A 55958-nucleotide genomic window follows, 5' to 3' on the forward strand; every position below is an offset into this window, starting at 1 on the left:
TGGCCTTCCACGTCGGCCATGAACATGGTGGCCGCGAATTCGTTGCCCACCATGTAGCTCTCGAGCCGTGTCATGTTGACGCCGTTGGTGGCGAAGCCGCCCAGCGCCTTGTACAGCGCGGAGGGGACGTTGCGGACGCGGAACACGAAGCTGGTCACCGCCGGTCCGGGCAGCTCGTCCTTGGCCGGAAGCGCAGTTTCCCGGGCCAGGACCACGAAGCGGGTGGTGTTGGAAGGGTCGTCCTCCACGCGCGAGGCCAGCACCTCAAGGCCGTAGATCTGCGCCGCCAGCGGGGGAGCCAAGGAGAGCTTGCGGGGATCGTTCCACTCGGCAACTTCCCGGGCGGACCCGGCGGTGTCGCCGGCGATGACGGGCTTGAGGCCGTGCTCGCGGATCAGCTTCCGGCACTGGCCCAGGGCGTGGATGTGGCTGTGGACTTCCGTAGCCGCTTCGATGGTGCTGCCGGGGATGCCCAGCAGGTCGAAGTGGATGGGCAGGAAGTATTCGCCCACGATCTGCAGGTTGGACTGCGGCAGCAGGATGTGGATGTCCGCCACACGGCCGGCGATGGAGTTCTCGATCGGGATCATGGCCAGGTCGGCCTCGCCGGTGGTCACCAGTTCGAACGCGTCCTCGAAACTGGCGCACGGCACGCTTTCGACGTCGGGAAACATCTGTTGACACGCGATATTGGAGTTGGCGCCGGGCTCACCCTGGTACGCAATCTTGGAGGCCATGATCCGTATGGTTTCACGCCCCGGCGCCAGCTCCCAATTACTGCGGCGTAACGCGCAGCCAGAGGTATTGCCGGGGGAGGAGCGTGACGCCGTCGTGCAGGTGCAGGGCGGCTTCGGAGAGGAGGTCGACGGCGGCAGGGGAGAATCCGCCGAAGGTTTCCCCGGGCAGCGCCTGGGGTGAGTCGCTGAAGTTGGCGAGCGCCAGGACCGTGCTGCCGCCGTCCGGACCGCCTGGGCGCTGGTAGCCGAGCACCGAGCGGTTGTTCGTGCGGAAATCGACCAGCGTGGTTCCGGCAAATTCCGGGGTGCCGGCGCGGACCTCGACCATCCGCCTGAGGCCCGCGTAGATTGCCCCTTCCGGTGTGGCGGGGTCGAGGCGGCGGGCGTATTGTTCCGCCGGGAAGTGCGGGCGGTGCACCCAGCGGCTGTCTTCGCCATGGCCCGGTTCGGAGGCGTAGGAGTAGTCGTTGAGCTGCCCCACCTCGTCGCCCAGGTACAGCAGCGGCACGCCGCCGGTGCTGAACGGCACCGAGTGGGCCAGGAGGATCCGTTCCACCGCCTCGGCCGGGTCAACCTCCATCCCGCACAGGGACGCCGTCGTGCCGGAAATCCTGCAGTCACCCGTCTTGGGGTTGTCCTGGAACGGGACGCCGCGGGCGAAGCTGCCCGGGAACCGGTTGACGTAGAAGGAGTTCAGGAAGCGGCGGTGGTCGAAGCCGTTGATGCCCAGTTCGGCGGCGTCCTCGTCGGCGAAGGTCCAGCCGATGTCGTCATGGCTGCGGACATAGTTCACCCAGGCGGTGCCGTCCGGGATGTTGTGCCTGCGCTCCAACGCCTGGGACAGGAGGGACACGTCCCTGGTGGCCAGGGACTCCCAGATCAGGGCCATCTGCAGCGGGTTGTAGGACAGCTGGCACTCTGCGGGGTCGATGTACAGCGCCACCTCGTCCGGGTGCACGATCGCCTCGGACTTGAACAGCAGCGAAGGCGCCGCCAGCCGGCACACCGCGTTGAAGGCCCGCAGCAGCGTGTGCGCCTGGGGCAGGTTCTCGCACGGGGTGCCCAGCTGCTTCCAGATGAAAGCCACGGCGTCCATGCGCAGGATGTCCACGCCCTGGTTGGCCAGGAACAACATCTCGCCCGCCATGGCCCGGAAGACCTCGGGATTGGAGTAGTTCAGGTCCCACTGGTACGTGTGGAAGGTGGCCCAGACCCAGCGGCCGTCATCCATCCGGATAAAGGACCCCGGGTGGTTCTCGGGGAAGATCTCGCGGACGTTCGCCTCGAAGGCGTCAGGCATGGTCCGGTCGGGGAAGATCCAGTAGTAGTCGCTGAACTCCGGGTCCCCCGTGGCAGCTTTGCGCGCCCACTCGTGTTCGTCCGAGGTGTGGTTGAAGATGAAGTCCAGCACCAGGCTGATCCCGTTGGCCTTCAGTTCGGCCGCGAGGCCGCGCAGTTGCTCCATGGTGCCCAGCTTCGGGTTGACCTGGCGGTAGCTGGACACGGCATAGCCGCCGTCCGAGTGGGGTTCGGGCGCCAGGAAAAGGGGCATGAGGTGCAGGTAGGTGAGGCCCAGCTCCTTGAAATACGGGATGCGGGCGCGGACCCCTTCCAGGCTTTCCGCATAGCGGTCCACGTAGCACACTCCGCCCAGCATGCGGTTGGACTGGAACCAGTCCGGCTCTTGTTCGCGGCCTGCATCCAGGGCCTTCAGTTCCGGGGAGCGCTCCTGCCACGACCGGGCACTCTGGACCACCAGGGCGGCCAGCTGGTTTAGCCAGTCCCGGCGTGCACCGTAGAGGGAGTGGAACAGGCTGCGGAGGGTGGGGAAGTGTTCATCGAGCCGCCGGTCAAAGTCCGGGTCCGGACGCAGTCCAAGCTCCCGTTCCCGTGCCACCGCGGACAGCACATGCCGGCGCGCTTCTTCGTCCTCGTTGACGTATTCCTGCATGTGACCGGCCCTTTCCGCAACTCCGCCGGACATCCCGGCCGCGCACCTGTACGGAAGTATTCCACGTCACACGGGGTGGTGCTGCCGTGACGTGGATGGCGGGCGGGCCGACGCTTAAAGCACGCTGCGGATGGCCTGCTCGAAACTGGTCACGTGCTCAAGGGCCAGCTTGCCCGCCCGGTCCGAGTCGCCGTCGGCCACTGCCTCCAGCAGTTCCACGTGTTCGGCGATGTGCTCCGCCACTGACGGCACCTTTTCCAGCACCATGCACCAAATGCGGGTAGCCAGGTTGTCGTACCGGATCAGCACGTCCTCGAGGTGGGTGTTGGCGGCCGCGCGGTAGATCAAGCGGTGCACCTTGATGTCATAGCGCATGAGGTCATAGGGGTCCTCGGCGCCGCCCATGGTGGCGATGGCGGCGGCGGTGTCGCGGATTTCCTTGCGCAGGGCAGGGGTTGCCAGCTTGGCGGCCCGCCGGGCTGCCAGGGGTTCCAATGACTCGCGGAGCTCGGAGACGTCCGCGAGTTCGGTGATGTCGACGACGGTGGCGAACGTTCCGCGGCGGGGGTACGAGACCACCAGGTGGTCGCCTTCCAGGCGTTTGAGCGCTTCGCGTACCGGTGTGCGGCCGATCCCGAGTTCCGCGGCCAGCTTGCCGTCGTTGATGGCCTCACCCGGCCGGATATCGAGCATGATGAGCCGGTCCCGAAGGTGCCGGTAGGCCTGCTCGGCGAGCGAGAGATCGCCTTCGCCGGCCAGCTGGTTCTCTGTCATTACGCTCATTGCGAGCTCTCCCAAGGTAGCTATTGACTGCCGCGTGATCTACAACATACTATTACGTCAGTTCTAATATATCAGTTACAGATCAGTTATGGATCAGTAACTCCGAAGGGCTTTGAAGGAGAACAATGCAGGACGTACTGAACGCCTCGCTCGCCACGGTGGACGCCGATGTCGCCGCCGCCGTCGCGCAGGAACTGCGCCGCCAGCAGTCCACCCTGGAAATGATCGCGTCGGAGAACTTTGCTCCGGCCTCCGTGATGGAAGCCCAGGGCTCGGTATTGACCAACAAGTACGCCGAGGGCTCCCCGGGCAAGCGCTACTACGGCGGCTGCGAACACGTGGACGTCATCGAACAGCTCGCCATTGACCGCGTCAAAGCCCTGTTCGGCGCCGAATTCGCCAACGTCCAGCCGCACTCCGGCGCGCAGGCCAACGCCGCCGCCATGTTCGCCCTGCTCAACCCGGGAGACACCATCCTGGGCCTGTCCCTGGCCCACGGCGGCCACCTCACCCACGGCATGAAGATCAACTTCTCCGGCAAGCTCTACAACGTGGTGCCGTACCACGTCCGCGAATCGGACCTCCGCATTGATATGGCCGAGGTGGAAGCGCTGGCCCTGGAACACAAGCCCAGGCTGATCGTGGCCGGCTGGTCCGCCTACTCCCGCCAGTTGGACTTTGCCGAATTCCGCCGCATCGCAGACCTCGTGGGCGCGTACCTGATGGTGGACATGGCCCACTTCGCCGGCCTCGTGGCCGCAGGCCTGCACCCAAACCCCGTCCCCTACGCCGACGTGGTCACCACCACCACGCACAAGACCCTTGGCGGCCCCCGCGGCGGCGTCATCCTGGCCAAGGAGGAATACGCCAAGAAGATCAACAGCGCCGTGTTCCCCGGCCAGCAGGGCGGCCCCCTGGAGCACGTCGTCGCCGCCAAAGCCGTGGCCTTCAAGCTCGCCGCCGCCCCCGAATTCAAGGAACGCCAGGAACGCGTCCTGCAGGGCGCCAAGCTCCTGGCTGAACGGCTCCTCCAGCCGGACGTCCAGGCCGCGGGCATCTCCGTGGTCAACGGCGGCACCGACGTCCACCTGGTCCTGGTGGATCTCCGCCACTCCGAACTGGACGGCCAGCAGGGTGAAGACGCCCTCCACACGATCGGCATCACCGTCAACCGCAACGCCGTCCCGTTCGATCCCCGCCCGCCGATGGTTTCTTCCGGCCTCCGGATCGGTACCCCGGCACTGGCCGCCCGCGGCTTCGGCGCCGCCGAGTTCACCGAGGTGGCCGACATCATCGCCGCCGCGCTGATCGCGGCTGCCGCTTCTGGCACAAACGGCACGGGCACCCTGCCCGGGGACACGGCCGTCGAACTCCGCGAACGCGTGACGGCCCTTGCCAACGCCTTCCCCCTCTACCCGCACCTCACCGCCGATGCCGGCCTGGCCGACGCTGAAGCAGACCTGATTGGAGCCGCCCAGTGAGCACCCAGCACCTTCCGGAGCACCCCGACTTCCTCTGGCGGAACCCGGAACCCAAGTCCTCCTACGACGCCGTGATCGTGGGCGGCGGCGGGCACGGCCTGGCCACCGCCTACTTCCTGGCCAAGAACCACGGGATGACCAACATCGCCGTCCTGGAAAAGGGCTGGCTGGCCGGCGGCAACATGGCCCGCAATACCACCATCATCCGCTCCAACTACCTCTGGGATGAGAGTGCGGCCATCTACGAGCACGCCCTCAAGCTCTGGGAGATCCTGCCCGAGGAACTCGAGTACGACTTCCTGTTCAGCCAGCGCGGCGTGATGAACCTGGCCCACACCCTGGGCGACGTCCGCGAAAGCATCCGCCGCGTGGGCGCCAACAAGCTCAACGGCGTGGACGCCGAATGGCTGGATCCGCAGCAGGTCAAGGAACTCTGCCCCATCCTGAACATCCGCGACAACATCCGCTACCCCGTCATGGGCGCCACCTACCAGCCGCGCGCCGGCATCGCCAAGCACGACCATGTGGCCTGGGCCTTCGCCCGCAAGTGCGACGAAATGGGCGTGGACATCATCCAGAACTGCGAAGTCACCGGCTTCCTCAAGGACGGCGACCGGGTGGTGGGCGTCAAGACCAACCGTGGCACCATCAACACCGAAAAGGTGGGCCTCTGCGCCGCCGGCCACAGCTCGGTCCTGGCGGAGATGGCCGGCTTCCAGCTGCCCATCCAGTCCCACCCGCTGCAGGCGCTGGTATCGGAACTGCACGAACCGGTCCACCCCACGGTGGTCATGTCCAACCACGTCCACGTCTACGTCTCCCAGGCCCACAAGGGCGAACTGGTCATGGGCGCCGGCGTCGACTCCTACAACGGCTACGGCCAGCGCGGCTCCTTCCACGTGATCGAGCAGCAGATGGCGGCCGCCGTGGAGCTCTTCCCGATCTTTGCCCGGGCCCATGTGCTCCGGACCTGGGGCGGCATCGTGGACACCACCCTGGACGCTTCCCCGATCGTGGGCCTGACCCCGGTGGAGAACATGTTTGTGAACTGCGGCTGGGGGACCGGCGGGTTCAAGGGAACCCCCGCCGCCGGCATGACCTTCGCGCACACCATCGCCACCGGCACCCCGCACCGGCTGAACAAGCCGTTCTCGCTGGAACGCTTCGAAACCGGCGCGCTCATCGACGAACACGGCGCCGCCGCCGTGGCCCACTAGCCGCTGCCACCAGAAAAGGACTTACGCACATGCTGCTGATCCCATGCCCCAACTGCGGCCCGCGGGACGAAACCGAATTCCACTACGGGGGACAGGCCCACGTGCCCTACCCGGAGAACCCGAACGAGCTGACCGACACCGAATGGTCCCGCTACCTCTTCTACCGGGAGAACCCGAAAGGCATCTTCGCCGAACGCTGGGTCCACAGCACGGGCTGCCGCCAATGGTTCAACATGCTCCGCGACACCGTCAGCTACGACATCCAGGCGGTCTACCCGATGGGTACGCGCCGGCCGGACCTTGCCGCTGATCCGGCCGTCGAGGCAGGCACCGCCAGTACAGCCGCCGACAGCACCACCACCGGTACCGCGGCACCCAGCCTCTCAGCAACCAGCCTTGCCGCCAGCCCTACCCGCACCGCCCCGGAAGGAGCCACCAAGTGACCTCGCAGAACGCCCGCCTGGCAACCGGCGGCCGCATCGACCGCACCATCTCCTGGCGCTTCATCGTGGACGGCGAGGAATTCACCGGGCACCCCGGCGACACGCTGGCCTCGGCCCTGCTCGCCAACGGCCGCATCGCCGCCGGCAATTCGCTCTATGAGGACCGGCCCCGCGGCATCATGTCCGCCGGAGTGGAAGAGGCCAACGCCCTGGTCCGCATCGAGGCCCGCTTCCCCGGCCACGTCGCCGAATCCATGCTGCCTGCCACCACCGTTTCCCTGGTGGACGGGCTCCAGGCCACCCGGCTCAACGGCCTGGGCAAGCTCGACCCGGAAGATGACCGCGCCGAGTACGACAAGAAGTACGTCCACACCGACATCCTGGTCATCGGCGGCGGCCCCGCCGGACTTGCCGCAGCCCGCGAGGCCGTCCGCAGCGGCGCCCGCGTCATGCTCCTGGATGACCAGCCCGAACTGGGCGGCTCCCTGCTCTCCGGTTCCACCGCGCCCGGCCTGGCCGAGACCATCGAGGGCAAGCCCGCCCTGGAGTGGGTGGCGGACGTTGAAGCCGAGCTGGTGTCCGGCGCCGAATCCACCGTCCTGAACCGCACCACCGCATTCGGCGCCTACGACGCCAACTACGTGATCGCCGTCCAGAACCGCACCGACCACCTCTCCAGCCCCGCCGCCCCCGGGGTGTCCCGGCAGCGGATTTGGCACATCCGTGCCAATCAGGTGGTCCTGGCCCCCGGCGCCCACGAACGCCCCCTGGTGTTCGAGAACAACGACCGCCCGGGAATCATGCTGGCATCGGCCGTGCGCACCTACCTCAACCGGTACGGCGTGGCCGCCGGAAAGCGCGTGGTCATCGGCACCACCAACGACAGTGCCTACGCCGCCGCAGCCGATCTCGCCGCCGCGGGGGTCAAGGTTGCCGCAGTCGTGGACGCCCGCCCCGCGCTGACCGCCGTGGCAACTGCCGCCGTCGAATCCGGAATCCGGGTGCTGATCGGCAGCGCGGTGGCCAACACTTCCTCCTCCGGAGAAGGCGCAGCCGACGGCCGGTTGGACGGCGTCACCGTCCGCAGCATCAACGACGACGGCGAGCTCACCTCCGGCGTCGAGCAGATCGCCTGCGACCTGCTGGCTGTGTCCGGCGGCTGGAGCCCGCTGGTCCACCTGCACTCCCAGCGCCAGGGCAAGCTGCGCTGGGACGACGGACTGGCAGCCTTCGTCCCCAGCACCGAAGTGCCCAACCAGCAGACCATCGGCTCCGGCCGCGGCTCCTTCGCCACCGCCGACTGCCTTGCCGAGGGCGTCTCCGCCGGCGCGCGGGCCGCCATCGCAGCGGGCTTCGAATCCGCCGTCGAACCGTCCACGTTCGGTGAGCCCAAGGCCGCAGCGCCCACCCGCCAGCTCTGGCTGGTGCCGGGCGAGAACGGCAGCCCCGACGACTGGCACCACCACTTCGTGGACTTCCAGCGCGACCAGTCCGTGGCTGATGTGCTGCGCTCCACCGGGGCCGGCATGCGTTCCGTCGAGCACATCAAGCGGTACACCTCCATCAGCACCGCCAACGACCAGGGCAAGACCTCCGGCGTCAACGCCATCGGCGTGATCGCCGCGGCCCTCCGCACGGCAGGCGAGGCCTCCCGCGGCATCGGCGACATCGGAACCACCACCTACCGTGCACCGTTCACCCCGGTGGCCTTCGCGGCACTGGCCGGACGCCAGCGCGGCGAACTCTTCGACCCCGCCCGCATCACCTCCATCCACCCCTGGCATGTGGCCAAGGGTGCGCTCTTCGAGGACGTCGGGCAGTGGAAGCGCCCCTGGTACTACCCGCAGGACGGGGAGGACATGGACGCCGCAGTGCTGCGCGAATGTGCCGCTGTCCGCGAGTCCGTGGGCTTCATGGACGCCACCACGCTGGGCAAGATCGAGATCCGCGGCAAGGATGCGGGGGAGTTCCTGAACCGGGTCTACACCAACGCGTTCAAGAAACTCGCCCCGGGCTCGGCCCGCTACGGCGTGATGTGCACGCCGGACGGAATGATTTTCGACGACGGCGTGACCCTCCGCGTGGACGACGACACCTACTTCATGACCACCACCACCGGCGGCGCCGCGAAGGTCCTGGACTGGCTGGAAGAGTGGCTGCAGACAGAGTGGCCGGAACTGGACGTCAAGTGCACCTCGGTGACGGAACAGTGGAGCACCATCGCCGTCGTCGGCCCCAAGTCCCGTGAAGTCATCGCCAGGGTCGCACCCGAACTGGCTGCCAACGGCGGCCTGGACGCCGAGGCGTTCCCGTTCATGACCTTCCGCGAAACCACCCTGGCCTCCGGCGTCCGCGCCCGGATCTGCCGGATCTCGTTCTCCGGCGAACTGGCCTACGAGATCAACATCCCGGCCTGGTACGGGCTGAACACCTGGGAAGCCGTGGCCGCCGCCGGAGCCGAGTTCAACATCACCCCGTACGGCACCGAAACCATGCACGTGCTGCGCGCCGAAAAGGGCTACCCGATCGTCGGCCAAGACACCGACGGAACCGTCACCCCGCAGGACGCCGGCATGGAGTGGATCGTTTCCAAGGCCAAGGACTTCATTGGCAAGCGGTCGTACTCCCGCGCCGATTCCAGCCGCGAGGACCGCAAGCACCTGGTCAGCGTCCTTCCCGTCGACGGAACGCTCCGGCTGCCCGAAGGCACCCAGCTGGTGGAAAAGGGACGCTCCACCAACCCGGCCTACGGGCCGGTTCCGATGGAAGGCTTCGTCACCTCCAGCTACCACAGCGCAGCGCTGGGCAGGTCCTTCGGCCTGGCCCTGATCAAGAACGGCCGCAACCGCATCGGCGAAACACTGGTGGCCGCCGCCGGCGACCAGCTGGTGGACGTGGTTGTTGCGGAAACAGTGCTTTTTGACCCAGAAGGGACCCGTAAAGATGGCTGAAACAGCAGCATCCCCCACCCAGAGCTCCGCAGAGCAGAACCTCTCGGCACGCGTCAGCCCGGCACGCCAGCTGGCGGAAGCCTTCACCGCAGGCTCCCTGGCCGGCACCGTAGAACTGTCCGAGCTCCCCTTCCTGACCATGGTGGGGCTGCGGGCAGACGCCGGCTCGGAAACGGCGCAGCGGCTGGCCGCCGCCACCGGCGGACTGCCCGCCGCCTCCGGTGCTGTGGCAACCACCGGGGACACCTCTGTCCTGTGGCTGGGGCCCTCCGAGTTCCTGGTGGTGGCACCCACCGAGGCACACGAATCCCTTGGTGGGGACCTGATCCCGGCCCTCCGCGAAGCGCTGGGCAACGACGCAGGCCAGGTGGTGGACCTGTCCGCCAACCGCACCACGTTCGAACTGGTGGGCCCCCGGGTCCGCGCCGTCCTGGAAAAAGGCTGCTCGCTGGACCTGCACCCCCGGGTGTTCAAGACCGGTACCGCCTTCTCCACCGAAATCGCGAACATCCCAGCGATCCTCTGGAAGACCGGGGAGGACTCCTTCCGGATCTTCCCCCGGGCATCGTTCGCCGAGTTCCTGGGCCGGTGGCTCCTGGACGCCATGCGGGAGTACGCCTCACCCGAGGTGCCCTGATGGCGCTCAGCGTCCTTGACCTGTTCTCCGTTGGCATCGGGCCCTCGTCCTCACACACCGTGGGCCCGATGCGGGCTGCCAAGCTCTTCGCCGACGGCCTGAAGGGCGACGGCCAGTTGGCCTCCACCGTGCGGGTCCAGTCGGAACTGTTCGGTTCCCTGGGCGCCACGGGCCGCGGCCACGGCTCCGACAAGGCGGTGGTCCTGGGCCTGCAGGGCCTGGAGCCCGAGACCGTGAACACGTTCACCGCTGACGACCAAGTGGCAGCAGCGGCCTTGAACGCCGAGCTGCACATCGCCGGCAGCCACCGGGTGGACTTCAACTGGGAAGAGGACGTGGTGCTGCACCGCCGCAAGTCCCTTCCCGCGCACCCTAACGGCATGACCTTCCGCGCCCTCGACCACACCGGCGCCGTGCTCAGCGAACGCAGCTACTACTCCATTGGCGGCGGCTTCGTGGTGGACGGCGACGCCGAAGGGGCCGACAAGGTGGTGGCGGACGACACCGTCCTGCCTTACCCGTTCGCCACGGCGGACGAGCTCCTGCAGATCTGCAGCCGCGAGGGCATGTCCATTTCCGATGTCATGCTGGCCAACGAACTCACGTGGCACAGCGAGGCAGAACTCCGGGAGAAGCTGCTCGGGCTCTGGGCCGTGATGCGCGAATGCGTGGAGAACGGCTGCAACGCCGAGGGCATCCTGCCGGGCGGCCTGAAGGTACCCCGGCGCGCACCGGCGCTGTTCCGCACCCTGACGGCGTCCGCTGCGGCATCGGCGGAGGCCTCCGCCCAGGCGGCGGCAGCAACGCCGTCGCCCGTCCAGGCACCGGCGGACCCGCTGCTGGCCATGGAATGGGTCAACCTGTTCGCACTCGCCGTGAACGAGGAGAACGCCGCCGGCGGGCGGATCGTCACGGCTCCCACCAACGGCGCGGCCGGGATCGTGCCGGCCGTCCTGCACTATTACGTGAAATTTGTTCCGGGAGCAGACGACGACGGCGTGGTCCGCTTCCTGCTGGCGGCGGCCGCCGTCGGAATCCTTTTCAAGACAAATGCGTCCATCTCCGGCGCCGAAGTGGGCTGCCAGGGTGAGGTGGGCTCCGCCTGCTCCATGGCCGCGGCCGGGCTCTGCGAAGTGCTCGGCGGGACACCGGCGCAGGTGGAAAACGCCGCGGAGGTGGGGATCGAGCACAACTTGGGCTTGACCTGCGATCCCGTGGGCGGCCTGGTGCAGATCCCCTGCATCGAGCGGAACGCGATCGCCAGCGTAAACGCGATCAACGCAGCCCGGCTGGCCCTGCATGGGGATGGCAGCCACAAGGTCTCGCTGGACAAGGCCATCAAGACCATGCGCGACACCGGAGCCGACATGAAAACCAAGTACAAGGAAACCTCCCGAGGAGGCCTCGCCGTGAATGTGATCGAGTGCTGAGCCATGACTGTTACTGAGACCCGGATGCCCGCCCCGAAGGCGCCCACCACCGTGGAGCACGTCCTGACCCTCGACTGCGCCGAGGGGCCCGGCATCGTGCACGCCGTCTCCGGCTTCCTGCTGGAACACGGCTGCGACATCATCGACAACAAGCAGTTCGGTGAGCGCTCCGAAGGCCACTTCTTCATGCGGGTGCACTTCGTTTCCGAGGGCGACGATTCCACCGTGGAAGTCCTGCGGGACTCGTTTGCCCCGGTCGCGGACAAATTCGGCATGCGGTGGCAGCTGGAACGCCAGGGCTCCAAGCGCAAGGTTCTGATCATGGTGTCCAAGTTCGGACACTGCCTCAACGACCTGCTGTTCCGTGCCCGGATCGGCGAACTTCCCGTTGACGTGGTGGCCGTGGTGTCCAACCACCGTGACCACCAGGCGTTGGTCGAGTGGCACGGCATCCCGTTCCGCCACATCCCGGTCACGGCTGACACCAAGCCCGAGGCCGAGGCGCAGCTGATGGACCTGGTTGACGGGCTGGAGGTGGAACTGGTGGTGCTGGCCCGGTACATGCAGGTGCTCAGCGACGACCTGACCCGCAAGCTGGACGGCCGGGCCATCAACATCCACCACTCATTCCTGCCCAGCTTCAAGGGCGCCAAGCCGTACCACCAGGCCTACGCGCGTGGCGTCAAGACCGTGGGCGCCACAGCCCACTACGTCAACGCTGAACTGGACGAAGGACCCATCATCGCCCAGCAGGTGGTGGAGGTGGACCACACCTACGGGCCAGAGGACCTGGTGGCCGCCGGCCGCGACACCGAATGCAAGGCCCTCTCCAACGCGGTGAAATGGCACTGCGAGGGCAGGGTCCTGCTGCAGGGCAACCGCACCGTGGTGCTGCGGTAACCCCAGATAACTGAATTACGACGGCGTGGCCGGCTTCCTTCCAGGGGAGGCCGGCCGCGCTTTATTGTGCCCGGCTGATTCTCCCCATGTTTGGGCTCGCCCGACGGCGTGTCCCCGCCACACGCCGCCGGCTGCGAGTGATGCGGGCGGAAAGGTGGGGAAATTCAGCGGCGGGAGGATGCCCGGACCGGCGCTGCGCGGACCGACAACAACTGATCGCTGGTGGACAAAGCGGAAATCCCTGCCGCTGCCAAGCTGGATTCCACAGCAATTTTCCCGAGCTCATGACCGTTAAGAAGGATCCAATGAGTATTTCGAATTCCGAGACCCGGACCGCTGACGCTCCGGCCAAGGAGCATTCCACCGCCCTCCGCGCCGGCAGCATCGGCGTGCTCGGCATCCTGTTCTTCGTCCTGTCCGCCCAGGCGCCCCTGACGGGGATCGTGGGCGCGGCGCCGCTGGCGGCGGCCCTGGGCAACGGCGCCGGTGCCCCCGGCGCGTACCTGATCGTGGGCATAGTCATCGTGGTTTTCGCCGTCGGCTTCGTTGCCATGAGCCGCAAGATCCAAGCGAACGGCGCCTTCTACGCCTACGTGACGGCAGCCTTTGGCAGGCGGACCGGAGCCGGGGCGGCCTGGCTGGCCCTGCTGGCCTACAGCACCGTTCAGGCCGCCATGTACGGGCTGTACGGTGCGGCCTTCTCCGGGCTCCTGGCCTCGACCGGCCTGGACATTCCCTGGTGGCTGCTGGCCCTGGCCACCATGGCGGGAGTCCAGGTACTGGGCTCCCTCAACATCGAAATCGGCGCCCGCGTCCTGGCAGTGCTGGTGGGCCTGGAGGTGGCCATCCTGCTGATGTTCGGCTTCACCGTACTGTTCCACGGCGGCGGCCCGGAAGGCATCAGCGTTGCGGCGTCCTTTTCCCCCGAAGCGATAGGCGCAGGTGCCCCCGGCGTTGCCATCATGTTCGCGGTGGCGTCCATGTTCGGCTTCGAGTCCACCGCCATCTACTCCGCCGAGGCCAAGGACCCGCACCGCACCGTCGCCAGGGCTACTTACCTCTCGGTAGGGGTGATCTCGGTGTTCTTCGCCTTCATCTCCTGGATGCTGGTGAGCTACTACGGGCCCTCAAGCGTCATGGACGCCGCGGGCGCCGCCCTCGAGTCGGGGGATGCGACGTCCTTCGTGCTGGGTCCGCTGAAGGAACTGTTCGGCCCCTGGGCGGGCATCGTGGCCGGCATCCTGCTGGTCACCTCGTTGCTCGCCGGCATCATCGCCTTCCACAACGGCATCAACCGCTACCTCCACTCCCTGGCCCTGCGCGGTTCCATGCCCGCCGTCCTTGCCCGGACCAACCGGCACCGGGCTCCTGCCGTTGCCGCCTGGGTCCAGTCCGCCACCGCCGTCGTCCTGGTGGTGCCGTTCGCCATCCTGGCGATGGACCCTGTGCTGACCCTGTTCTCATGGTTCAGCGGCCTTGCTGTGGCAGCTCTCCTGGTGCTGTACATGCTCTGCTCAGCCGCCGTCGTCGCGTTCTTCCGACGGGAACATGCCGGCGCCGGGCTGTGGCAGACCCGGATTGCCCCGGCCCTGGCGGCAGTCCTGCTGGCATGGGTCCTCTACCTGGTGGTCAGCAATTTCACCGCCCTCATTGGCGGCAATGCCGAGACGGCCACGGCCCTGCTCGCAACGGTCCCGGCGGTCTTCCTGTCCGGGGTGCTGGTGGAATGGGTCATCGAGCGGCGCCACCATTCAGCTTCCCCGGGCCACGTGCTTACCTAGCTGGCGCGGGATCTCCGGCACTGGCCCGGCGTGGAACCTTTGGTTCGCGCCGGGCCAGTGCGCGTGCCGCGACGATCAGGATGGCCCCGATCAGCGCGCCACCCCACGCTGCGGCCGGAGAAGCGGGCCAGAGCCCTGCCAGGCCAAGGAGCGCCGGAATTGTGGCCGACGCCGGAGCAGCCAGCACCAAGGCCCAGCCCGTGAAACGTTCAAGCCGCACCGCGCCCAGGGCCAGGCAGGCGAACAGCAGGGCCCACAGCGCGGACCAGCACACCCACAGCACCGCGAGCAGCGGATCCGCGCCCAGCCAAGCGGTGGCCAGCAGCATGCCGCAGAACGCCACCAACCCGCAAAACCAGCCAAGGCCGCGTGACCCGAGCCCCAGCAACACGTCCAGCCCCGAGTACAGATAGGTCGCTCCGAACAGGAACATGCCGGCGGCCGTGAGGAGCGGCGCCGGAGCGTCCCCGGCGGCAGAGACATAGACGACGGCGAGCACCAGTTGGGTGCCGCCCACCAGCAGGTTGAGGGCCGCGGCGTCGCGGCGGGGAACGTGCCCGAGGGTCGCCAGCCCGTTGGCCAGCAGCGCGGCACCGGAGAGCAGGAGGCAAATGAAAGGCATCAGCGGCCCTCTTCCCGGAAAACTAACGCGAGGCGGAACTTCTTTGTCACCTGACGGACGTTAGCGGAAGCGGAGGGGCGGTGCCCAACGGGCCCTGGTCGTAATTGGTGGGGACGGCCGGGTGCGGCCTAGGCGCTTTTGCGCCACTCGCTGGGTGAGACGCCGAAGGCGTCGCGGAAGGTGCGGCTGAAGTGGGCTGCGTCCAGGAAACCCCAGCGGCCCGCAATCGTGCCGACGGACTGCCCCGCGTTCAGCGGGTCGCGGAGTTCGCGGCGGGCGCCCTCAAGCCGTTGGGTCCGGATCCAGCTGGCCACCGTGGTCCCGGACTCGTGAAAGACGTTATGCAGGTGCCTGGTGGAGATGAAATGTGCTGCTGCAATGCTCGCCGGGGACAACAGCGGGTCCGAGAGGTGCGCCTCGATGTACTCGCGGACCGAGACGGCCAGCAGCGCCTGCGGCTTCATCCGGTCCGGCTTAATATCCATTTCGGCATGCAGCATGGTGGACACCAGGTCCAGGGCATTCGTTGCCAGCCGGGACCCGCTGGGGCCGTTCAGGACGTCCAGGTTTTCCGACAACTGGCGGATGAACTGACCCACGAGTCCGCTCAGGCCTCCGCTGCCCATCCGCACTGCCGCCAACTGTCCCACATAGTCGGTGGGCAGGGACACGGCGTCGCAGGGGAACATCAGCACCATGATGCGGGTCGTGTCCTCGAAGGCGAGGGTGTACGGCCGGTTGGTGTCGTAAATGGCCAGGTCCCCGGGCTGGAGCACGGCTTCGCGGTTGTCCTGGATCAGCAGCCCGGTGCCCTCCAGTTGCAGGTTGAGCTTGAAATAGCGTTCGTGGGCCTGCGCGATCAGGGCGGGGGTGCGGTGCACTTCGTGCGAGGTGGCGGTCACTTCAACAACGGACATCCGGTCCAGCACCCGGGAGCGCATCCGGCCCTGGAACCCGTCCACGTCAGCTGTCTGTGCGGTGAGGGGCACGAAGGACTCTGCCACCAGGTGCTTCCAGTGGTCGAAGGACGCCGCAACGCTCGCAGTAACGTGCTGGCGTTCGGGCCGGGTAACTTTTCCGGCTGTAGCTGTTGCTGGCATGGATGTTCCTTGCTACAGATGGCCACCTGATGTCCCCCCGGGCTGTGTCCTGCGACACAGTACGTTCAGGCTAGCGCGGGCCGAATCTTTTTTCAACGGTTGGCGAAAAAAGAATCGCTCGGCTGCCTGTCAGGCGTTTCCAAGCTTCCCGTGGCATGATCCGCGCATGAACGCCGTCGCCGCTTCGCAGGACCGCCACCGCAACTTCAATTCCCCCGCGCATCATTCCCGGCTGCGGATGGTGGTGATGCTCGCTGTTGGCGTGGTGGTGGCACTTGGCGTGGGTGCGCTGGGGCACTGGACCTACGCGCCCGCCCTCGGCTGGGCGGCCGCCTCGGCCACGTACCTGGTCTGGGTCTGGAGTGTGATCCGGCACCTGGGGCCCGGCGCAACCGCCGCCCATGCCCGCCGGGAGGATCCGGGCCGGGTCTTTTCGGACACGATGGTCCTCAGTGCCACGGTGGCCAGCTTTGCCGGAGTGGCCCTGATCCTGCTGGATGCCTCCAGCTCGCAGGGCATGAGCAAGGATGCCACGGTGGCCATGGCCCTGGGCAGCATTGCCCTGTCGTGGTTCCTGGTCCACACCCTGTTCACGCTCCGCTACGCGGCCATCTACTACCGCGACGGGACCGGCGTCGATTTCAATGAGGAAACCCAGCCCCGCTATGCGGACTTCGCGTACCTGGCGTTCACCGTTGGCATGACCTTCCAGGTATCGGATACGGACCTGAAGACCAACGCCATCCGCTCCACGGTCCTCCGGCAAGCCCTGCTGTCCTACCTGCTGGGGGCCATCGTCCTGGCCACCACCATCAACCTGGTGTCCGGCCTCATCCACTAAACGCCCGCGTGAGCGGGTTGGCTCCCTTAACGCCAATGGGTGCAGCTCCTGCGGGAGCTGCACCCATTGTGGGAGGCGTCAATTAATCCTTCTTGAAGGCATCCTTGACTTTTTCGCCGGCCTGCTTGAGGTCGGCTTTTGCCTGGTCGCCCTGGCCCTCAGCCTTCAGGCTCTCATCGCCCGTGGCGCTGCCGGCAGCTTCCTTGCCCTTGCCGCCAAGCTTCTCTGCAGCGTTGCCGATCTTGTCGTCCAAACCCATGGAGATGCTCCTAACAATTCGTGCTCGCTCCGGTCTGCACCAGAACCTGACCAGTCAATAGTAAGCATACTTTCGAGTTTAGGGCTCATTTGCCGCCTGGAATTTTGCCAAGCAGGGCGAGGTAGCCTTCCAGCTGCGCGGCGTGGCCGAACTCCACTTGGCCCTCCGGCGCAAGGGCGGCCTCGACCTGGGCTCCCAGCAGCATGTTCAGCAGCTGGCCGGCAAGGACGGAGTCGGCGACGCCGGCGTTGACGTCCCCGCTGTTCCGTGCCTCTCCGAGGTAGCGGCGGATGGCGGCCAGCCACTCGGCCATGGATTCGCGGTGGATGTCAGCCTTCCGTGGATCGCTGACTGCCTTCTGCCAGAACGGGATGACCACGCGCGCTTCATTGATGCGCTCTTCATCGAGGGGGAGGACCTCCAGGCAAAAGGACCGCAGCGCCTCCAATCCGGCCTTGCCTGCCGTCACCTGGGCGATGCGTTGATTGGTCCGGTTGAACACATGGCTGAAGGCGAACTCAAGCAGCGTGTCCTTCGTGGGGAAGTATGGCTTCAGGGCGCCGTTGGCGAAGCCGGCCTCCATGGCAATCTCGCGCATGGTGGCACTTTCAAGCCCCTGCCGGGCGATGATCCGCCACGTGGCATCCACGAGTTCCAGGCGGCGCTCGTCATGGTCAACAATCTTCGGCACAGCGGCCACTCCCTGGAAATTTCTTTGCCCAACCTCTTGTGAGCCATGTTACGGACGTTTATTCTCTACAACTATAGAAAATAAACCCAATGGCCGGCGACGGCCCGGACGAAGGTTTACTCCATGACGCTTGCACCCACCGACACTGCATCAGCCTCTGCGTCGGCCTACCGGCTGGCCACGGCGCAGGAAATCCTGGACGTGCGCTCCATCCTGCAGTCGGAAGGCCACCTCGGCCCGCAGCACAGGATCGCCTACCTGGGCCAGCTGGATCCTTCGCGCGGCACCGATCCAGCGCCGGCCGACCGACGCTTCCGCGTCTTCATCCACGATGTCTCAGGCGCTGCGCCGCGCGATGTCGTGGTCTCCACCACCCGGCACGAGGTGCTCTCCGCCGTCGAACTGGACACCGCGGTGACCGGCGAGCTTCCGGTCCTCGAGGAGGAGTTCGAGGTGGTGGAGGCGCTGCTGGCCACGGACGAACGGTGGCTCAAAGCGCTCGCGGACCGCGGGCTGGATGTCGGGAAGGTCCGGGTGGCCCCGCTGTCCGCCGGGGTCTTCGAATACGCCGAAGAGAAGGGCCGCCGGATCCTCCGCGGGCTGGCATTCGTGCAGGAGTTCCCGGAGGACAGTGCTTGGGCGCACCCCGTTGACGGCCTGGTGGCCTATGTGGATGTGGTCAGCAAGGAGGTCACCCAGGTGGTCGACCTCGGCGTGATGCCCGTCCCGGCCGAGCACGGCAACTACACCGACCCGGAGTTGACCGGCCCGCTGCGGACCACCCAAAAGCCCATCAGCATCACCCAGCCCGAGGGCCCCAGCTTCACTGTCGCCGGCGGAAACCACGTGGAGTGGGAAAAGTGGAGCGTGGACGTTGGCTTCGATGTCCGCGAAGGGGTTGTCCTGCACAATCTCGCCTTCCGGGACGGCGGCCGGAAGCGGCCCATCATCAACCGGGCGTCCATTGCCGAGATGGTGGTTCCCTACGGCGACCCGTCGCCGGTCCGGTCATGGCAGAACTACTTCGACACCGGCGAATACCTGGTGGGCCAGTACGCCAACTCCCTGGAACTGGGCTGCGACTGCCTCGGCGAGATCACCTACCTCAGCCCCGTCATCTCCGACGCGTTCGGCAACCCGCGCGAAATCCGCAACGGCATCTGCATGCACGAGGAAGACTGGGGCATCCTCGCCAAGCACTCGGACCTCTGGAGCGGCGTCACCTACACCCGCCGCAACCGCCGCCTGGTGATCTCCTTCTTCACCACTATCGGCAACTACGACTACGGCTTCTACTGGTACCTCTACCTGGACGGCACCATCGAGTTCGAAGCCAAGGCCACCGGCGTCGTTTTCACGTCCGCGTTCCCGGCGGGCGGCTCGGACAACATCTCCCAGCTGGCCCCGGGCCTGGGCGCCCCGTTCCACCAGCACCTCTTCAGCGCCCGGCTGGACATGGCGATCGACGGCTTCACCAACCGGGTGGAGGAGGAAGACGTGGTCCGGCAGGCCATGGGGCCGGGCAACGAGCGCGGCAACGCCTTCTCCCGCAAGCGCACCGTGCTGGCGCGGGAATCCGAGGCCGTCCGCGAGGCCGACGCCCGCGCCGGCCGCACCTGGATCATTTCCAATCCCGAATCCCGCAACCGGCTGGGTGAGCCCGTGGGCTACAAGCTCCACCCGCACAACCAGCCCACGCTCCTGGCCGATCCGGACTCCTCGATCGCCCGCCGCGCAGCCTTCGCCACCAAGGATCTCTGGGTCACCCGCCACGCAGACGGGGAACGCTACCCGACGGGCGACTTCGTCAACCAGCACGCCGGCGGCGCGGGCCTGCCCGCCTACGTGGCGCAGGACCGCGACATCGACGGCCAGGACATCGTGGTCTGGCATACCTTCGGCCTCACCCACTTCCCCCGGGTGGAGGACTGGCCCATCATGCCCGTGGACACCGTGGGCTTCAAGCTCCGGCCGGAAGGTTTCTTCGACCGCAGTCCGGTGCTGGATGTCCCGGCCAACCCGAACCGGCAAGCCGCGTCCTGCCACACCGAGGGCGGCAGCGGTGGCTGCCACTAGCGCCGCCCCTGCCCCGGCGCCGGCAGCAGGCTGGGCAGCAGCAGGAAGGACGACGGCGGCGGCCCGGGCCCGTGCCGGCGGTCCGGTGGTCCACCCTCGGCTCGCGGCCGTGGTCACCGCCGTTTCCTGCGCCATGCACGTCTGGCTGGCCGCCACAGGCACCCACGGTGCCTGGCTTAGCGCCCTCATGCTGGCCCTTGCCGCGGTCTGCGTGCCCTGTGCCGTCCATATCTGGCGGCACGGCGGGGTGGCCGCACTCCACCGGGTCACCGCGGCCGCCGTGGCCATGGCCGCCGTCCATGCGGGCCTCCTGCTGGGAGCCGGCGGTGCCGGCCACGCGCACGGCGCAGTGCCGTCGTCGTCCGCTGGTGCTGAGTCCGGCGGCAGCGCCCGGCTGCTGCTGGTCATTGGCCTGGAACTGGCCACCGCCCTGGTGGCCGCCGCGTTGGTGGCGAGGCTGCGCCGGCGGTAGGCGGCGCAGAAACGCCAGGCCGCGTGCCGCGAAAGGTGGCGGCGCGCGGCCTGGCGCTTGTCCGGTTGTCAGGCGGGCTTGGCGTACTCGGCCGCGCTCATGACTTCATAACCAACGAACGTCTCGTCGTTTTCCACCCAGGCGTCGTGGCCGGCCGGAATGGAGTAGGCGTCCCCCGCGTGGATGGTGGTGCGGGTGCCGTCGTCCAGCTGGACGGTCAGGGTCCCGGCGGTGCAGAAGCCAAGGTGGTTGTTTTGGCAGCTGTCCGTGTGGACCACGGTTTTGACCGTTTCGGACCAGCGCCAGCCGGGCTCGAAGGTAAGCCGGCCCAGGGTGGCGCCGCCAATGTTGACTACGTCCACCTGGGTCTTGGGCGGACGGCGCTTTTCGTCGGCGTCGTTGAAGGACTTGGTTTCAAGGTCCTTGACCGTTATTGCAGGCATTTCTGGCTCCTCGAAAGGGAGTGGTTATGAAATTCGCCCACGGGCGCTGAGCCGCTCAGGGAATGACGGTCCGGCGGGGCGGGAAGTGCCCGTCAGGAACCCGCCGGACCTTGCGTCGCAACGATTTCAATCTGCTCTCCGGCGCTGGCGATGTCAATGCCGGGCGGCCCATTCGAACCATTCCCGGGCCGGGTTGGTCACCGCAGGGGCCGAGCGGTCCAGCCCTGGCTGCGCCGCCCACCTCACGCCGTTGGCGAGCACCCGCTGGACCTGCGGATGGTGGTACACGGGGTACTCCTGGTCGCCGGGGCTGAAGTAGAAGATCCTGCCCTTGCCCCGGGTGAACGTGACGCCGGAACGGAACACTTCGCCGCCGGCGAAGGAACTGATGAAGATCAGGTCGTCGGGGTCCGGGATGTCGAACAGTTCGCCGTACATTTCCTGCTCGGGGATGACGATGGGGCTCTCCACGCCTTCCGCGATGGGATGCGACGGCTTCACCGTCCACACCAGCTCGCGCTGGCCGTCGTTCCGCCAGGCGAGGGAGCAGCTGGTGCCCAGCAGCCTGGTGAAGATTTTCGCGAAGTGCCCCGAATGGAGCACGATCAGTCCCATCCCACCGAGCACCTGCCGGTGGACGCGTTCGACGACGGCGTCACTCACCTCGTGGTGGGCGATGTGGCCCCACCAGAGCAGGACGTCCGTTTCCGCGAGCACCTCCTCGTCCAGGCCGTGGTCGTCGTTGCTGGCGAGCACCGCCGTCGTAATGTCCGCGTCCGGGTAGTAGGGCCGGAGCCCCGCGGCGATGGCGCCGTGGATACCATCCGGGTAGATATCGCCGATATGGGCGGGCTCGTTGTTGGCCTCGTGGACGCCCTCATTCCAGACCCGGATCCTCAGTTTTCCGTTCATTTGAGCCTGACCTCCCTCTGCTCGAGTGCCGACTGGTAGCAGGCGTCGATGATCTGTGCCCGGTAGAGCGCCAAGGAGCCGTCATGCTCGGCCCAGGCCGCTTCCCCGTCGCGGACTGCTGTCACGAAGTCTTCCACCACGGCGTCGTGGGCGCGGCCGGGCAGCACCGGCGGCACGTAGTCGGCTGACTCGCCGTCCTTGTCCGTGAACACCCGGAGCTGGCCCACGGGCGGGAACGGAGCCCCGTGCACCTTCAGTTCGGCGCCGCCGTCCGTGCCGTAGACGGTGAAGTCGAGGAGATCGTCCGTTTCCCGGTATGTTGCCCAGCCGGCCTCGATCAGCAGCGTTCCGCCGCCCTCAAGGCGGAGGAACGCAGAGGCGAAGTCCTCCACTTCGAAGGCGTGGCTCGTGGCCTGGGCCGAGTACCTGCTGCCGCCGCCCCGTCCCTGCGGGCCCAGCTCCGAGTGGGTGGCGGCAGAGACGGCCACCACCTTCGGTTCTCCGAGCAGGTGCAGGGCGTAATCCAGTGCGTGGACGCCGATATCTGCCAGCGGTCCGCCGCCTGCGAGCTCGGGGTTGGTGAACCAGCTGCCCAGGGTGGGGATGCCGGAGCGGCGGAGCCAGGAGGCCTTGGCGTAGTAGGGGCGGCCCAGGCCGCCGGCGTCGATGACGTCCTTGAGGGCCTTGATGTCGCCGCGGCGGCGGTGGTTGAACGCCACATCCAGGACCCGTCCGGCCTTGCGGGCAGCATCCACCATGGCCTGGCCCTCCACGGCGTTGCGGGCGATCGGCTTTTCGCTCAGCACATGGATTCCCCGCTCCAGGGCCGCGATGGCAATGGGGGCGTGCAGGAAGGTGGGAACGGCCACGCTCACGGCGTCCAGGCCGCCGTGGTCCAGCATGTCCTGCCAGTCGGCGAAACCGTTGGGAATGGCGTATTCGGCTTGCAGGTCCGTCCGGAGTTCCTGCTCCATTCCTGCCAGCGAGACGATGCGGATGCCCTCCAGGTCGCTGTAGGCCTTCAGGTGCTGCTGGCCGGCCCAGCCGATGCCGACGACGCCGACGCGGAGCTCCTTGGCCGGGGCCTTTCCTGGTTCCGGGGGCTTCGGGCCGGGGCTTTGCTGGTAGTTCAAGGGTGCTTCCTTTTCGGTGCCGGGCTGGTGCTGGACTGGGTTTGTGGAATCGATTCCAAAACGGTTCGCAACGAACCCAAGGGGCGTTTGGAATCGATTCCAAAAGCTTGTCAGCAAGAGCGCGGGGACGTCAACCCCCTCTCAGTTCTTCGTGGAGTCCCTGATGACCAGTTCGTGCGGGAGGAACATCCGGCCGCGGCGGTGCACCCCCGGCTCCGTCATCCGTTCCAGGAGTGCCCCAAACGCCACACGGCCCATCTCATAGGCGGGCTGCCGGATGGTGGTCAGTTCCGGAACGCACATCTCCGCCTGGATGGAATCGTCGAAGCCGGCAACCGCCACGTCCTCCGGAACCCGGAGGCCGGCGTCGGTGATTTCCCGGACGCAACCGGCCGCCACCGTGTCGCTGCCACAGAATACGGCGTCGGGAAGGTTGTCCGCGGCGAGGAGTTCGCGGGTGAGCCGACGGCCGGCGTGGAAGTCGAAGTCCCCGGCGGCAAAGAGGCTCTGTGCCGCCTCCAGGCCTGCCTCGGACAGCGCTTCGCGGAACCCCTGTTCGCGCAGCCGCCCGGACCGGGCCGCCCGGTTGCCGATCATGGCAAGCCGCCGGGCGCCGGTCCCGATGAGGTGCCGGGTGATGTCGCGGGCGGCCTGCCGGTCATCGATCGAGACGCCGAAGGCTGCTTCCGACTCCGCCACCTCGCACAACTGGACCACGCTCAGCTGGGTTGCAAGGGCTTCCACATCGTCGTCGGGCATGGTGGGCGAAAACAGGACCAGCCCGTCCACGGACCCGTTCCGGAGCATGTCCACCAATTGCTGTTCGCGATCCGGGCTTCCGGCGGTTGGGGCAATCAGGCTCACGTAGCCGGACCGTGCCGCGGCATCGCCCACCCCGCGGAAGGCTTCGCTGATGACCGGGGACTCAAGGTTCTTGGCGAGGGCCAGGATGCGCATGGTCCGGTCGCGGCGCAGGTCCCGGGCGGAGGCGAGCGGCCGGTAGTTGAGCTCCCGGATCGCCCCGGCCACCTTCTCACGGCTGGAGGCGCTCACCGCGGGACTGCCGTTGAGGACGCGGGAGACCGTGCCCACGGATACTCCCGCCGTTTTGGCGACGTCCTGCACGGTCGCTCGAGCCATTCCAGTGTGTCCTTCCGGGGCCGGGTCCTGCCGTGTTTGGGTGTTTTTCAGCTTAGCCGCCAGCCGGCCGCCGGCAGCGTGCCCGGCGTCACGCGGAGCACGCTTTCGTCCCGCCGCGGTGCCGTGTCCGGCGCAAACCCGGCCTCCGCCGTCGGACGTTCCCGCAAAAGCGTGCCTGCCGTGACGCGCGCGTGCCTCCTGCGCGTGGCGTGGCGCCTGAAACGGGGGAGTGGATGCCTGAAATCACCATTTAACACACCGGAAACCCACCCGGGAATTGCCGCCATACAGTTGGAATCAGACGGCAACAGCCGCCCCACCCGCTGAACGTGGTTTCTCCGGCCACGTCCCTCCGCAGAGCGGCTCTGACGGCAAACGACCGTTCTCTCTTCGCATCACGAAAGGGGTTTCCCATGGATTCGGGAAATGTCGCTTGGATTTTGGCCAGCTCGGCGCTGGTGTGCATGATGATCCCCGCCCTGGCCCTGTTTTACGGGGGCATGGTGGGGTCGCGCCGCATTCTCAACATGATGATGATGTGCTTCGGCGGCGCCAGCCTGGTGGCCGTCCTCTGGGCCCTGTTCGGCTACTCGATGGCCTTCGGCAACTCCGTGGGCGGCCTGGGCCTGATCGGTGACGTCACCGAATTCCCCGGCATGGGGCAGCTGCTGGCCAAGGATGACTCCGCGTCCATCCCCGTCATCCTGTTCGCAGCGTTCCAGCTGTTCTTCGCCTGCGTCACCACCGCACTGGTTGCCGGAGCCGCCGCCGGGCGGATGAAGTTCGGCGCCTGGATGGTGTTCGCCGGCATTTGGGCCACTGTGGTCTACTTCCCCATCGCGCACTGGGTGTTCGCGTTCGACTCTGCGGACGGCAGCACGGTGGGCGGCTGGATCGCCAACGGGATCAAGGCCATCGACTTCGCCGGCGGCACCGCGGTGCACATGAACGCCGGCGCTGCCGCCCTGGCCCTGGCCCTGGTCCTGGGCAAGAGCTCCGGCTGGCCGAAAATGGAACACACGAAGCCGCACAGCCGCCCCTTGGTCCTGGTGGGCGCAGGCCTGCTGTGGGTGGGCTGGTTCGGCTTCAACGCAGGCTCCGCGCTCGCCGCCGGCCAGTCCGCGGCCGTCGTCTTCCTCAACACCGCCGTCGCCGCCTCCGCCGGCCTGCTTGCCTGGGCCCTCGTGGAGCGGGTCCGCCACGGCGCCGCCACCAGCATGGGCGCCGCCTCGGGCCTGATCGCCGCGCTGGTGGCCATCACCCCGGCCTGTGGCGCCGTCAGCCCGCTGGGCGCCCTGGCCATCGGCGCCATCGCCGGGGCCGTCTGCTCGCTGGCCATCGAATGGAAGTTCCGCCTCGGCTTCGACGATTCGCTCGACGTCGTGGGCGTCCACCTGGTCGGCGGCATCCTGGGCACCCTGCTGATCGGCCTTTTCGCCACCGACAAGGCCCCGAACGGCGTCAGCGGCCTGTTCTACGGCGGCGGCTTCGACCTGCTCGGCGTCCAGGCGATCGCGACCGTCAGCGTCCTGGCCTACTCCTTCGGGATCACCTGGCTCCTGGCCAAGATCCTGGACAAGGCCATGGGGGGCCTGCGCATCAAGCCCGAGGACGAATTGCGCGGCATCGACCTCGCAGCCCACTCCGAGCTCGCCTACCTTACGGATGAGGACCCGGTGGAACTGGGCTCGCCGCAGCGGGTGTAACCGCCGCAACGCGCCGGGCGCCCGCCTGCTGGGGGCGGCGCCCGGTGGACGCTTCCGCGTCGCGGGTCCCAGCGCACGAGTCAGGGCCAAACCTTGGACCGGTGCCGGCAACCGCCGGCTTATAGTTCCAGGGTTTGGCCCTTCGGCGTGCCTACTGTTCCGTGCAGGCCAGGATGCCGCCGCGCACTTCGAGCACCGCGGCACGGACGTGGCTGAGGCGCGTCCGCGGGTCCGGCGACATGGTGCCGATGTCCTCACCGTCCCAGCAGGGATGCGTGAAGTAGACCAGCAGCGCCCGCTCCGCGCCGCCGTCGCCCGGGTCCCCGCCAAGCGGCACCACATCCGCGTGGCGTCCGACGACGGGCCGTCCGTCCCAGGACTCCGGCGCCGTGAGGATCAGCCCGCCCAGGTGCTCCTGCCGGGTCCAGTTTCCGGTGCCGTCCACCGAGCGGTACACCGCCTGGCCGCGCCATTCGTCCACGATCATCCAGTACCAGCCGCCCAGCACGAAGACCTTGGGGCCTTCGTGCGGCCGCCCCGGGATGGCCACCCCTTCAAGGACCCACGACGACGGATCATCCGGGGTGTCGCTGACCGCGCTGAAGGTATTGGAGCCGCGGGTTTCGTCCTTGTACCAAAGCCGGTACCGGCCGTCCCCGCACCCGGCGACGGCGGCGTCAATGACCCGCGGTGAATCCAGGTCCACAGCGCCCAGGTACTCCCACTTCGCCAGGTCATGGCTGGCGAACTGCACGATTTCAGCTTTCCCGCTCCAGTCCGTCCGCCGCCCGCCCAGCACCGTCAGGTACATGATCCACCGTTTGCCGATGCGGACGACGTCGGGAGCCCAGAGGGTTGCCGGTGGTTCCGTTCCGGGCGGGATGAGTCCCTCAACGGTGCCCTGGTAGCGCCAGGTGGCGCCGCCGTCGGACGACCTCGCAGCGCCGATGCCGGTCCCATGAACCCACTCGACGCCTGTCAGCCCGGGCGCTGTGGCGCGCCGCTGGGTGTAGAGGAGGACCCACTCACCGTTGAGGTGGTCGGCCACGAGGATGGGGTCCGTGGGTCCATCCCATACCGGATCCCGGTACGGGAGGGTGAAGGCGTCCGCGCGCAGGGGCGGTGCTGTCAGGGCAACGGTTTCCTGGGCGGCCGGCTGCTGGTGCACAGTCTTCTCCAACGTTGTAGTTTTGTGGTGGAGTCCATCATATGCGTCAAAACCGGGTGCTACTCCTTGAACAACCCCGCCAGGTCCTCCGCCGTGATGGCGCCGCCGGCCAGGGCATCGCCCTCCATGACGTCGGCGAACAGCTGGGACTTCCGGGTCTTCAGCGCCATGACCTTCTCCTCGATGGTGTCCTTGGCCACCAGCCGGTACACCATCACGTTCCGCGCCTGCCCGATCCGGTGGGTCCGGTCCACGGCCTGCGCCTCCGAGGCAGGGTTCCACCAGGGATCGAGGAGGAAGACGTAGTCGGCCTCGGTGAGGTTGAGCCCGAATCCGCCGGCCTTGAGCGAAATCAGGAACACCGGCGCGCTGCCGTTCTTGAATTCGCTGACCACGTCGGCGCGGTTCCGGGTGCCGCCATCGAGGTAGCAGTACTCGATCCCTTCCTCGTCCAGCCGCTCCCGGACCTTGCCCAGGAATCCGGTGAACTGGCTGAAGATCAGGGCCCTGTGCCCCTCTGCCACGAGGTCCTCGAGCTGCTCGAAGAGGACATCCAGCTTCGAGGACCGCACCGCGGACAAGGCAGGATCCACCAGTGAGACGTCCAGGCTGAGCTGCCGCAGCAGCGTCAGCGACTGGAAGATGGTGAACCTGTTCTTGTTGACGTCCTCGATCAGCCCCAGGATCTTCTGCCGCTCGCGCTGCAGGTGCGTCTGGTAGACCTTCTGGTGCCTCGGGTTCAGCACCACTTCCAGGATCTGTTCCTGCTTGGGCGGCAGGTCCTTGATCACCTGGTCCTTGGTGCGCCGCATCATCAGCGGCCGGACCCGCCGCCGGAGCTTCTCCAGCTGCGCTTTGTCGCCGTTCTTTTCCACCGGCTTCTGGTAGTACTCCGCGAAGCGCTTGGGGCTGGAGAACAGGCCGGGCGCCACGATGGACGTCAACGCCCAGAACTCCATCAGGTTGTTCTCCAGCGGGGTGCCGGTGATGGCCAGCTTGAAGACCGCCGGCAGCTTCCGGGCGCACTGGTAGGCCTTGGACTGGTGGTTCTTCACGAACTGCGCCTCGTCCAGGACCAGCCCTGCCCAGGACCGGGAGGCGTAGGCCTCGTAGTCGATGCGGAACAAGGCGTAGGAGGTGATGACGACGTCGGCCCCGCCCAGGGCCTCGGCCACGTCCTGGCCGCTCTTCCCGAACGTCTCGCCCACCGTGCGCACGGTCAGGCCGGGCGCGAAGCGGGCGGCTTCGAGCGCCCAGTTGCCCACCACGCTGGTGGGTGCCACCACCAGGAAGGGCGCGACGCCGGCGGGTTGGGTTCCAGGGCCGGCGGCAGCTCCGCCGTCGTGCCGGTCTCCGGACGGCTGCTCCCCGGACGCAAGCCCATGGTCCTTGGCAGCGCACATCAGTGCCAGCGCCTGCACGGTCTTGCCCAAGCCCATATCGTCGGCCAGGACGCCTCCCAGCCCGTGCTTGTACAGGAAGCTGAGCCAGTTGTAGCCTTCCAGCTGGTAGGGGCGCAGCTCGGCGTTCAGGGACGCCGGCAGCGGCAAACCGTCCACCCCGCCCTCCAGGAGCCCGCCCACGGCCGAGCGCCAGGCGGCGGCCTGCTGGTCCACGATGCCCAGCTGCGCCAGTTCGTCCCAGAGCCCTGCCTGGAAGCGGCTGATCTGCAGCGGCGCATCCTTGTTGTCCTGCAGCGAACGGGCTTCCTCGATCAGTGCCCGCAGCTGGTGCAGTTCCGGCAGGTCGAGCGAGAAGTAGGCGCCGCTGGGCAGCAGCATCTTGGTCTGTCCGGAGGCGAGCGCGGAGAACACGGCTGCGAAGGAGACGGGCTGGCCTTCCAGGGAGATCTGGATGCCGAGGTCGAACCAGTCCCGCTGTTCGGTGGCCTTGGTGGAGATCGACACCACCGGTGCCTCCTCCGCTTCGCGGTAGTCGGCGATCTCGCCCACGGTTTCCACGTCCACGTCCGGGGCTTCCCGCAGCCTGGGCAGCAGCTCTTCGGTGAACGCCAGCGTATCCAGGCCCTTGAGTTCCACCGACGCCGCCAGGCGCGGAGTGCCCCAGCCGCCCGTGGCGGACTCGCCCAGGGCGGCCACGGTGTCCCAAGGTTGGCCGATTCCTTCCAGGATGCGGGACTCGGCGGTGTCGTCCCGGTAACCCTGATCGCCGGGGTGCCGCCACAGGGGCTGCGCCGTGACCAGTTTTCCGGTGCGGTAGTGCCACTCCCAGTGCAGCCGCACCCGGTGGTCCGCCCCGTAATTGGCCAGCAGGGACAGGGTGGGGACGGCCAGCTCGGGGAGCTCCACGGACTCGTCCCGCGCCGTGACCCGGGCAGCCTGCTTGAGTTTGGGGTAGAAACCCGTGAGGAACCGCGATTCATCCTTGGCGGGAATGTGGAGGGTGCTGCCGGCCGTGACGAATGCCAGGAGCTCTTCGCTCAGCCCGTTCTCCAGCGGCGCCAGCGTTATGGCGCCGTCCGGATCCGGGACGCCCGGCAGTGCGGCCTCACCGGAGGTGAAAAAGAGGCCGTGCGCGGGCCGGCCGATGGTGCCTACCGCTGCCGGATCAACCTCTTCCCCCGCCACGGTGATGGTGGGCGACAACTCCAGCCCGGCGTCGGACACTGGATTTCCGGAGCCGCCGGGATCCGCCGGCGCCCCGAACCTGCTCAGGGAAAGCCCGACGGCGGCGGGGTCCTCCGCGACCCGGACCGGCTCAGCGCCGCGCGAGTGGACCAGGGCCAGCCCGATCTTGCGGGCATCGGAAAGCAGGCCCCACAGGTTCTTCCCGGCATAGGAGTTCAGGCCCAGCCACAGGCCGGAAGAATTGTGCATCCGGCTGGCGGACGGCGAGTGCCCGGCCAGGAACTCCTGCATCCATTCCACGTGCGCGTGGTTCGATTCGCGCCGGAAGTTCAGGTAGCTCAGCGTGTTCCACGAAACGTCCCCGCGGATCCACTTGCCCTTGGCCCCCATGATGACGGGCCGGACTTTGAGCTGGCGCACGCCGCGCACCGGGTCGCGGCGGCCGGTGTAGGAGAAATGCGGCGGCGGCTCTTCAACCTCGAACTGCAGCGCCAGGGGAACACCGCTGGTCGAAGGCGCGGCGCCGGGCTGGGAAATCAGCGGGCTGAGGGCCTGCTCCCAGTCCGAGAGGGCCGCGGAGGGGGCGCGGGAGACCTGCGTGGCCGTGGACGGGGCCAACAGCTGCATCCGGATGGCCGGGTTGTCCTCCGCCGCGAAGAGCAAGGCAGCCACATGCTTGCAGTCCTTGCGCACGGGGCAGCTGCAGACGCCAACGGTGCAGCTCCAGCCGCCCGCCTTGCGGACCAGCTTGGCGGTAGTGGAATACGGAACTTCCGCGCCGCCCCGGACCTTGCCCAGCATGAGCCCGGTACCGGCGTCGAACGACATGCCCGAAACCCTGCTGGCCATGGCATACGCCAGCCCGGCCGCGAGGGAACGGTCGTTGATGGCGGGTGTCTGTATTGCCAGTGCCGCACTTTCGTCCGGTTGGGATGGCATGGTGCGCGCTACTTTCGGCAGGCCACGGCGGAGCCGGGTCCGGTGGGTGGTTATCTGATCCATCTTAGTTCTCCCGGCAGCAGGCCCATGTCCCGCGCTCTTTCTTGGGCCGCCTCGAAAACTTCGCTTGACGTTCACTTCCTCCTCAATGCTGCCGTGAACTGGCCCCCGTAGCGTGAACAGCGTCCGGAGCACCACCACCCCAGCAGCGAGGAATTCCATGATCACCACGCCCCAGCCCGTCGTCCTGACCAGCAGCAGCATTGAAGCGAGCGATGAGGAAGCGGTCCAGGCCAACGTCACCGTCATCGACGCCATGCATACGGCCCTGCTCCGCACCGAGGAAATGGCGCCGGTGGCTGTCCGCAGCTACTACGTCGATTTCTACCTGACGCAGGCGCTGGAAGGCGGCTTCGCGCAATACGCCTTCCTGGCGCTCGACCGCACCGCGACGGACACGCTCATCCGCGAGGGCATGGCGGGCATGGGGGCCACCGCGCACCTGGAACTGTTCAACCGCGCCGTCGAATGCTACGACGCGCTGTCCGGGGAGGAAACGGAGCTCTACCTCGACGGCAGCGTCGATGACAGCGGCGATGTCCCCGACGCCGTCCTCCGGATGGAGGAGCTGGACGGCGAATTCGAGGAGCTGCTGGAGCAAGAGAACATCACGGCGCTCAACGCCGGCTGGCTCCGCCGCCAGGCAGACCTCGTGGTGCTCGACGACGAGGAGGTGGGGCCATACATCCAGGGCCTGGTTGCGCACATCCCGGACCTGCCGGAACGCCGCGCCCAAGCCGATGCCGAAGCCCTCGAGGACGCGCCGGACTTCGAAGTGGTCATCCGCGAACTGTGCGACATTGCCGGCGTCGAGCTCACGAAGATCACCATGGGCGACCCCAACTACATTCACGACGGCGAAAAGACCCTGGCGTGGCACTTCAGCACCGACAACGGCGACTTCCTCATGGTGGAAGAGGAGGACGAGGCTTTCATGATCAATCCCGAGACCCAGGAGATCGTGGCCGCCGTGGAATTCGAGGACGCAGACCTGGTGGAGGCCTAGCAGCGCGGGTGGCCGCTCCGTTCCCGGCGCGGCCACCCGGGGAGGCCGGAAATAAAAAAGCAGACACCCGTAACCTCCGCCACGTCCCCGGCGATGTAGTCAGTGATGGGTCCGCCCGCCGGGCCCAATAGGACGTGTTGTCTAGGTTTGGAGAAGTTAAATGTCTGTGTTCACCGTGCTCGCCACCAGCAAAGTCGCCGCCGGAGTCCTGGCTGCAGGAACCCTGGCCGTTGGCGGAACCGGCGCCGCCGCCATCTCGGGCGTCCTGCCCACCCAGGCCCAGCAGACGGCCCATGAAGTCTTCGGCGCACCGGCCCCCAAGCTCGGCGCCGACGCCGCGGCCAACGGCCAGGCCACCCCGGCGCCCACCGCCACCGCCGCCGTTTCCGACGCCCTGAAGACCGCTGACGCTTCCGCGGACGCCGGCGCCAAGGCCACCGGCACCGCTGCGGCCGGAGACGAAAAGGTCTCCGCCACCACCACCGCCTCCGCCGACGCCAAGACCGCTGTAGACGCTGCCGGTCCGGCTGCCCTGGGCCTCTGCACCGCCTTCGCCAATGGCGGACTGAACGCGTCCTCGACGGCGTTCTCCTCGCTGTCCATCGCCGCCAAGGGTGACGCGAACATCAAGAGCTACTGCGCTGACGTCGTGGCCAAGGCCGACGTTGCCGCCAAGGCTGCTGCCGCAGCCAAGGGTTCAGCCTCGGTTGAGGCCGAAAAGCCCGCGGTTCCGTCCGTGCCCGCCGTCCCTGCCGTTCCGGGCGCCGAAGGCAACACCACCGTGCCCGCCGTTCCGGCCGTTCCGGCAGTGGGTGGCAACACCGCCCACGCCCCTTCAGTTTCGGTCCGCTAAGGCAGTTGGCTAGTCTGGACTGCGGCTGCGGCCGCAGTCCGGGCACCCGGGCGGGGTGCGCATGCCTGGGGACAGCACCCCTGAACCACCCGCAACAAGGCAGCCGGAAGACCACGGAAACTGGCAGTCCATACCGCAAACCGGGAAAGCCGCGAACCGGATCCCGGGATGGAGGAGCCGCTGGTGCTAGACACTTTGGCCCAAGAAGAGTCCGACATATTCGACAACGCAGCCGGAACGGATCCGGCCGCGTTGTTCGCTGCTGCCTACAGAACCTTTGCGGGGCCGGTGCAGGGCTACCTCAAAGCACGCGGACTTGATGACCCCGAAGCCGTCACCCAGGACGTCTTCATGGCGTTCTATCCCAGGATCGGCAACCTCACCGGCGGGCTGCAGGGCGCCAAGTCGCTGCTCTTTTCCATCGCCCACGCCCGCATGGTGGACTACTACCGCCGGCTGGAGCGGCGCCCCCAGCTGACACCGTACGACCCCCAGCACGACGGCCGGACAACCCCGTCCGCGGAGGACCACGCCGTTGAACTGACCGGCGGAGCCGCCGCCATGCTGGAAGGACTCAGCGAAGAACACCAGGAGGTCCTGGCCCTTCGCGTCGTGGCTGACCTGTCCATCGAACAGGTGGCCGCCATCATGGGCAAGAGCGCCGGAGCCATCAAGCAGCTCCAGCGCCGCGCCCTGCAGAACCTTAAGGCCCAAACGCTCAAGAGAAACCAGGCGAATCATGAGTGACACCGCAGGACCCCGCAACGACGGGGTGGTTGACGAACTCCTGCTGGAGGCAGGCCTCGACGACGACGGCCAGCTCCGTGACGCCCTGCTCGACCTGCGTTCGCTGGCAGCCGGGACCCCGGAGCCTTCAGCCGGAATCGCCGCCCTGATGGCCGGCGCGGCAACCGCCGCCCCGGCCACCACCGTGCTTCACGCCGTGGCCCCGGCAACGGCGGCGCTTCCTGCGGCCAAACCGGCAGATGAACTGGCCGCCCGCCGCAGGGCCAAGCGCCGTATTACGCTCACCACGCTCTCCGTTGCCGCGTCCCTCGCGGCCGGCGGCGCGGTCGCCGCCGCCTCCGACCAGGGATTCCGTGATTCGTTCAGCCAGCTGAACCAGGCAGTCACCTCCTTCGTGACCGGTTCCACCGCCGCACCCGCTGGCACCAAGGGCGGGGAAGTGCCGGTGCCTGGCCCCGCGCCGACCCGGCCCGCGGCCGCCAGCCCGGAGGCCGTTCCAGCGGCACCTGCAACCGCTCCGGCACCCGCCGGCGGGGCGTCGTCGTCGGCTGCCTCGCGGCCGGGCAGCACCCCCAGCCACGGATCGTCCGCGTCCCCGGCCCCGAAGCCGGCCGGGGTGCCGGCGGAGCCGTCACTGCCCACGGAGGTCCCCGGGGACGTCAGGAAGGGCCTGGAGCAGGCACCGAAACTCCCCGTCCCCGTCCCCACCGGGGTCCCGCTTCCCGGCAAAGCCACAGACGTTCCCCTGAAGTAAGCCGGACTGCCGTCGAAGGCCAATCAGTAGGCCTGCCCCGCCGCCTTGGCCATGGCACCTGACGGATCGGACAGGAACCACACGCCGCCGACGCCCTGGCCGAGGGTGTCTCCGGGTTTGGTGTCCTTGGCGAAGTAGTACAGGGGCATGCCGTTCAAGGTCACCTGCTTCTTTCCGTCCGCGCCCGTGATGGTCCCCAGCTTGCCGGTGACCCCCTCCGCGGTGGGCGTCCCGGATGTGGTGGTCAGCGGCGGCCACTGGACGGCGCAGGAGCCGGTGCACGCGCTGGTGCCGGAATCCTTGGTGTCCTTCGTGAAGAGGTAGAGGCTCATTCCCTTTCCGTCCACCACAATGCTGCCCGCGGCTGAGGAGGACGCCGTCTTTAGCTCGACGGCGGCCCCGGCCGGCGAGGATGATGCGGAGGACGAAGGCGAGGAGGCGGAGGACGCGGAAGCCGCGGTGCCTGTTGCCGGGCTGGTGGCAGCCGGCGCGGTGCCGGAGCTGCTGCCGCAGCCGCTGAGGGCTGCGGCGAGGGCCAGGATGGCGAGGCCCGGCCCGAGATGGTGCTTCATGGTGTGCTCCCTTGGCTGGTTCTTTCCTTGGTAGGGCCCGGCGTCGGATCACCGGACGCTAACCCCTACGACGCCTTCGGGTGAAGAATGGTTCACACGATGCGCGCGATTGAACCTTTTCCGCCCCGCGGGCGTCGTAACAGCCGGAAGCGCAGGGTTTCGGCGACAAGCCAGGTGACGGGAGGGTGGGATGCCGCTCGATGACGGCGTGGTGGAGGCAATCTACCGCGAACACGGCAGCGCCCTGCGCCGCTTCGTGCTCAGCGCAATCCGGGATCCGCAGCTGGCGGAGGACGTGGTCCAGGAAACTGTGCTCCGCGTCTGGCAGCACGCCCCGGACATCAACGGCAGCTTCCGCAGCTACCTGTACCGCACAGCCAGGAACGTCATGATCGACAACTATCGCCGGAGCCAACGCCGGCCGGCTGAGGCCCTCGGAAGCGGCCTCGCAGATCCCGTCGAGGTGGTGGGACGCGTCGACGACATGCTTAACCGGGTGTTGATGGAGGAAGCGCTGTTGAGGCTGAGCAAGGAACACCGTGAGGTCCTGGTGGCCCTGCACTACCGCCGGTTCACGGTCAACGAGGCGGCCGCCCAGCTCAATATCCCCAGCGGCACGGTCAAGTCCCGCGCGTACTACGGGCTCCGGGCCCTGCGCACCATCCTGGACGAGATGGGGGTGGAACGGTGAGCGCCAACCCGCACCACCTGCTCGGCGCCTACGTCCTGGGCGGGCTCGATCCCCAGGATGTCGCCGTCTTCGAAAGCCACCTCCAGGACTGCGCTGCCTGCCGCAAGGAGCTGGCATCGCTGGAAAAGGTGCCTGTGCTCCTGGACGCCCTTCCCGTCCCTGACGCCCTGGCGCTCACCGCGGTACCCGGTGGGCGCGAGGATGCCGGAAGCAACGTTCCCGCCCGCCTTTTCGAGGAACTGTCCCGCCGGCGTCGGAATGTACGACGGCGGTGGGTGGCTTTGGCGGGCGCCGTTGCGGCCGCGTGCCTGGCAGTGGGCCTTGCGGTGGGGCCCTTGCTGGTCAGGCCGCCGCAGCCGGATGCCACTTACTCCGTGGCTTCCGGGGACGGGCTGCAGGTCCACATCGACATGGCGCGCAAAGCCTGGGGGACCGAGCTCGCCGTGAGCGGCAGCAGCTTGCCCGCGGACGGGACGCTTTCGCTGTGGGTCCGCGACCGCGCCGGGGGCGAGGACCGTGCCTGCGCCTGGTCGGCCACCCCCACGGGGAAGGTCAAGGTCACCGGGGCAACGCCCATCCAGCTGGCCAGCATCTCCAGCGTGGAACTGCGCGACGGCGCCCAGCACGCGGTGGCGGTGATTACGGTTCCGTAGGCCCACCCTGCCCGGCGTTCATCGCCCGGAACTCTGCCACCAGCGCCTCGTCCTCGCAGGCGCGGGCGAAAGCCTCGATCCGCCGTTCGATCTCGTACCCGAGCAGCCGGCTGCCGATCCGCTCCATTGCTGCCCGGAGGACGGCCGGCCGGCAGGAAAAGGTGTACTTCCAGACCGCCCGTGTGCCGCCGTCGTCCGCGGTGAAGCGCCAGCCGCCGCCGAAATTATCGAAGAACCACGGACCGGACACCATGGTCATCCCGACGCTGCGCGGCGGCGCGAACGAGACATACTGGCTGACCATGGACAGGCCCAGCCGCGACCTTGTGCGGGTCCGGACGCCTTTTCCGGGAGCCCGGGCGCCGTCCAGGAACCCCTGCGCGGAAATGAAGGGATCCCACTTCAGCCGGAAGGTCCCGGTGGTTTGGGAGAAGGCAAAGGCAGTATCCGGGTCGATGCGGATGAAACGTTCGGCTCGTACCTGGGGCATGCCCCAACCCTAGCCACCCGCACCGCCGTTTACTTGCTCATTTTTGCCATCCGGGCGCGCATTACCATGTACGCGCCGTAGCAAATCAGGCCCGCCCCCACCGCGGCGAGGAGGTACGGACCCAGAGGCTGGTCGCGGAGGGCGCGCAGGCCACCATCGAGGCCCGTGGAGTCCTCCGGGTGCTGTTTCACGGTGGCCACGACGATCAGCAGGCCGGCGAGCAGCAGCACCGTTCCCTTCGCCAGGTAGCCGGTCACACCCAACGCGGTGACCGCCGTCCTGGCCGGGCCGGGAGCGGGCATCCGCAGCTGTTTCTGGAAGGACTTCTTGGGTCCCCTGATGCCGTACACCACGCCCGTGACCGCCACCGCCACGCCGATCAGCACCAGCAACGCCACACCGCCGGGCGCCACCATCATGGAAACGGTGAAGTCGCTGGTGGCCTTGCGGTTGTCGCCGCCGGAGCCGGTGCCGGTGACGAAGTGCCACAACGTCAGGGCCAGCACGGCGTAGACGATGGCCTGCAGGACGGCTTTGGCCTTGTTCTTCGCTTTGGTCTTGGTGGGCTGGTGGTTGAAGTCGAAGATCGCATCGCTGGTCTGCCACAACGACAGGGCGGCGCACGCGGCGAAGCTGCCCCACAGCAGGAAGGGGCCAACGGGCATGGTGGCCAACTCGGCCACGGCCCCACTGAAATCGGCGCTGCCGGTACCGCCCACGGCGAGCCGGATGGCAATCGCCCCCACCAGCAGGTGCAGGATGCCGCTGACCGCGAAACCCAGCCGGGCAAGAATTTCCAGGACACGCGAATTCGTGACGTCTTCGGCCTTGTCAACGGCCTGCTGCAATTCTTTTTTGATCGTCGTTCCTTTGGCCAAGCGCGGTGGTGCGCTGGTGTGCGTGCCCTTCTTACAAGGGCAATCGTGCCACGCCGGCCCGGTCCGGAACAGCCGGCCCCGCAAGCGTCCGCCGGCCGCCGCACGGCCCAGCCGTTGCTCCCGAGTACGGGGATGGGGAGGGATCCCCATCGCCGGGCCCGGCCACCTGTGCAACCATAAGGACCAGCGATTCACACGCACTGCACACTTTCCGGGGGAAACCATGACTTTTTACGGCGCTGACGTCAGCCAGTTGCGGGCTCTGGCCAAGGCAGCGGACCAGGCGGCGTCTCTTTTGAGCAGCCGGGCCGGCACCCTGCACAGCCAGATCCAGTCCGCTCCGTGGAAGGGACGGGACGGTGAGCGCTTCCGCCAGGAGTGGAGCGGAAGCCACCGGCCCAGCCTGGACAAGGTGGTGGCCAGCCTGCGGGAGAACTCAAAGGTCCTGATGCGGCAGGCCGACGAGCAGGAAAAAGCCTCCACCGTGGGTTCCGGCGGTTCCGGGACCAGCACCTGGGACCGGCTGACCTCGCTGGCCGCCCAGGCCCGGGAGTGGCTGAAGGAGAAGGCCGAGGCGGCCAGGGCGGCAGCCGAGCACCGCCAGGAACTCGAAGCCGGGCTGGAGCGCATGGTCAACGCCAGCCCGGAAGAGCAGGCCAAGTGGTGGGACAGCCTGTCAGCGGCAGACCGCAAATACCTGATAGAAGGCGAAGGCAGTGACGGGCCCTTCGCCGAGGACCTGATGCGCATGGACGGCGGCATCCCGGCCGCAGCCCAGCAGTTGGCCAAGCAGCACCTCCAGGAGCTTGCCAAGGCGGATATCCCGATCTACTCGGAGACGGGCAAGGCCTCCATCGAGGCCCGGGTGGCCTGGGTCCACGGCGGCGCCGAAGTGGGCACCGAAGTGGTGGAGAACGCCGACGGTTCCGCCACCATGAAGGTGTACGGAAACATGGGCCTGGGCGTGAACGACACCACCGGCACGGCAGGAGCCACCCTGACCGGGGAAGTATCCCGTGAGTACACGTTCGCCAGCGTGGAGGAAGCCATGGCGGCCCGTGAGCAAATGTACAAGGACCTGCCGCCGGACAGCATCGGCGATATCAAGGACGTGGCCGGAAACCCGCCCGGCTACATCCTGGACACCATCAACGATGCCGCCCACGACAACGGCTCCACCGGCCAGACGGACAAGGCCAAGGGAACGTTCTCGCTGGAGGCCTCGGGCGAATCCGGCCCGGCGTCCGGCTCGGCGAAGCTCGACCTCGCGTACGAGCGCAACCTGACGGACGGAACGTCAACGGCCAGCGGCGAGGTCTCGGCACAGGGCAAGCTCAACCTGGACGGCCGTGTCTTCGAGGCCTCCGGCAAGGGGGGCCTGCAGGTCAATATGGACAAGGGCAACAACATCGATTCGGTGTCCGTCTCCATGGACGGGACCGTGGCCCAGGGCGTCACCGAAGGCGTGGACGGGAAGGCCGCCAAGTTCGACTCGACCGTGACCGCGGGTACCCAGGGAACGGTCAAGATCAACGTGGATTACTCCCCGGAAAACCGGCCCGTCATCGACAGCTACCTTCGCAACGTTGCCCTCGGCAATGAGGCCGGTGCTGCCCGGGACGCCGCCAGGTTGTACGAGGCCGGCTCCGCCACCGTCCAGGTGAACTCCGTGGTCACCGCCACCAACGAGGCGGGGTTCGACGTGAAGCTCGGCGAGGTGGAAGTGAAGACCGAGAACCAGGCCACCACCAACGTCTCCACGTACTATAAAGTCCCCAACGACACCAAGCTCGAGAGGCTCTGAAACCATGTCAGTGCACATCGAATCCCCGCTGGGCTTCACCGCAGACTTCCCCGAGCACACCCAGGTCCTGGACGACTCCACCGCCGGGCCCAACAGCGAGCAGTACGGCCTGCTGGGCGGCGTCCTGGTCACCGTGATCAAGGACGACACCTCCGTCCAGGATGCGCCGCAGGCCAACGGCTGGGCCCACCTGATGTCCGACTTCTACCGCGAGGAGCGCGGCGGCACCCTGCTGGCCGAGGGCGAGCTGAACCTCCCCGGCAAGTCCGCGTATGGCGTGGTGGTGGGTTATGACGACGCCGAAGGGGCGGCCAAGGTGGCAGCCACGGTAGGCGTGTGGGAGAGCGGCCGGTTCATCGGCGTGGTGGTCATCTGGCCGTACCTGAACGCTGAGGCGGAGCCCCGGCTGGACATGCTCAAGGAGATCGTGGCCGCCATTAACGTGGGATAACGCGCCCGCGCTGCAGCAGCCGGGAGGGCCTTGCCGTTCGGCGTGTCAGCGGCGGCGGTAGCAAAGATCGAAGATCAGCCGGCCGGCCTCGTGGGCCTTCGCCTCGAAGCTGGTCCGGATCCTGCCTTCGAACCGTGGCGCCCAGCCGCCGGTTTCGTCCACGCCTTCATTGGGACCGGTGTGCCCGGTGCTTACGGGCGCCCGTCCTTCCCTGACCGGTGCACCGCCCACCAGTGATTCGACGCCGGACTGCCACACCTGGGTGAGCGGGCTTTCAGGTCCGCGGCGCTCGCCGGTGTGCAGGTTTTCGAAGTCCGCCGAGCCGGCCATGACGTCCCGGACGTGGATGGCGTAGTTGGACCAGTCGGTGGCGATCCGGAACAGGCCGCCTGGTTTTAACGCCTTTGCCGCCAGGGCGGCGAACTCTGGCTGGATGAGGCGGCGCTTGTGGTGCCGCGACTTGTGCCACGGGTCCGGGAAGAAGACCCACAGTTCGCTGACGGAGCTTGCGGGAAGCATGGTGGCCAAAACCTCCGGGGCGTTGGCCTCCACCACGCGGACGTTGGTCAGGCCGCGGCTGTTGATCTTGATGATGGTGTTGGCGAGCCCGGGCGTGTAGACCTCGACGGCCAGGAAGTTCGTGTCCGGGTTCTGTTCTGCCGCGTGGCAGATGGCATCGCCCAGTCCGGACCCGATCTCGACGACCAGCGGGGCCTCGCGGCCAAACTCGGCTGCTGCGTCGAAGGTGTAGTCGGGGTGGACCGAGGTGTTGGCCACGTGCCGGGGAACGTCCACGGCCCACCGCTCCGCATGCTCGGCCCAGGCGGCCTGGCGGCGGCCCTGCAACCGGGTGCCGCGGCGCACGAAACTGACCGGCCGGCCGCCGTAGGTACCGAAGGAGGCTTGGGTTCCGGGCGTGACAGGCCTGGGGACATGCGGCTGCTGGGGGTTTTCAGGGGATTCGCTCATCCCTTCCAGAATAGCGCCGCGAAGGGAACGGCGGTCAGGGCATCATTCGGGCAGCCCGGCGCAGCGCGCTCCTGCAAGAATGGGCGGATGACGGACGCAACGAATGCCGACGCAAGGAAGCAACGGCGAGGGGCTGTCTCCGAAGAAAGCCAAAGACGTCCCAGGACGGGCAGCAGCCTGGTGGATCCGGGTACTTTGGTGGACGCGGAGGTTGACGAACTTCCCGCGCCCGGGCCCACCCGTGTGGGCGGCCGCCGCGACTTGGCTTATCTGGGTGTGTGCCTGGTGCTGATCGGCTTGAACCTGCGGAGTGTCTTTTCCAGCCTGTCTGCTGTGTTGCCGGAGGTGACCGCGCAGGCGGGGCTGCCTGGCTGGTCCGTGGTGGTGTTAACCACGGTTCCGGTGACGTTGCTGGGTGTCTTTGCCCCGGTGGCCCCGGTTTTGGCGCGCCGGTTTGGTGCTGAGCGGGTGCTGTTGGGGGCCATGGCCTTGCTGACGGCGGGCTTGTTGTTGCGGCCTGTGGACGCCGGGGCTGGGATGGGTGGGGCCGGGCATTTGCCTGCGCTCCTGGCCGGCACGGCGGCGTGCGGTGTGGCGATCGCGTTGTGCAACGTGCTCCTGCCGGGCCTGGTGAAGCGGGACTTCCCGCACCGCCTGGGCCTCATGGGCGGCCTGTACACCACCGCCATCTGCGCGTCCGCGGCGCTCGGGGCCGGGTTCACCTACCCGGTCTACACGGCGACGGGGGAGTGGACCAAGGCGCTGTGGGTCTGGGCGGTGCCGGCCGCTGTCGTGCTCCTGCTGTTCCTGCCCGTTGCCGTGCGGCAGGGGACGGTCCGGCACCAGGTGGTCAGGGACGGCGTCAACGTGTGGCGCTCCTCCGTCGCCTGGCAGGTGACCATCTTCATGGTGCTGCAGGCCATGATGTCCTTCAGCGGTTTTGCGTGGCTGGCGCCCATCCTCCGGGAAAGAGGCGTTGACGGGGCCACGGCTGGATTGATCGTTGCCGTGTGCATCGTGCTGCAGATGCTGGGGTCCCTGTTCGCCCCTGCGCTGGCCGCGCGGTTCCGCGACCAGCGGGCCATCAATACCGTGGTGGCGTTGATGACCGGGAGCGGGTTCGTGCTGAGCATTGTGGGCCCGCTGGATCTGGTCTGGGTCTGGGCGGGGCTGCTGGGCCTGGGCCAGGGAAGCCTGACCGCCTGTGCGCTGACCCTGATCATGCTCCGGACCCGGGACGGGCACACCGCCGCGCACCTGTCGGGCATGATGCAGGGCGTTGGCTACGGGGTGGGTTCCACCGGAACGCTCCTGGTGGGTCAACTCCACCAGGCCACCGGGTCCTTCGTTCCCGCCGGCGTCCTGTTCACGGTGGTGGGCCTGCTCGCGGCCGTCTTCGGCTACCGCTCCGGCCGAAACCGGTATGTGGGCGAGGAAACGTAATGCAGGACCCCACGCTTCCGGCCGTCCACCATGCCACCGGAATCTTCCGGCCACCGTATTTCTGGGTGACAGTGGGCACCTGCGCCCTGGTGTTCCTGGCCGCCTTCGAATCCCTCGCCGTAACCACCATCATGCCGCTGGTCAGCAGGGAACTGAACGGCGGAAACCTCTATGCGCTGGCCTTCGCAGGGCCCCTGGCCACCGGTGTCATCGGCATGGTGGGCGCCGGCAACTGGTCCGACAGGCGCGGGCCCGCCCTGCCGCTGTATGCCTCCGTAGCGCTGTTCGGGGCCGGCCTGCTGGTCGCGGGCACCTCGGTTTCCATGCCCATGCTGGTCTCGGGCCGCCTGGTCCAGGGCTTCGGCGGGGGCGCCCTCACCGTGGCCCTCTACGTCCTGGTGGCGCGGTTCTACCCGGGCACCCTGCATCCCCGGATTTTCGCGGCGTTTTCGGCCGCCTGGGTGGTGCCCTCACTCGTGGGGCCCGTCGCGGCCGGTGTGGTGGCGCAGGTCTTCAGCTGGCACTGGGTGTTCCTGGGCGTGGTGGGGCTGGTCATTCCGGCGCTCGCGATGATCGTGCCGGTCCTGCGCGGACTGGACCCGCCGGAACCAGCCGGCGGAGCGGAAGGAAACCTCCCGCCGTGGGCTCCGGCCCGGCTCGGCTGGGCGGCGCTGGCAGCCCTTGCCGTCCTGGGGCTCAACCTCTCCGCCGGCCTCAGCATCCCCGCCTTCCCGCCCGCCAAGGCACTCCTGGCCGTTGCCGCCGTCGTCCTTGCCCTGGCAGCGGTCCGGCCGCTGGTGCCCGCCGGGACCCTTAGGGCACGGCGGGGACTGCCCAGCGTGATCCTGTCCCGCGGCCTCGCCTCGGCGGCCTTCTTCGGGGCGGAGGTCTACCTTCCCTACCTGCTGATCGACCAGTTCGGCTTCCCGCCCACCTTGGCGGGCGTCACCCTCACCGGCGGAGCGCTGGCGTGGGCCGGTGCCGCGGCGGTCCAGGGCCGCATGGGCCCGCGGCTGGAGCACCGGAGGGCTGTGCGGGTGGGCTCGTTGATGGTGCTCGCTGCCATCCTCCTGGCCCTGGCCGCGGCGGGACTGCACTGGCCCGCCGCCGTCGCCATCGCCGGGTGGGTGCTGGCCGGCGGCGGGATGGGCCTGCTCTACCCCCGGCTGAGCGTGATGACACTGGCACTGTCCAGCAAGGACAACGAGGGCTTCAACAGCTCCGCCATGTCAATCGCCGACTCGCTGGGCGGGGCTCTTTCACTCGCCGCCACCGGGATAGTCTTCGCGGCATTTACCACGGCGGTCCAGTCCTTTGCCGGCGTCTTCGCCTTCACCGCGGCCCTCGGGCTGGCCGCGGTGCTGGTGGCGCCGCGGGTCACCGGCAGGCAAGGTGCGGCGGGCTAGGGAAGGCGGGTGGCGCGCAGGACGACGTCGGCAATGGTCGCCTCCTGCCCGTCCGGCCCGGTGACAGGACGCGCCCGGCTGGTGAGGACCTCCAGCTGCCAGCCGGGGCCGCCCAGGGCCAGTTCACGGACCAGCTGGTCTCCGGTGTAGAACATGTCCAGGTGCTGGTGGTGGTCGTTGCCCCATGGCGGCAGCCGGTCCGGGTGGTGGCCCACCACCAGCAGGGTCCCGCCTGGTTTGACGGCAGCGGCGGCTGCGCGCAGCGGGACCCGCCAGTCGAGTTCCCGGGAGTGCAGGAACTGTGACGTCACGAGGTCGTAGGAACCCTCGGGCAGCCACGTCGTGAGGTCCGCTTGCTGCCACGTGATCCGGCTGCGGATGTCCCCGCTGGATGTGTTCACGCTTTCGCGCGCCAGCTCGGCCAGTTCGTGCGAGTGGGCCCGTTCCAGCGCCACGGCGGAAACATCGACGGCGGTGACGGACCAGCCTTGCCGGGCAAGCCAGATGGCGTCGGCGCCCTCGCCGCACCCGAGTTCCAGTGCCTTGCCGGGGCGCAGTCCGCCGGCCTCATGGACCAGTTGGGGGTTCGGCTTTCCGCTCCAGAGCCGGGCTTTGCTCCGGTACCGCTCGTCCCAAACCGCCCCGGGGTCGACGCCGCTGCCCGCTTCCGGCGCCCCGCCGGCGTCCTGCGCGTGCGGCCGGTGCGCTTCCTCCTGGTGCGTGTCCTGGCCCTGCCCCGGGTGTTCACTCATGCTCCAACACTGCCCCGCCATGACCCCGTTGGCAACGCCGCGGACGGCCGCCCGGTCTCGGGATGCTAGACTGGAGGAACTTGATGTGCAGTGATGCCGCCTGCTCCGGATCTGGAGTTCCTTCCAGGGAGTGGGCTTTCTTCATGTGAGAGGCACATCCTGCGTCGATGAACGCGTTCCATTTGGTCCCGGCCGGCTGTCCCTATGTGCAGCGCCCGGTTGATCACCTGACTTTTCTTCGGCGAAACCCCTGGGCCAACCGGCACCGGGGGCCGATATCCGCCCGGATACCGCCAGAAAGACCGTAAAAAACTACATGACTACTTTTGCTGCCCTCGGTACTCCCAAGGCCCTTGCAGACACCCTCACCGCGCAGGGAATCGTTGAACCGTTCCCCATCCAGGTGAAGACCCTCCCGGACACCTTGTCCGGCCGTGACGTCCTTGGCCGTGGCCGGACCGGATCCGGTAAAACCATTGCTTTCGCTATCCCGCTTGTAGCAAGACTCGCTGAGCGGGAAGCCAAGTACTTCCGCAAGCCCGGCCGCCCCATGGGCCTGGTCCTGGCACCCACCCGTGAACTGGCGACCCAGATCAACGCCACCATCGAGCCGCTGGCCAAGGCCGCCGGTTTGAACACCACCGTGATCTACGGTGGCATCTCCCAGGCCCGGCAGGAGAAGGCGCTGCGCGCCGGTGTCGACATCGTCATCGCCTGCCCCGGCCGCCTGGAGGACCTGATCCGCCAGCGCATCCTCACCCTCGAAGGCGTGGAGATCACGGTCCTGGACGAGGCCGACCACATGGCGGACCTCGGCTTCCTGCCCGTGGTCAAGAAGCTCATGGACATGACCCCCAGCCAGGGCCAGCGCCTGCTGTTCTCCGCCACCCTGGATAACGGCGTGGACAAGATCGTCCAGCGCTACCTGTCCAACCCGCTCACCCACTCGGTGGACGACCCCCAGGCGGCCGTGACCACCATGGAGCACCACGTGCTGGTGGTCAACGACCAGACCGTCAAGAAGCAGCTGATCGTTGAGCTCGCTTCGGGTGCCGGCCGCCGCGTCCTGTTCATGCGGACCAAGCACCACGCCCGCAAGCTGGCCAAGACCCTGACCGACGCCGGGATCCCCGCCGTGGACCTGCACGGCAACCTGTCGCAGAATGCCCGTGACCGCAACCTCGCCGAGTTCTCCAACGGCGACGTCCGCGTCCTGGTGGCCACCGACGTCGCCGCCCGCGGTGTGCACGTCGATGACGTCGAACTGGTCATCCACGTGGATCCGCCCACCGAGCACAAGGCGTACCTGCACCGTTCCGGCCGCACCGCGCGCGCCGGCTCCGACGGTACCGTGGTCACCCTGACCCTGCCGGAGCAGCAGTCCGACGTGAAGAAGCTCATGAAGGCCGCCGGCGTGGACGTCAGCTTCGAGCGCGTCACCGCCAGCTCGCCGATCGTGGCCGAGCTTGTTGGCGATATCGCCGAAAAGGTCGATCCCCGCACCCGCGCCGCACTGCTGGCGGCCAAGGCCCCCAAGCAGGGCGCCGGAACCTCCACCGGTGCCAACGCCGAGCGCAAGCGTGCACGCCGCCAGGCTGCCCCGAGTGCCGGTGGCCGTGGTGGCCGTGGTGGACGTGGCAAGGTTTCGGCCGAGCCCGCCCGCAGCGACGCCCCCCGTGCTGAGCGCCGCGCAGCAGCCTTCGAAGGCCGGACCGAAGCCCGCGCCGCCTTCGACCGCAACGCAGAGCAGAACGAGGACCGCGCAGTTGCAGCTGCGGCTGCCCGCCGTAATGCCCGCGGCCGCGGCACCGCCTCAACCCACCGCAACGACGTCCCCGCAGCAGGTGGCCGCTCATCGGCCGGCCGCGGTTCCGACGGCCGTGCAGCGGAGGGCCGGGGCGATTCCCGGATCACCCGCAGCGATGCCCCGCGCGGCGGCTCCGGCCGCCCGGCCTCAGGCGGCCGCCCGGCCTCAGGCGGACGCCCCGCGTCCGGCGGGGGCCAGCGCAGCGGGCGCCCGGCAACCGGCCAGCGTGCAGCGGCAGGTGCCTCCGGCCAGCGTTCATCAGGCGCCGGCGGCAGCAAGGCCGTCTGGTCCTCCAACACCGGCGGAACCTCAGGCGGCTCCTACGGGTCCGGCAGCGGTGGCAACGGCGGCTCGGGCCGTCCCGCCCGCAGCGGCCCCCGCCGCGCGTCGGCTCCGGCGTCGAACGAGCGCCGCGGACGCTAGAAACGCGCCTTAACCACAGCGGTGGTTGAGCTTGTCGGTTTCGACAGGCTCAACCACCGCTGTGTTTTATCCCAAATAGCCGCCTGGTTTTACCAGCCTCGGACGCGCCATTCGTCCAGGTGCGGACGTTCTGCACCGAGCGTGGTCGGCTTGCCGTGGCCGGGGTGCACGACGGCGGAGTCCGGGTAGGCGTCGAACAACCGCTCCGTGACGTCGGACAGGAGCTGGGCGAACCGTTCCGGGTCCTTCTCCGTGTTGCCCACCCCGCCGGGGAACAGCGAGTCGCCTGAGAAGATGTGCGCCGGTCCTTCCGGGTCCTGGTACACAAAGGCGATCGAGCCCGGCGTGTGGCCGCGCAGGTGCACGGCGGTGACGTCGAAGCCGTCGAAATTCCCCACGTCCCCGTGGCTTAGCCGGACGTCCACCGGAACCGGCAACGCATCGGCGTCGTCCGCTCCCGCCGCTGTCCTGGCCCCGGTGGCGTCCACCAGTTCCTTCAGCGCCCGCACGTGGTCCCAGTGCTGGTGCGTGGTGGCGATCAGGGCCAGCCGCGGAGCCGCGGCTGTGTCCGCGGCGCCGTCCGCGAGCAACTGCCGGATGGCCGGAAGGTCGTCAGCGGCGTCAATGAGCAGCTGCGCGCCGCTTTCCTTGGCGGTCAGCAGGTACACATTGTTGTCCATTGCGCTGACGGAGATACTGCGGATGGTGATGGCCGGCAGGTCGTAGAGAAGTGAGTCCATGGCTTCAGTCTAGGGACGGGCTACAGGCCCAGCGGCAAGGCAGTGGAGTAGACCTGCTTGCACGGCGGGCCGGCCAGGATTTCGTGCAGCGCGTTTTTTCCTTCGGGTGTAGTGCGCCAGGCGGCGTAGTCGTCGTGGTCCTGCGTGGTGGCCCAGGTTTCCACGACCAGGATGTGGCAGGGGTCCGCGTCATCCACCAGCGCCTCGATGCCCTGGTTACCAGGCCACGCGCGGGTGGCCGCGAGCGTTTCGGACAAGTACTTTGCGGCGTCGTTGCGGCGGGCGGGGTCGATCCGGACTTCGAAGTGGACGATGGCAGGCATGAGGCTCCTTGGCATGGGCGTGGCACGGCCGGCTGACCGGTACCCACTGCGTGCAACACGGCTGCGGACCGCTTTCTTCCCGCCCTTGCCGGACCCAAATCCCGGTGTGACCTGCGGCTGCATCCGCCGTGAGGAGATTCATAAAAGTGGGCCTTATGCAGTTCCGGTTGTTAGCGTCGGAAGTCAAGCCAGACTCTTTGCGACGCCGGCTGAGTGCTTTTCCCCAGTCAGTACCAAGCACGTGGAACCGGCGTCCGGACCGCAGCCTCAAAACTGAAATGGGATCCAATGAGCCAAAAAGCAGCACCCCCCGTGGGCACCGCGGGGCGTGAAACATCGGAACAGAAGCCGCCGGCAATGGCCGGAACCGGCCACGGAACAGGCAGCCCGGAGGCCAGGACCCGGGTCAACAAAACTGTCTTCCTCGGCTCCGCCATCGGCGTGGTGGGCATCGCGCTTTGGGCGATTCTTGCCAAGGACAACGCCGACGCCGTCATCGGGTCCATGGTGGGCTGGGTGTCCACCAACATGGGCTGGTACTACTTCCTGATCGTCACCGCCGTGGTCATCTTCGTCCTGGTCGCCGCGCTGTCCCGGGTGGGCAAGACCAAGCTCGGGCCGGACCACTCCAAGCCACAGTTCGGGATGTTCACCTGGGCGGCCATGCTGTTCGCGGCAGGCATCGGCATCGACCTGATGTTCTTTTCCGTGTCCGAACCCGTCAGCCAGTACCTTGCCCCGCCGCAGGGCGAAGGGGGTACCGCGGAAGCCGCACGCCAGGCCCTGGTGTGGACCCTGTTCCATTACGGCATCACCGGCTGGGCCCTGTACGCCCTGATGGGGCTCGCCCTGGGCTACTTCTCCTACCGCCACAACCTGCCGCTGAGCATCCGCTCCGCGCTCTACCCCATCTTCGGCAAGAAGATCGAGGGGCCCATGGGGCACGCGGTGGATATCGCCGCCCTGCTCGGCACTATCTTCGGCATCGCCACATCCCTGGGCATCGGCGTCGTCCAGTTGAACTACGGGCTGAACTTCATGTTCGGCATTCCGGAGAACCTGGCCGTGCAGATCGGGCTGATCGTGCTGTCCGTGGTGATGGCAACGGTCTCCGTGGTGTCCGGCGTCGAAAAGGGCATCCGGCGGCTCTCGGAACTGAACGTCGTCCTGGCGGTGGCGCTGATGCTGTTCGTGCTGGTAACCGGGAAGACCAGCTTCCTGCTGGACGGGATCGTCCAGAACGTCGGCGACGTCATGAGCCGGTTCCCGGGCATGACATTGGATACCTTCGCCTATGACCGTCCCACCGACTGGATGAACGCCTGGACCCTGTTCTTTTGGGCGTGGTGGATCGCCTGGGCCCCGTTCGTTGGCTTGTTCCTGGCCCGGATCTCCCGTGGCCGCACCATCAGGCAGTTCGTCCTGGGCACCATGACCGTTCCGTTCATCTTCATCGTGCTGTGGATCTCCATCTTCGGAAACTCCAGCCTCGACCTGATCATGAATGGCAACGCAGCGTTCGGCGAGGCGGCCATGAGCCACCCGGAGCGCGGCTTCTACAGCCTGCTGGAGCAGTTTCCGGCCGTCCCGGTTACCGCCGCCGTGGCCACGTTCACGGGCCTGCTGTTCTATGTGACCTCCGCCGATTCCGGCGCGCTGGTCATGTCCAACTTCACCTCGCACCTGAAGGACGCGGACTCGGACGGTCCCGAGTGGATGCGCGTGTTCTGGGCCGTGGCCACCGGCTTGCTGACCCTGGCCATGCTGACCGTTGGCGGCGTGACCACGCTGCAGAACGCCACGATCGTCATGGGGCTGCCGCTGTCCCTGCTGCTGGTGCTGATCATGCTGGGCCTGTACAAGGCCCTCCGCGTGGAGAACTCGCTCAACGACAGCTACCGGGCGAGCCTGCCCGGCATCATTACCGGCCGGGCGGCGGACCAGCGTGCCGGCCGGACCTGGCGGCAGCGGCTGGTCCGGGCCATGAACTATCCCGGCCGCAAGCAGACCATCCGGTTCGCCGAAACCGTGGCCATTCCGGCGCTGGAGGAAGTGGAAGCGGAGCTGCGCGAGCAGGGCGCCGAAACAACCCTGGCCATCACCACGGTGGAGGCCTGCGGGATCCCGAGCATCGACCTGCAGCTGGCCATGGGGGAGGAACGGGCGTTCAAATACCAGATCTACCCGGTCCGGTACGAGACCCCCAGCTACGCCACCCGCCGCGCGGATCCGGATGACCACTACTACCGGATGGAAGTGTTCGCACAGGAGGGAAGCCACGGCTACGACCTCATGGGCTACACCAGGGAACAGGTCATCACGGATGTCCTGGACCACTACGAACAGCACCTCGAATTCCTGCACCTGAACCGTGCAGCGCCCGGAATCACCCTCCTCGTGGAGGACCAGGTGGCAAAAGACAATTGGGAATCCGACTTCGACATGCAGGAGGAAACTAAGTGAGCACGTCAACGCTTTTCATCGGCGGCAGTTGGGTGGCAGCGTCCGACGGCGGCACCCGGGACATCCACTGCCCCGCGGACGGGCAGCTGGTCGGGACCGTTGCGGAAGCAACAGCAGGGGACGCCGAGCGCGCCGTGCACGCGGCCAGGACGGCGTTCGACGCCGGGGAATGGGCAGGCACCTCGGCACTGGAGCGGGGCTCGTTCCTGCTGGGGGTCGCCGCCAGGCTGCGGGAACGGAAGGATGACTTCGCCCGCGCCGAGACGCTGGACACCGGCAAGCGACTGGTGGAAAGCGAAATCGACATGGACGACATCGCCAACTGCTTTGAGTACTTCGGCAAGCTGGCCGGCCAGGACTCCGGACGGGTGGTGGACGCGGGCAGCCGCACCGTGGTCAGCCGGATCGAATACGAGCCCGTGGGCGTGTGCTCGCTGATCGCGCCGTGGAACTACCCGCTGCTCCAGGCCGCCTGGAAAATTGCGCCCGCCCTGGCCGCCGGCTGCAGCTTCGTCCTCAAACCCAGCGAACTGACGCCGCACACCTCCATCCTGATGATGGAAGTCCTGCAGGAACTGGGCCTGCCCGCCGGCGTCGCGAACCTTGTCCTGGGCGACGGCAAGATCGTGGGGCCCGTCCTCTCCGGCCACCCTGAGGTTGACCTGGTCTCCTTCACCGGCGGCCTGGAGACCGGGAAAGCCATCGCGGCCTCGGCAGCTGCCACCGTCAAGAAAGTGGCGCTGGAACTGGGCGGCAAGAATCCGAACATCATCTTCGCGGACGCCGACTTCGACGCTGCCCTGGACAACGCGCTCAACGCCGCGTTCGTGCACTCCGGGCAGGTCTGCTCCGCCGGTGCACGCCTGGTGGTTGAGGAGTCCATTGCGGAGAAGTTCGTGGCCGAACTGGTCCGCCGGGCCGAAAAGATCCGGCTGGGTGGTCCGTTCGATCCCGACGCCGAGACCGGCCCGCTGATCTCTGCCGCGCACCGGGACAAGGTCACCGCCTACGTGGAGAAGGGCATCGCCGAAGGCGCCCGGCTGCGGTGCGGCGGCGCCTGGGGCGGCGGGGAGCTCGAAAAGGGCTTCTACTACCTGCCCACCGTCCTGGACCAGGTCAAGAGCGGCATGTCCGTGGTGGTTGACGAGGCGTTCGGGCCGGTGGTCACGGTGGAAACCTTCAACACCGAGGCGGAGGCCATCAAGATCGGCAACGACACCCACTACGGCCTGGCCGGTGCCGTCTGGTCCCAGGATGCCGGGAAGGCCCAGCGGGTTGCCCGGGCGCTGCGCCACGGAACCATCTGGATCAACGATTTCCACCCCTACCTGCCGCAGGCGGAGTGGGGCGGCTTCGGCCAGTCAGGCGTGGGCCGCGAACTGGGCCCCACTGGCCTGGCCGAATACCAGGAAGCCAAGCACGTCTACCAGAACATCGATCCGCAGGTCACCGGCTGGTTCAGCGACCATGCCGCCGCTGCAGAGGGGAAGTAGGACACATGGCAAGCGAAGCAAAGACAGAGTTCGACTACATCGTGATCGGCGGCGGTTCCGCCGGCGCCGCCGTGGCATCCCGCCTGAGCGAGGACCCGTCGGTGGACGTTGCCCTGGTGGAAGCCGGGCCGGATGACCGCAACATTCCCGAGATCCTGCAGCTGGACCGCTGGATGGAGCTGCTGGAATCCGGCTACGACTGGGACTACCCCATCGAGGAGCAGGAGAACGGCAACTCCTTCATGCGGCATGCCCGCGCCAAGGTGATGGGCGGGTGTTCCAGCCACAACTCCTGCATTGCGTTCTGGGCGCCCCGGGAAGACATTGACGAGTGGGAGAAGAAGTTCGGCGCCGCCGGCTGGAACTCCGAGACGGCCTACCGGCTGTACAAGCAGCTGGAAACCAACGAGGACGCCGGCCCGGACGCGCCGCACCACGGCGACAGCGGCCCCGTCCACCTCATGAACGTTCCGGCCACGGACCCCACCGGCCGCGCCATGCTGGAAGCCTGCGAACAGGCGGGCATCCCCAAGGCACACTTCAACACCGGCGACACCGTGATCAACGGCGCGGGCTTCTTCCAGATCAACCGCCGCGCCGACGGCACCCGGTCCTCCAGCTCGGTGTCCTACATCCACCCGATCATGGACCGGAAGAACTTCACCCTGCTGACCGGTCTGCGCGCCAAGGAACTGACCTTTGACGGGACCAACCGCTGCACCGGCGTGGCCGTGGTGGACAACGCCTTCGCCAAAACACACCAGCTCACCGCAAGGTCCGAAGTGATCGTCTCCACCGGCGCCATCGATTCGCCCAAGCTGCTTCTGCTGTCCGGGATCGGCCCGGCCGCGCAACTGGAAGAGTTCGGCATCCCCGTTCGCGTTGATTCCCCCGGCGTGGGCGAGCACCTGCAGGACCACCCCGAGGGCGTCATCCAGTGGGAGGCCAAGCAGCCCATGACCAAGACGTCCACCCAGTGGTGGGAGGCCGGTATCTTCACCACCACCGAAGAGGGCCTGGACCGGCCGGACCTGATGTTCCACTACGGGTCGGTTCCGTTCGACATGCACACCCTGCGCCAGGGCTTCCCCACCACGGAGAACGGCTTCTGCCTGACCCCCAACGTCACCCACGCCCGCTCCCGCGGCACGGTGAAGCTGCGCAGCAAGGACTTCCGGGACAAGCCCAGGGTGGATCCGCGCTACTTCACCGACCCGGACGGCCACGACATGCGCGTCATGACCGCGGGAATCCGCAAGGCCCGCGAGATCGCCGCGCAGCCTGCACTCGCCGACTGGGTAGGCACCGAGCTGTATCCGGGCGACGCCATCCAGACCGACGAGGAGATCGCCGACTACATCCGCAAGACCCACAACACCGTGTACCACCCCGCGGGGACGGTGCGGATGGGAGCGGCCGACGACGACATGTCGCCGTTGGATCCCCAGTTGCGGGTCAAGGGCGTCACCGGCCTCCGGGTGGCCGATGCGTCCGTGATGCCCGAGCTGACCACCGTGAACCCGAACATCACCGTGATGATGATCGGCGAACGCTGCGCGGAACTGGTCCGCGCGGCACGCAGCTCCTGATCCCCACGGCCTGGCCAAAAGGGCGGCTCCCTCCGGGGGAGCCGCCCTTTGCCGTACCCGGCCGGCCGACTATTCGCGCCCTTCGGACACCCAGGTGGGGTTCGCGGACCGGGACCCGACGACGGCGTCCGACGCCGCGGCAAGGACGGCCAGGTGGGCCGGGGTAAGGTCCAGGCCCAGGGCGCCAAGGTTCTCGTCGATCCGGGCCGCCTTCCGGGTCCCGGGGATGGGGACGACGGGCAGGCCAAGCTGCTTGCCTTGGGCGAAGAGCCACGCCAAGGCAACCTGCGCCGGCGTGGCGTTCAGCTGTTCCGCGACGGACCGGACGGTGTCCACCACTGCCTGGTTGGCGCTTGCGGCATCGGGGGCGAAGCGCGGGATATTCCGGCGGAAGTCCTTCTCGCCCAGGCTTGACGTATCCACGGTGCCGGTGAGGAAGCCGCGGCCCAGCGGGGAGTAGGGGACAAAGCCCACACCCAGCTCTGCTGCGGCAGGAACCACGTTGCGTTCCACATCCCGGCTCCAGATGGACCACTCGCTCTGGACTGCGGAGATCGGGTGGACGGCGGAGGCGTCCCGGAGTTCCTGCGCCGTCACCTCGGACAGGCCCAAGTGCTTTACCTTGCCCTGCTGCACCAGCTCCGCCATGGCGCCCACGGTTTCCTCGATGGGGACCCTGACGTCGCGGCGGTGCATGTAGTAAAGGTCGATGACGTCGGTGCCCAGCCGCTGCAGGCTGCGGTCCACAGCCTGGCGTACGTATTCCGCGTCGCCCCGGATGTCCGTGTAGCCGTCCGCGGGGGTGCCAACCAGCGCGAACTTGGTGGCCAGCTGGATCTCGGCCCGCCGCTCCTTGAGGAGCTGGGAGATCAGCTCCTCGTTGCTGCCTCCGCCGTAAATGTCCGCGGTGTCGATGAAGCTGACACCGGCATCGACGGCGTGGTGCAGCGTCCGGAGCGCCTCAGCGGGGTCAACGTCGCCGTAGACCGGGGTGAGGGCCATGCCGCCGAAGCCCAGGGGGCTGACGGCCAGGCCGTCGCCGAGCTGGACCGGGTGGCCGTGGTCAGTGGGGGTGTGTGCCATGGGTGCTCCTGTTCGGTTCCTGCAGTGTGGAGTGGTGGTCGTTTACAACCACGGGATGATCCGGTCGGCCGCCTGCCGGTCGGCCTGGATCAGCCGAGCGTTTGCTTCATCGGGTCCGGTGGCCCAGGCCAGGGCGGCCGCACGGTCCATGCCGAATGACACGTGCCGGTCCACCAGCCGCTGCAGGCGGAGTGCGGGCGGAGTTTCGAGGAACCATACTTCGTCCAGCTGCGCCCGCACCTCCTTCCACGGCTCCTGCCCGGCCAGCAGGTAGTTGCCCTCGGTGATGACCAGCGGGACGTCCGCGGGCACCGCAATCGAGGCAGCCACCGGCTCGTCCAGGGTGCGGCGGAACTCCGGTGCGTACACTACGGCCTCGTCCCGGCGCGCCAACCGGCGCAGCAGCGAAAGGTAGCCGCCGCCGTCGAACGTATCAATGGCGCCTTTGCGCTCCCGCAGCGGCGTCCCCTCGATGATCGCGTTGCCCAGGTGGAAGCCGTCCATCGGGACCACCACCGCCGTGCCGGGGCTGAACTGCTCCTGCAGCCACGCGGCAAACGTGGACTTCCCGGATCCCGGCGCGCCGGCGATGCCCAGGATGGTGCGCGTCTCCGGGGCCAGCCTGCGCCGGAGCGCATCGACTGCCTGCACGATCTCGGGGGAGTCCATGGCAAGAGCCTAGTCACTGCTGCGCGCGGCTGCCTGGTCCTTCGCGGGAAGCGCCTTCAGGCCGGCGGCACAACCCACGATGCCGGCAATGAACAGGAGCTTCAGGACGCTGAAGGGCTCCACGCCCGTGATCATCGCCCAGCCGACCGTCAGTGAAGCACCGATGCCCACCCAGACCGCGTAGGCCGTGCCAAGTGGAATGCTCCGGATGGCCATGCCCAGGCCCAGCATGCTCAGGGCCGCCGTGACGGCGAAAACGACGGTGGGGAGGGGCTTGCTGAAGCCCTCGGACAAGCCCAGGGCGGTGGCCCAGACAGCTTCCAGGACCGCGGAGGCCAGAAGGACCAGCCAGGGAACTGAGCGCTTCACGGTTACGCCACCACCTTCAGGCCGACCACGCACGCGGCGATGCCGGTGAGCAGCGCCAGCCGGGCCGCCGTCGGGCGTTCAACCCTGGTGGCCATGGCGTAGGCGGACGTCAGGACCACGCCGACCCCTACCCAGACGGCGTAGGCCGTTCCGGTGGGGATGGACTGCATGGCGATGGCGAGGCCGCCGGTGCTCGCCGCGACGGCCAGCAGGAACACAGCCGCGGGCGCGATGCGGCGGCGGCCGGAAACCTGGGCGGACCGGTGCAGGGCGGCTGCCCAGACGGCCTCGAGGGCGCCGGAAAGAAGAAGGATTATCCACGACATGACCAGATCCTTTGGCCAGTCTTGTCGCGTGCCGGGTACTGAACCGTCGTCCGGAGGCTCTGGTGCGGAGCCTTGGATTCCAGAGTAGCAACGCACGACGCCGGGGGGCCAGCGATGGTGCCCAACCTCACCATGCGGGGGGAGGGGGCTTTACCCGGCGGGCTCCAGCGGGTCGACCGACACCACTGCCAGGAAGCCCCGGCCCAGGATCTCCGGGCTGTTGTCGTCCGAACCGGCCACGGCGTCGTAACGGCCCAGTTCCACCGGGTTGGTGTCCGCCTGCCCGCTGCCGCCTTCACTCACCACAGCCTGACCCTGCAGCAGCACCGCCAGTTGGCCATCGAACACCGGATGCGCCCGCTTCTTGGACAGCTCGATGATGGAGGTGTACCCCTTGTATGCCGCGGCGCGGGTGATGACGTTCAGGTCGCGGATGTCTCCGGTGGGCAGTGACCCTGTTGTGGCCGCGCCGCCGTCGAACCGGAAGGGACGGTATTTCTCCAACGGCTGCTCTGCTCCGTCCACCGTGAGCAGCAGCAGTTCACCCTCGATCACGGTCAGGACCCGTTCCATGCCGGGGAACGCGGAGAAGTCACCTGCCTTGGTGACGTCCGCGATGCTCACCCGCCAATCCCAGCCGCCGTCGGACGAGCCCTGGCGCGCGATTTCCCTCGTCACCCCGCCCCCGTTGCGCCATGGTTCGGCCTTGAGCCCTGCGAAGCGGATGATCTGCATCCGCCCAG

Annotated in this window: 51 protein-coding genes and 1 riboswitch (1 of these 52 only partly in view); of the genes, 26 read left to right on the forward strand and 25 right to left on the reverse strand. The window is 67.8% G+C overall.

Annotated features, from left to right (window positions below):
- The 3 genes from C563_RS0104120 to C563_RS0104130 form a co-directional block, all read right to left on the reverse strand.
- A protein-coding gene (locus tag C563_RS0104120; RefSeq protein WP_018760767.1) for a prephenate dehydratase crosses the window boundary here: on the reverse strand, positions 1–737 show its 5' portion. 118 nt of this gene lie to the left of the window's left edge; 737 of the gene's 855 nt are visible here — the first part of the coding sequence; it begins with the start codon at positions 735–737; the stop codon falls past the left edge of the window.
- Between the two features lie 37 nt (positions 738–774).
- Positions 775–2688 carry an amylosucrase gene (locus tag C563_RS0104125; RefSeq protein ID WP_026264356.1) on the reverse strand — a complete coding sequence of 638 codons (1914 nt, stop codon included), beginning with the start codon at positions 2686–2688 and terminating at the stop codon, positions 775–777.
- A gap of 114 nt (positions 2689–2802) precedes the next feature.
- Positions 2803–3462 (reverse strand): GntR family transcriptional regulator, encoded by a 660-nt coding sequence (locus tag C563_RS0104130; protein ID WP_018760769.1) that lies wholly within the window; start codon positions 3460–3462, stop codon positions 2803–2805.
- Between the two features lie 134 nt (positions 3463–3596).
- Here C563_RS0104130 and glyA point away from each other — a divergent pair, with 134 nt between their 5' ends.
- The 8 genes from glyA (at position 3597) to C563_RS0104170 (ending at position 14311) form a co-directional block, all read left to right on the forward strand.
- Positions 3597–4952 (forward strand): serine hydroxymethyltransferase, encoded by a 1356-nt coding sequence (gene glyA, locus C563_RS0104135; RefSeq protein WP_018760770.1) that lies wholly within the window; start codon positions 3597–3599, stop codon positions 4950–4952.
- Positions 4949–6169, forward strand: coding sequence for a sarcosine oxidase subunit beta family protein (locus tag C563_RS0104140; protein ID WP_018760771.1), 1221 nt, complete (start codon positions 4949–4951; stop codon positions 6167–6169). The genes glyA and C563_RS0104140 overlap by 4 nt, the downstream gene beginning before the upstream one ends.
- Positions 6170–6198: 29 nt before the next feature.
- The gene (locus C563_RS0104145) at positions 6199–6612 is read left to right on the forward strand and encodes a sarcosine oxidase subunit delta (RefSeq protein ID WP_018760772.1); all 414 of its coding nucleotides are present in this window, start codon (positions 6199–6201) and stop codon (positions 6610–6612) included.
- Positions 6609–9563 carry a sarcosine oxidase subunit alpha family protein gene (locus C563_RS0104150; RefSeq protein ID WP_018760773.1) on the forward strand — a complete coding sequence of 985 codons (2955 nt, stop codon included), beginning with the start codon at positions 6609–6611 and terminating at the stop codon, positions 9561–9563. The genes C563_RS0104145 and C563_RS0104150 overlap by 4 nt, the downstream gene beginning before the upstream one ends.
- Positions 9556–10200: a sarcosine oxidase subunit gamma gene (locus C563_RS0104155; protein ID WP_018760774.1), complete on the forward strand. Its 645-nt coding sequence runs from the start codon at positions 9556–9558 to the stop codon at positions 10198–10200. The genes C563_RS0104150 and C563_RS0104155 overlap by 8 nt, the downstream gene beginning before the upstream one ends.
- Positions 10200–11630 (forward strand): L-serine ammonia-lyase, encoded by a 1431-nt coding sequence (locus tag C563_RS0104160; protein ID WP_018760775.1) that lies wholly within the window; start codon positions 10200–10202, stop codon positions 11628–11630. Before C563_RS0104155 ends, C563_RS0104160 begins: the two co-directional genes overlap by 1 nt.
- 3 nt (positions 11631–11633) lie before the next feature.
- The gene (gene purU, locus C563_RS0104165) at positions 11634–12530 is read left to right on the forward strand and encodes a formyltetrahydrofolate deformylase (RefSeq protein ID WP_051083405.1); all 897 of its coding nucleotides are present in this window, start codon (positions 11634–11636) and stop codon (positions 12528–12530) included.
- 305 nt (positions 12531–12835) lie between these two features.
- Positions 12836–14311 carry an APC family permease gene (locus C563_RS0104170; protein WP_018760777.1) on the forward strand — a complete coding sequence of 492 codons (1476 nt, stop codon included), beginning with the start codon at positions 12836–12838 and terminating at the stop codon, positions 14309–14311.
- Here the strand turns inward: C563_RS0104170 and C563_RS0104175 are convergent.
- Both C563_RS0104175 and C563_RS0104180 read right to left on the reverse strand, forming a co-directional pair.
- A complete protein-coding gene (locus C563_RS0104175; RefSeq protein ID WP_018760778.1) occupies positions 14304–14933 on the reverse strand; it encodes an AmiS/UreI family transporter in 630 nt (209 codons plus the stop codon). The genes C563_RS0104170 and C563_RS0104175 overlap by 8 nt on opposite strands.
- A gap of 128 nt (positions 14934–15061) precedes the next feature.
- Positions 15062–16033: a helix-turn-helix domain-containing protein gene (locus C563_RS0104180; RefSeq protein ID WP_018760779.1), complete on the reverse strand. Its 972-nt coding sequence runs from the start codon at positions 16031–16033 to the stop codon at positions 15062–15064.
- A 166-nt stretch (positions 16034–16199) separates the two neighbouring features.
- Between C563_RS0104180 and C563_RS0104185 the strand changes: the two genes are divergently transcribed.
- Positions 16200–16874: a DUF1345 domain-containing protein gene (locus C563_RS0104185; RefSeq protein ID WP_018760780.1), complete on the forward strand. Its 675-nt coding sequence runs from the start codon at positions 16200–16202 to the stop codon at positions 16872–16874.
- Positions 16875–16956: 82 nt separating this feature from the next.
- Here the strand turns inward: C563_RS0104185 and C563_RS20860 are convergent, their stop codons facing one another.
- Together C563_RS20860 and C563_RS0104195 are read right to left on the reverse strand one after the other, a co-directional pair.
- A complete protein-coding gene (locus C563_RS20860; RefSeq protein ID WP_018760781.1) occupies positions 16957–17133 on the reverse strand; it encodes a CsbD family protein in 177 nt (58 codons plus the stop codon).
- Positions 17134–17218: 85 nt separating this feature from the next.
- The gene (locus tag C563_RS0104195; protein ID WP_026264358.1) at positions 17219–17824 is read right to left on the reverse strand and encodes a TetR/AcrR family transcriptional regulator; all 606 of its coding nucleotides are present in this window, start codon (positions 17822–17824) and stop codon (positions 17219–17221) included.
- A gap of 123 nt (positions 17825–17947) precedes the next feature.
- On the opposite strand from C563_RS0104195, the gene C563_RS0104200 reads away from it, so the two are divergent.
- Both C563_RS0104200 and C563_RS0104205 read left to right on the forward strand, forming a co-directional pair.
- Positions 17948–19900 (forward strand): primary-amine oxidase, encoded by a 1953-nt coding sequence (locus C563_RS0104200; RefSeq protein ID WP_018760783.1) that lies wholly within the window; start codon positions 17948–17950, stop codon positions 19898–19900.
- Positions 19887–20372, forward strand: coding sequence for a hypothetical protein (locus C563_RS0104205; RefSeq protein WP_231369838.1), 486 nt, complete (start codon positions 19887–19889; stop codon positions 20370–20372). The genes C563_RS0104200 and C563_RS0104205 overlap by 14 nt, the downstream gene beginning before the upstream one ends.
- Positions 20373–20440: 68 nt before the next feature.
- On the opposite strand, the gene C563_RS0104210 is transcribed toward C563_RS0104205, so the two are convergent.
- From C563_RS0104210 to C563_RS0104225, 4 genes are all read right to left on the reverse strand, one after another.
- The gene (locus C563_RS0104210) at positions 20441–20815 is read right to left on the reverse strand and encodes a cupin domain-containing protein (RefSeq protein WP_018760785.1); all 375 of its coding nucleotides are present in this window, start codon (positions 20813–20815) and stop codon (positions 20441–20443) included.
- A 153-nt stretch (positions 20816–20968) separates the two neighbouring features.
- A complete protein-coding gene (locus C563_RS0104215) occupies positions 20969–21727 on the reverse strand; it encodes a ThuA domain-containing protein (RefSeq protein WP_018760786.1) in 759 nt (252 codons plus the stop codon).
- Positions 21724–22860, reverse strand: coding sequence for a Gfo/Idh/MocA family protein (locus tag C563_RS0104220; protein WP_018760787.1), 1137 nt, complete (start codon positions 22858–22860; stop codon positions 21724–21726). Before C563_RS0104220 ends, C563_RS0104215 begins: the two co-directional genes overlap by 4 nt.
- A gap of 141 nt (positions 22861–23001) precedes the next feature.
- Positions 23002–24000, reverse strand: a complete 999-nt coding sequence (locus C563_RS0104225; RefSeq protein WP_043423748.1) for a LacI family DNA-binding transcriptional regulator — start codon at positions 23998–24000, stop codon at positions 23002–23004.
- 413 nt (positions 24001–24413) lie between these two features.
- Between C563_RS0104225 and C563_RS0104230 the strand changes: the two genes are divergently transcribed.
- Positions 24414–25706 carry an ammonium transporter gene (locus tag C563_RS0104230; protein WP_018760789.1) on the forward strand — a complete coding sequence of 431 codons (1293 nt, stop codon included), beginning with the start codon at positions 24414–24416 and terminating at the stop codon, positions 25704–25706.
- Positions 25707–25857: 151 nt separating this feature from the next.
- On the opposite strand, the gene C563_RS0104235 is transcribed toward C563_RS0104230, so the two are convergent.
- Both C563_RS0104235 and C563_RS0104240 read right to left on the reverse strand, forming a co-directional pair.
- On the reverse strand, positions 25858–26886 hold the full coding sequence (locus tag C563_RS0104235) for a family 43 glycosylhydrolase (protein ID WP_155845096.1): 1029 nt from the start codon (positions 26884–26886) through the stop codon (positions 25858–25860).
- A gap of 47 nt (positions 26887–26933) precedes the next feature.
- Complete coding sequence (locus C563_RS0104240) at positions 26934–30401, reverse strand: DEAD/DEAH box helicase (protein ID WP_026264359.1); 3468 nt, start codon at positions 30399–30401, stop codon at positions 26934–26936.
- A gap of 220 nt (positions 30402–30621) precedes the next feature.
- On the opposite strand from C563_RS0104240, the gene C563_RS0104245 reads away from it, so the two are divergent.
- The 4 genes from C563_RS0104245 (at position 30622) to C563_RS0104260 (ending at position 33821) form a co-directional block, all read left to right on the forward strand.
- Positions 30622–31467, forward strand: a complete 846-nt coding sequence (locus C563_RS0104245; protein WP_018760792.1) for a DMP19 family protein — start codon at positions 30622–30624, stop codon at positions 31465–31467.
- 160 nt (positions 31468–31627) lie between these two features.
- Positions 31628–32320, forward strand: coding sequence for a hypothetical protein (locus tag C563_RS0104250; protein ID WP_018760793.1), 693 nt, complete (start codon positions 31628–31630; stop codon positions 32318–32320).
- A 168-nt stretch (positions 32321–32488) separates the two neighbouring features.
- Positions 32489–33067, forward strand: a complete 579-nt coding sequence (locus tag C563_RS0104255; protein ID WP_018760794.1) for an RNA polymerase sigma factor — start codon at positions 32489–32491, stop codon at positions 33065–33067.
- Positions 33060–33821: a hypothetical protein gene (locus C563_RS0104260; RefSeq protein ID WP_018760795.1), complete on the forward strand. Its 762-nt coding sequence runs from the start codon at positions 33060–33062 to the stop codon at positions 33819–33821. The genes C563_RS0104255 and C563_RS0104260 overlap by 8 nt, the downstream gene beginning before the upstream one ends.
- A gap of 23 nt (positions 33822–33844) precedes the next feature.
- On the opposite strand, the gene C563_RS0104265 is transcribed toward C563_RS0104260, so the two are convergent.
- Complete coding sequence (locus C563_RS0104265) at positions 33845–34393, reverse strand: COG4315 family predicted lipoprotein (RefSeq protein WP_018760796.1); 549 nt, start codon at positions 34391–34393, stop codon at positions 33845–33847.
- 190 nt (positions 34394–34583) lie between these two features.
- Between C563_RS0104265 and C563_RS0104270 the strand changes: the two genes are divergently transcribed.
- Positions 34584–35084 (forward strand): sigma-70 family RNA polymerase sigma factor, encoded by a 501-nt coding sequence (locus C563_RS0104270; RefSeq protein ID WP_018760797.1) that lies wholly within the window; start codon positions 34584–34586, stop codon positions 35082–35084.
- On the forward strand, positions 35081–35737 hold the full coding sequence (locus C563_RS0104275) for an anti-sigma factor family protein (RefSeq protein WP_018760798.1): 657 nt from the start codon (positions 35081–35083) through the stop codon (positions 35735–35737). The genes C563_RS0104270 and C563_RS0104275 overlap by 4 nt, the downstream gene beginning before the upstream one ends.
- On the opposite strand, the gene C563_RS0104280 is transcribed toward C563_RS0104275, so the two are convergent.
- Positions 35724–36227: an SRPBCC family protein gene (locus C563_RS0104280; RefSeq protein ID WP_018760799.1), complete on the reverse strand. Its 504-nt coding sequence runs from the start codon at positions 36225–36227 to the stop codon at positions 35724–35726. The genes C563_RS0104275 and C563_RS0104280 overlap by 14 nt on opposite strands.
- 29 nt (positions 36228–36256) lie before the next feature.
- Positions 36257–37075, reverse strand: coding sequence for a DUF1206 domain-containing protein (locus C563_RS0104285; protein ID WP_018760800.1), 819 nt, complete (start codon positions 37073–37075; stop codon positions 36257–36259).
- Between the two features lie 253 nt (positions 37076–37328).
- Between C563_RS0104285 and C563_RS0104290 the strand changes: the two genes are divergently transcribed.
- Together C563_RS0104290 and C563_RS0104295 are read left to right on the forward strand one after the other, a co-directional pair.
- A complete protein-coding gene (locus tag C563_RS0104290; RefSeq protein WP_018760801.1) occupies positions 37329–38909 on the forward strand; it encodes a hypothetical protein in 1581 nt (526 codons plus the stop codon).
- Positions 38910–38913: 4 nt separating this feature from the next.
- On the forward strand, positions 38914–39360 hold the full coding sequence (locus C563_RS0104295) for a hypothetical protein (protein WP_018760802.1): 447 nt from the start codon (positions 38914–38916) through the stop codon (positions 39358–39360).
- A gap of 45 nt (positions 39361–39405) precedes the next feature.
- Here the strand turns inward: C563_RS0104295 and trmB are convergent, their stop codons facing one another.
- Complete coding sequence (gene trmB, locus C563_RS0104300; RefSeq protein ID WP_018760803.1) at positions 39406–40329, reverse strand: tRNA (guanosine(46)-N7)-methyltransferase TrmB; 924 nt, start codon at positions 40327–40329, stop codon at positions 39406–39408.
- 87 nt (positions 40330–40416) lie between these two features.
- On the opposite strand from trmB, the gene C563_RS0104305 reads away from it, so the two are divergent.
- Together C563_RS0104305 and C563_RS0104310 are read left to right on the forward strand one after the other, a co-directional pair.
- Positions 40417–41772, forward strand: coding sequence for an MFS transporter (locus C563_RS0104305; RefSeq protein ID WP_026264362.1), 1356 nt, complete (start codon positions 40417–40419; stop codon positions 41770–41772).
- The gene (locus C563_RS0104310) at positions 41772–43178 is read left to right on the forward strand and encodes an MFS transporter (RefSeq protein WP_018760805.1); all 1407 of its coding nucleotides are present in this window, start codon (positions 41772–41774) and stop codon (positions 43176–43178) included. Before C563_RS0104305 ends, C563_RS0104310 begins: the two co-directional genes overlap by 1 nt.
- Here the strand turns inward: C563_RS0104310 and C563_RS0104315 are convergent.
- Positions 43175–43930, reverse strand: a complete 756-nt coding sequence (locus tag C563_RS0104315; protein ID WP_018760806.1) for a class I SAM-dependent methyltransferase — start codon at positions 43928–43930, stop codon at positions 43175–43177. The genes C563_RS0104310 and C563_RS0104315 overlap by 4 nt on opposite strands.
- Positions 43931–44246: 316 nt before the next feature.
- Here C563_RS0104315 and C563_RS0104320 point away from each other — a divergent pair, with 316 nt between their 5' ends.
- Positions 44247–46160 (forward strand): DEAD/DEAH box helicase, encoded by a 1914-nt coding sequence (locus C563_RS0104320; protein ID WP_018760807.1) that lies wholly within the window; start codon positions 44247–44249, stop codon positions 46158–46160.
- An 89-nt stretch (positions 46161–46249) separates the two neighbouring features.
- On the opposite strand, the gene C563_RS0104325 is transcribed toward C563_RS0104320, so the two are convergent.
- Positions 46250–46900, reverse strand: a complete 651-nt coding sequence (locus C563_RS0104325; protein WP_018760808.1) for an MBL fold metallo-hydrolase — start codon at positions 46898–46900, stop codon at positions 46250–46252.
- A gap of 20 nt (positions 46901–46920) precedes the next feature.
- Positions 46921–47223, reverse strand: coding sequence for a putative quinol monooxygenase (locus tag C563_RS0104330; RefSeq protein ID WP_018760809.1), 303 nt, complete (start codon positions 47221–47223; stop codon positions 46921–46923).
- Between the two features lie 288 nt (positions 47224–47511).
- Here C563_RS0104330 and betT point away from each other — a divergent pair, with 288 nt between their 5' ends.
- The 3 genes from betT to C563_RS0104345 are packed head-to-tail and all read left to right on the forward strand — an operon-like array spanning position 47512 to position 52768.
- Positions 47512–49686, forward strand: a complete 2175-nt coding sequence (gene betT, locus C563_RS0104335) for a choline BCCT transporter BetT (protein ID WP_026264363.1) — start codon at positions 47512–47514, stop codon at positions 49684–49686.
- Positions 49683–51179, forward strand: coding sequence for an aldehyde dehydrogenase family protein (locus C563_RS0104340; protein ID WP_018760811.1), 1497 nt, complete (start codon positions 49683–49685; stop codon positions 51177–51179). Before betT ends, C563_RS0104340 begins: the two co-directional genes overlap by 4 nt.
- A gap of 5 nt (positions 51180–51184) precedes the next feature.
- Complete coding sequence (locus C563_RS0104345) at positions 51185–52768, forward strand: GMC family oxidoreductase (RefSeq protein ID WP_018760812.1); 1584 nt, start codon at positions 51185–51187, stop codon at positions 52766–52768.
- A 69-nt stretch (positions 52769–52837) separates the two neighbouring features.
- On the opposite strand, the gene C563_RS0104350 is transcribed toward C563_RS0104345, so the two are convergent.
- The 5 genes from C563_RS0104350 to C563_RS0104370 all read right to left on the reverse strand — a co-directional run bounded on the left by C563_RS0104350 (position 52838) and on the right by C563_RS0104370 (position 55950).
- The gene (locus C563_RS0104350) at positions 52838–53851 is read right to left on the reverse strand and encodes an aldo/keto reductase (RefSeq protein ID WP_018760813.1); all 1014 of its coding nucleotides are present in this window, start codon (positions 53849–53851) and stop codon (positions 52838–52840) included.
- 42 nt (positions 53852–53893) lie between these two features.
- Positions 53894–54520: a nucleoside/nucleotide kinase family protein gene (locus C563_RS0104355; protein ID WP_018760814.1), complete on the reverse strand. Its 627-nt coding sequence runs from the start codon at positions 54518–54520 to the stop codon at positions 53894–53896.
- A 9-nt stretch (positions 54521–54529) separates the two neighbouring features.
- Complete coding sequence (locus tag C563_RS0104360) at positions 54530–54889, reverse strand: DMT family transporter (protein WP_018760815.1); 360 nt, start codon at positions 54887–54889, stop codon at positions 54530–54532.
- Between the two features lie 2 nt (positions 54890–54891).
- On the reverse strand, positions 54892–55215 hold the full coding sequence (locus tag C563_RS0104365; RefSeq protein ID WP_018760816.1) for a DMT family transporter: 324 nt from the start codon (positions 55213–55215) through the stop codon (positions 54892–54894).
- A gap of 10 nt (positions 55216–55225) precedes the next feature.
- Positions 55226–55291, reverse strand: a riboswitch (guanidine-III (ykkC-III) riboswitch).
- Positions 55292–55365: 74 nt separating this feature from the next.
- Positions 55366–55950 carry a HutD/Ves family protein gene (locus C563_RS0104370; protein ID WP_018760817.1) on the reverse strand — a complete coding sequence of 195 codons (585 nt, stop codon included), beginning with the start codon at positions 55948–55950 and terminating at the stop codon, positions 55366–55368.
- Positions 55951–55958: the final 8 nt, after the last annotated feature.

It is taken from the genome of Arthrobacter sp. 135MFCol5.1 (genome assembly GCF_000374865.1).
GTDB lineage: Bacteria > Actinomycetota > Actinomycetes > Actinomycetales > Micrococcaceae > Arthrobacter.

What these genes read in the sequence shown, in the direction of transcription:
- C563_RS0104125 (WP_026264356.1), bottom strand. Translation starts at nt 2,688, where the DNA reads ATGCAGGAATACGTCAACGAGGACGAAGAAGCGCGCCGGCATGTGCTG.
- C563_RS0104130 (WP_018760769.1), bottom strand. Translation starts at nt 3,462, where the DNA reads ATGACAGAGAACCAGCTGGCCGGCGAAGGCGATCTCTCGCTCGCCGAG.
- glyA (WP_018760770.1), top strand. Translation starts at nt 3,597, where the DNA reads ATGCAGGACGTACTGAACGCCTCGCTCGCCACGGTGGACGCCGATGTC.
- C563_RS0104145 (WP_018760772.1), top strand. Translation starts at nt 6,199, where the DNA reads ATGCTGCTGATCCCATGCCCCAACTGCGGCCCGCGGGACGAAACCGAA.
- C563_RS0104155 (WP_018760774.1), top strand. Translation starts at nt 9,556, where the DNA reads ATGGCTGAAACAGCAGCATCCCCCACCCAGAGCTCCGCAGAGCAGAAC.
- C563_RS0104160 (WP_018760775.1), top strand. Translation starts at nt 10,200, where the DNA reads ATGGCGCTCAGCGTCCTTGACCTGTTCTCCGTTGGCATCGGGCCCTCG.
- purU (WP_051083405.1), top strand. Translation starts at nt 11,634, where the DNA reads ATGACTGTTACTGAGACCCGGATGCCCGCCCCGAAGGCGCCCACCACC.
- C563_RS0104170 (WP_018760777.1), top strand. Translation starts at nt 12,836, where the DNA reads ATGAGTATTTCGAATTCCGAGACCCGGACCGCTGACGCTCCGGCCAAG.
- C563_RS0104175 (WP_018760778.1), bottom strand. Translation starts at nt 14,933, where the DNA reads ATGCCTTTCATTTGCCTCCTGCTCTCCGGTGCCGCGCTGCTGGCCAAC.
- C563_RS0104180 (WP_018760779.1), bottom strand. Translation starts at nt 16,033, where the DNA reads ATGCCAGCAACAGCTACAGCCGGAAAAGTTACCCGGCCCGAACGCCAG.
- C563_RS0104185 (WP_018760780.1), top strand. Translation starts at nt 16,200, where the DNA reads ATGAACGCCGTCGCCGCTTCGCAGGACCGCCACCGCAACTTCAATTCC.
- C563_RS20860 (WP_018760781.1), bottom strand. Translation starts at nt 17,133, where the DNA reads ATGGGTTTGGACGACAAGATCGGCAACGCTGCAGAGAAGCTTGGCGGC.
- C563_RS0104200 (WP_018760783.1), top strand. Translation starts at nt 17,948, where the DNA reads ATGACGCTTGCACCCACCGACACTGCATCAGCCTCTGCGTCGGCCTAC.
- C563_RS0104210 (WP_018760785.1), bottom strand. Translation starts at nt 20,815, where the DNA reads ATGCCTGCAATAACGGTCAAGGACCTTGAAACCAAGTCCTTCAACGAC.
- C563_RS0104215 (WP_018760786.1), bottom strand. Translation starts at nt 21,727, where the DNA reads ATGAACGGAAAACTGAGGATCCGGGTCTGGAATGAGGGCGTCCACGAG.
- C563_RS0104225 (WP_043423748.1), bottom strand. Translation starts at nt 24,000, where the DNA reads ATGGCTCGAGCGACCGTGCAGGACGTCGCCAAAACGGCGGGAGTATCC.
- C563_RS0104230 (WP_018760789.1), top strand. Translation starts at nt 24,414, where the DNA reads ATGGATTCGGGAAATGTCGCTTGGATTTTGGCCAGCTCGGCGCTGGTG.
- C563_RS0104240 (WP_026264359.1), bottom strand. Translation starts at nt 30,401, where the DNA reads ATGCCATCCCAACCGGACGAAAGTGCGGCACTGGCAATACAGACACCC.
- C563_RS0104245 (WP_018760792.1), top strand. Translation starts at nt 30,622, where the DNA reads ATGATCACCACGCCCCAGCCCGTCGTCCTGACCAGCAGCAGCATTGAA.
- C563_RS0104250 (WP_018760793.1), top strand. Translation starts at nt 31,628, where the DNA reads ATGTCTGTGTTCACCGTGCTCGCCACCAGCAAAGTCGCCGCCGGAGTC.
- C563_RS0104255 (WP_018760794.1), top strand. Translation starts at nt 32,489, where the DNA reads ATGGAGGAGCCGCTGGTGCTAGACACTTTGGCCCAAGAAGAGTCCGAC.
- C563_RS0104260 (WP_018760795.1), top strand. Translation starts at nt 33,060, where the DNA reads ATGAGTGACACCGCAGGACCCCGCAACGACGGGGTGGTTGACGAACTC.
- C563_RS0104265 (WP_018760796.1), bottom strand. Translation starts at nt 34,393, where the DNA reads ATGAAGCACCATCTCGGGCCGGGCCTCGCCATCCTGGCCCTCGCCGCA.
- C563_RS0104270 (WP_018760797.1), top strand. Translation starts at nt 34,584, where the DNA reads ATGCCGCTCGATGACGGCGTGGTGGAGGCAATCTACCGCGAACACGGC.
- C563_RS0104280 (WP_018760799.1), bottom strand. Translation starts at nt 36,227, where the DNA reads ATGCCCCAGGTACGAGCCGAACGTTTCATCCGCATCGACCCGGATACT.
- C563_RS0104290 (WP_018760801.1), top strand. Translation starts at nt 37,329, where the DNA reads ATGACTTTTTACGGCGCTGACGTCAGCCAGTTGCGGGCTCTGGCCAAG.
- C563_RS0104295 (WP_018760802.1), top strand. Translation starts at nt 38,914, where the DNA reads ATGTCAGTGCACATCGAATCCCCGCTGGGCTTCACCGCAGACTTCCCC.
- trmB (WP_018760803.1), bottom strand. Translation starts at nt 40,329, where the DNA reads ATGAGCGAATCCCCTGAAAACCCCCAGCAGCCGCATGTCCCCAGGCCT.
- C563_RS0104305 (WP_026264362.1), top strand. Translation starts at nt 40,417, where the DNA reads ATGACGGACGCAACGAATGCCGACGCAAGGAAGCAACGGCGAGGGGCT.
- C563_RS0104310 (WP_018760805.1), top strand. Translation starts at nt 41,772, where the DNA reads ATGCAGGACCCCACGCTTCCGGCCGTCCACCATGCCACCGGAATCTTC.
- C563_RS0104315 (WP_018760806.1), bottom strand. Translation starts at nt 43,930, where the DNA reads ATGAGTGAACACCCGGGGCAGGGCCAGGACACGCACCAGGAGGAAGCG.
- C563_RS0104320 (WP_018760807.1), top strand. Translation starts at nt 44,247, where the DNA reads ATGACTACTTTTGCTGCCCTCGGTACTCCCAAGGCCCTTGCAGACACC.
- C563_RS0104325 (WP_018760808.1), bottom strand. Translation starts at nt 46,900, where the DNA reads ATGGACTCACTTCTCTACGACCTGCCGGCCATCACCATCCGCAGTATC.
- C563_RS0104330 (WP_018760809.1), bottom strand. Translation starts at nt 47,223, where the DNA reads ATGCCTGCCATCGTCCACTTCGAAGTCCGGATCGACCCCGCCCGCCGC.
- betT (WP_026264363.1), top strand. Translation starts at nt 47,512, where the DNA reads ATGAGCCAAAAAGCAGCACCCCCCGTGGGCACCGCGGGGCGTGAAACA.
- C563_RS0104345 (WP_018760812.1), top strand. Translation starts at nt 51,185, where the DNA reads ATGGCAAGCGAAGCAAAGACAGAGTTCGACTACATCGTGATCGGCGGC.
- C563_RS0104350 (WP_018760813.1), bottom strand. Translation starts at nt 53,851, where the DNA reads ATGGCACACACCCCCACTGACCACGGCCACCCGGTCCAGCTCGGCGAC.
- C563_RS0104355 (WP_018760814.1), bottom strand. Translation starts at nt 54,520, where the DNA reads ATGGACTCCCCCGAGATCGTGCAGGCAGTCGATGCGCTCCGGCGCAGG.
- C563_RS0104365 (WP_018760816.1), bottom strand. Translation starts at nt 55,215, where the DNA reads ATGTCGTGGATAATCCTTCTTCTTTCCGGCGCCCTCGAGGCCGTCTGG.
- C563_RS0104370 (WP_018760817.1), bottom strand. Translation starts at nt 55,950, where the DNA reads ATGCAGATCATCCGCTTCGCAGGGCTCAAGGCCGAACCATGGCGCAAC.